The 57671-nt window shown below is 75.8% G+C and carries 45 protein-coding genes, 1 tRNA gene and 3 pseudogenes (2 of these 49 cut by a window edge); 18 read left to right on the top strand and 31 right to left on the bottom strand.

All coding sequences use genetic code 11. The features are described from left to right. The 4 genes in view from FKM96_RS13960 to FKM96_RS13940 are tightly spaced (at most 52 nt apart) and all read left to right on the top strand, a layout consistent with a single transcriptional unit that may run on beyond the window. Positions 1-841: the 3' portion of a glycosyltransferase family 4 protein gene (locus FKM96_RS13960; RefSeq protein ID WP_147795753.1), read on the top strand. The gene continues 389 nt to the left of window position 1, outside the view; only the last 841 of its 1230 coding nucleotides appear in the window; the start codon falls outside the window, past its left edge; it ends in the stop codon at positions 839-841. 52 nt (positions 842-893) lie between these two features. Next, entirely contained in the window at positions 894-4622 is a 3729-nt protein-coding gene (locus FKM96_RS21655) for a glycosyltransferase (protein WP_246854979.1), read from the top strand. After that, the gene (locus tag FKM96_RS13945) at positions 4619-5725 is read left to right on the top strand and encodes a glycosyltransferase family 4 protein (RefSeq protein ID WP_147795751.1); all 1107 of its coding nucleotides are present in this window, start codon (positions 4619-4621) and stop codon (positions 5723-5725) included. Before FKM96_RS21655 ends, FKM96_RS13945 begins: the two co-directional genes overlap by 4 nt. Next, positions 5722-6978, top strand: coding sequence for a glycosyltransferase (locus tag FKM96_RS13940; RefSeq protein ID WP_246854978.1), 1257 nt, complete (start codon positions 5722-5724; stop codon positions 6976-6978). Before FKM96_RS13945 ends, FKM96_RS13940 begins: the two co-directional genes overlap by 4 nt. On the opposite strand, the gene FKM96_RS13935 is transcribed toward FKM96_RS13940, so the two are convergent. The 8 genes from FKM96_RS13935 to glmU form a co-directional block, all read right to left on the bottom strand. Then, positions 6935-8146 (bottom strand): glycosyltransferase, encoded by a 1212-nt coding sequence (locus FKM96_RS13935; RefSeq protein WP_147795750.1) that lies wholly within the window; start codon positions 8144-8146, stop codon positions 6935-6937. The two genes, FKM96_RS13940 and FKM96_RS13935, sit on opposite strands and share 44 nt — an antisense overlap. After that, complete coding sequence (locus FKM96_RS13930; protein WP_147795749.1) at positions 8143-10020, bottom strand: polysaccharide biosynthesis tyrosine autokinase; 1878 nt, start codon at positions 10018-10020, stop codon at positions 8143-8145. The genes FKM96_RS13935 and FKM96_RS13930 overlap by 4 nt, the downstream gene beginning before the upstream one ends. Next, complete coding sequence (locus tag FKM96_RS13925; RefSeq protein WP_147795748.1) at positions 10017-11225, bottom strand: glycosyltransferase; 1209 nt, start codon at positions 11223-11225, stop codon at positions 10017-10019. The genes FKM96_RS13930 and FKM96_RS13925 overlap by 4 nt, the downstream gene beginning before the upstream one ends. After that, positions 11212-12858 carry a sugar transferase gene (locus FKM96_RS13920; protein ID WP_147795747.1) on the bottom strand — a complete coding sequence of 549 codons (1647 nt, stop codon included), beginning with the start codon at positions 12856-12858 and terminating at the stop codon, positions 11212-11214. The genes FKM96_RS13925 and FKM96_RS13920 overlap by 14 nt, the downstream gene beginning before the upstream one ends. Positions 12859-13428: 570 nt before the next feature. Beyond that, positions 13429-14046 (bottom strand): aminoacyl-tRNA hydrolase, encoded by a 618-nt coding sequence (gene pth, locus FKM96_RS13915; RefSeq protein WP_147795746.1) that lies wholly within the window; start codon positions 14044-14046, stop codon positions 13429-13431. A 109-nt stretch (positions 14047-14155) separates the two neighbouring features. Then, positions 14156-14755: a 50S ribosomal protein L25/general stress protein Ctc gene (locus tag FKM96_RS13910; RefSeq protein ID WP_147795745.1), complete on the bottom strand. Its 600-nt coding sequence runs from the start codon at positions 14753-14755 to the stop codon at positions 14156-14158. 302 nt (positions 14756-15057) lie between these two features. Next, positions 15058-16041: a ribose-phosphate diphosphokinase gene (locus tag FKM96_RS13905; RefSeq protein ID WP_147795744.1), complete on the bottom strand. Its 984-nt coding sequence runs from the start codon at positions 16039-16041 to the stop codon at positions 15058-15060. After that, positions 16038-17702 carry a bifunctional UDP-N-acetylglucosamine diphosphorylase/glucosamine-1-phosphate N-acetyltransferase GlmU gene (glmU, locus tag FKM96_RS13900; protein WP_147795743.1) on the bottom strand — a complete coding sequence of 555 codons (1665 nt, stop codon included), beginning with the start codon at positions 17700-17702 and terminating at the stop codon, positions 16038-16040. Before glmU ends, FKM96_RS13905 begins: the two co-directional genes overlap by 4 nt. A 185-nt stretch (positions 17703-17887) precedes the next feature. Between glmU and FKM96_RS13895 the strand changes: the two genes are divergently transcribed. The 3 genes from FKM96_RS13895 (at position 17888) to ptsP (ending at position 20511) form a co-directional block, all read left to right on the top strand. Further along, on the top strand, positions 17888-18325 hold the full coding sequence (locus FKM96_RS13895) for a VOC family protein (protein ID WP_168216991.1): 438 nt from the start codon (positions 17888-17890) through the stop codon (positions 18323-18325). A 174-nt stretch (positions 18326-18499) separates the two neighbouring features. Then, entirely contained in the window at positions 18500-18778 is a 279-nt protein-coding gene (locus tag FKM96_RS13890; protein ID WP_147795741.1) for an HPr family phosphocarrier protein, read from the top strand. Continuing rightward, on the top strand, positions 18775-20511 hold the full coding sequence (gene ptsP / locus FKM96_RS13885; protein WP_246854977.1) for a phosphoenolpyruvate--protein phosphotransferase: 1737 nt from the start codon (positions 18775-18777) through the stop codon (positions 20509-20511). The genes FKM96_RS13890 and ptsP overlap by 4 nt, the downstream gene beginning before the upstream one ends. Positions 20512-20569: 58 nt before the next feature. On the opposite strand, the gene FKM96_RS13880 is transcribed toward ptsP, so the two are convergent. The 7 genes from FKM96_RS13880 to FKM96_RS13850 all read right to left on the bottom strand — a co-directional run bounded on the left by FKM96_RS13880 (position 20570) and on the right by FKM96_RS13850 (position 26863). Continuing rightward, complete coding sequence (locus FKM96_RS13880; protein ID WP_147795740.1) at positions 20570-21259, bottom strand: DUF6518 family protein; 690 nt, start codon at positions 21257-21259, stop codon at positions 20570-20572. A gap of 196 nt (positions 21260-21455) precedes the next feature. Then, the gene (locus FKM96_RS13875; RefSeq protein ID WP_147795739.1) at positions 21456-22121 is read right to left on the bottom strand and encodes a nucleoside/nucleotide kinase family protein; all 666 of its coding nucleotides are present in this window, start codon (positions 22119-22121) and stop codon (positions 21456-21458) included. Next, positions 22111-22977 carry a sugar phosphate isomerase/epimerase gene (locus FKM96_RS13870; protein WP_147795738.1) on the bottom strand — a complete coding sequence of 289 codons (867 nt, stop codon included), beginning with the start codon at positions 22975-22977 and terminating at the stop codon, positions 22111-22113. Before FKM96_RS13870 ends, FKM96_RS13875 begins: the two co-directional genes overlap by 11 nt. Before the next feature lie 41 nt (positions 22978-23018). Next, complete coding sequence (locus tag FKM96_RS13865) at positions 23019-23933, bottom strand: sugar phosphate isomerase/epimerase (protein ID WP_168216990.1); 915 nt, start codon at positions 23931-23933, stop codon at positions 23019-23021. Beyond that, positions 23930-24706 (bottom strand): ATP-binding cassette domain-containing protein, encoded by a 777-nt coding sequence (locus FKM96_RS13860; protein WP_147795736.1) that lies wholly within the window; start codon positions 24704-24706, stop codon positions 23930-23932. Before FKM96_RS13860 ends, FKM96_RS13865 begins: the two co-directional genes overlap by 4 nt. Next, positions 24703-25701 (bottom strand): ABC transporter permease, encoded by a 999-nt coding sequence (locus tag FKM96_RS13855; protein ID WP_147795735.1) that lies wholly within the window; start codon positions 25699-25701, stop codon positions 24703-24705. Before FKM96_RS13855 ends, FKM96_RS13860 begins: the two co-directional genes overlap by 4 nt. 109 nt (positions 25702-25810) lie before the next feature. Further along, positions 25811-26863 (bottom strand): substrate-binding domain-containing protein, encoded by a 1053-nt coding sequence (locus tag FKM96_RS13850; RefSeq protein WP_147795734.1) that lies wholly within the window; start codon positions 26861-26863, stop codon positions 25811-25813. Positions 26864-27017: 154 nt separating this feature from the next. Here FKM96_RS13850 and FKM96_RS13845 point away from each other — a divergent pair, with 154 nt between their 5' ends. After that, on the top strand, positions 27018-28175 hold the full coding sequence (locus FKM96_RS13845; protein ID WP_168216989.1) for an ROK family transcriptional regulator: 1158 nt from the start codon (positions 27018-27020) through the stop codon (positions 28173-28175). A 103-nt stretch (positions 28176-28278) separates the two neighbouring features. On the opposite strand, the gene FKM96_RS13840 is transcribed toward FKM96_RS13845, so the two are convergent. The 5 genes and pseudogenes from FKM96_RS13840 to FKM96_RS13825 all read right to left on the bottom strand — a co-directional run bounded on the left by FKM96_RS13840 (position 28279) and on the right by FKM96_RS13825 (position 33188). Further along, positions 28279-30207 (bottom strand): FtsX-like permease family protein, encoded by a 1929-nt coding sequence (locus FKM96_RS13840; RefSeq protein ID WP_147795732.1) that lies wholly within the window; start codon positions 30205-30207, stop codon positions 28279-28281. Beyond that, positions 30204-30983: an ABC transporter ATP-binding protein gene (locus tag FKM96_RS13835; RefSeq protein ID WP_147795731.1), complete on the bottom strand. Its 780-nt coding sequence runs from the start codon at positions 30981-30983 to the stop codon at positions 30204-30206. The genes FKM96_RS13840 and FKM96_RS13835 overlap by 4 nt, the downstream gene beginning before the upstream one ends. Positions 30984-31125: 142 nt before the next feature. Beyond that, the gene (locus tag FKM96_RS21650; RefSeq protein ID WP_246855387.1) at positions 31126-31797 is read right to left on the bottom strand and encodes a response regulator transcription factor; all 672 of its coding nucleotides are present in this window, start codon (positions 31795-31797) and stop codon (positions 31126-31128) included. 513 nt (positions 31798-32310) lie between these two features. Next, positions 32311-32439, bottom strand: a pseudogene (locus FKM96_RS21645) (histidine kinase dimerization/phosphoacceptor domain-containing protein); the annotation flags it as partial. Between the two features lie 677 nt (positions 32440-33116). Continuing rightward, a tRNA-Gln gene (locus tag FKM96_RS13825) sits at positions 33117-33188 on the bottom strand. 163 nt (positions 33189-33351) lie between these two features. Here FKM96_RS13825 and FKM96_RS13820 point away from each other — a divergent pair. After that, a complete protein-coding gene (locus FKM96_RS13820; RefSeq protein ID WP_147797120.1) occupies positions 33352-34032 on the top strand; it encodes a TetR/AcrR family transcriptional regulator in 681 nt (226 codons plus the stop codon). Between the two features lie 12 nt (positions 34033-34044). Here FKM96_RS13820 and FKM96_RS13815 read toward each other — a convergent pair whose 3' ends face one another. Beyond that, positions 34045-34419, bottom strand: a complete 375-nt coding sequence (locus tag FKM96_RS13815) for an SdpI family protein (RefSeq protein ID WP_147795729.1) — start codon at positions 34417-34419, stop codon at positions 34045-34047. A 120-nt stretch (positions 34420-34539) separates the two neighbouring features. Here FKM96_RS13815 and FKM96_RS13810 point away from each other — a divergent pair, with 120 nt between their 5' ends. Continuing rightward, the gene (locus FKM96_RS13810; RefSeq protein ID WP_147795728.1) at positions 34540-35073 is read left to right on the top strand and encodes a MarR family winged helix-turn-helix transcriptional regulator; all 534 of its coding nucleotides are present in this window, start codon (positions 34540-34542) and stop codon (positions 35071-35073) included. A 100-nt stretch (positions 35074-35173) separates the two neighbouring features. On the opposite strand, the gene FKM96_RS13805 is transcribed toward FKM96_RS13810, so the two are convergent. From FKM96_RS13805 to FKM96_RS13760, 10 genes and pseudogenes are all read right to left on the bottom strand, one after another. Further along, positions 35174-36337 carry an ABC transporter permease gene (locus FKM96_RS13805; RefSeq protein WP_371300425.1) on the bottom strand — a complete coding sequence of 388 codons (1164 nt, stop codon included), beginning with the start codon at positions 36335-36337 and terminating at the stop codon, positions 35174-35176. Continuing rightward, positions 36334-37272, bottom strand: coding sequence for an ABC transporter ATP-binding protein (locus FKM96_RS13800; RefSeq protein ID WP_147795727.1), 939 nt, complete (start codon positions 37270-37272; stop codon positions 36334-36336). The genes FKM96_RS13805 and FKM96_RS13800 overlap by 4 nt, the downstream gene beginning before the upstream one ends. 133 nt (positions 37273-37405) lie before the next feature. Continuing rightward, a complete protein-coding gene (locus tag FKM96_RS13795) occupies positions 37406-38164 on the bottom strand; it encodes a response regulator transcription factor (RefSeq protein ID WP_147795726.1) in 759 nt (252 codons plus the stop codon). Further along, the gene (locus FKM96_RS13790; protein WP_246854976.1) at positions 38161-39585 is read right to left on the bottom strand and encodes a sensor histidine kinase; all 1425 of its coding nucleotides are present in this window, start codon (positions 39583-39585) and stop codon (positions 38161-38163) included. Before FKM96_RS13790 ends, FKM96_RS13795 begins: the two co-directional genes overlap by 4 nt. Positions 39586-40188: 603 nt before the next feature. Then, positions 40189-42336, bottom strand: coding sequence for a hypothetical protein (locus FKM96_RS13785; protein WP_147795724.1), 2148 nt, complete (start codon positions 42334-42336; stop codon positions 40189-40191). Positions 42337-42401: 65 nt separating this feature from the next. Then, the gene (locus tag FKM96_RS13780; protein WP_147795723.1) at positions 42402-43388 is read right to left on the bottom strand and encodes a glycoside hydrolase family 130 protein; all 987 of its coding nucleotides are present in this window, start codon (positions 43386-43388) and stop codon (positions 42402-42404) included. A 3-nt stretch (positions 43389-43391) separates the two neighbouring features. Next, positions 43392-44228, bottom strand: coding sequence for a carbohydrate ABC transporter permease (locus FKM96_RS13775; RefSeq protein ID WP_147795722.1), 837 nt, complete (start codon positions 44226-44228; stop codon positions 43392-43394). Position 44229: 1 nt separating this feature from the next. Beyond that, complete coding sequence (locus FKM96_RS13770) at positions 44230-45201, bottom strand: carbohydrate ABC transporter permease (protein ID WP_147795721.1); 972 nt, start codon at positions 45199-45201, stop codon at positions 44230-44232. Position 45202: 1 nt separating this feature from the next. Further along, positions 45203-46156: an extracellular solute-binding protein gene (locus tag FKM96_RS13765; protein ID WP_246854975.1), complete on the bottom strand. Its 954-nt coding sequence runs from the start codon at positions 46154-46156 to the stop codon at positions 45203-45205. A gap of 518 nt (positions 46157-46674) precedes the next feature. Continuing rightward, positions 46675-47523 (bottom strand): annotated as a pseudogene (locus FKM96_RS13760) (LacI family DNA-binding transcriptional regulator); the annotation flags it as partial. A 144-nt stretch (positions 47524-47667) separates the two neighbouring features. Here FKM96_RS13760 and FKM96_RS13755 point away from each other — a divergent pair. The 8 genes and pseudogenes from FKM96_RS13755 to FKM96_RS13720 form a co-directional block, all read left to right on the top strand. Next, a complete protein-coding gene (locus FKM96_RS13755) occupies positions 47668-49479 on the top strand; it encodes an ABC-F family ATP-binding cassette domain-containing protein (RefSeq protein WP_147795720.1) in 1812 nt (603 codons plus the stop codon). Between the two features lie 473 nt (positions 49480-49952). After that, the gene (locus tag FKM96_RS13750; RefSeq protein ID WP_147795719.1) at positions 49953-50135 is read left to right on the top strand and encodes a hypothetical protein; all 183 of its coding nucleotides are present in this window, start codon (positions 49953-49955) and stop codon (positions 50133-50135) included. 59 nt (positions 50136-50194) lie between these two features. Beyond that, complete coding sequence (cycA, locus tag FKM96_RS13745; RefSeq protein WP_147795718.1) at positions 50195-51715, top strand: D-serine/D-alanine/glycine transporter; 1521 nt, start codon at positions 50195-50197, stop codon at positions 51713-51715. A gap of 10 nt (positions 51716-51725) precedes the next feature. Continuing rightward, positions 51726-53521: pseudogene (gene metG, locus FKM96_RS13740) on the top strand (methionine--tRNA ligase). A gap of 1 nt (position 53522) precedes the next feature. Further along, on the top strand, positions 53523-54515 hold the full coding sequence (locus FKM96_RS13735; protein WP_147795717.1) for a TatD family hydrolase: 993 nt from the start codon (positions 53523-53525) through the stop codon (positions 54513-54515). A gap of 139 nt (positions 54516-54654) precedes the next feature. Beyond that, a complete protein-coding gene (locus FKM96_RS13730; RefSeq protein ID WP_147795716.1) occupies positions 54655-55872 on the top strand; it encodes a ubiquitin-like domain-containing protein in 1218 nt (405 codons plus the stop codon). Positions 55873-56219: 347 nt separating this feature from the next. After that, a complete protein-coding gene (locus FKM96_RS13725; protein ID WP_147795715.1) occupies positions 56220-57506 on the top strand; it encodes a resuscitation-promoting factor in 1287 nt (428 codons plus the stop codon). Between the two features lie 36 nt (positions 57507-57542). Further along, a protein-coding gene (locus FKM96_RS13720) for an rRNA adenine dimethyltransferase family protein (protein WP_147795714.1) crosses the window boundary here: on the top strand, positions 57543-57671 show its beginning. The gene runs 834 nt beyond the window's last position; only the first 129 of its 963 coding nucleotides appear in the window; the start codon lies at positions 57543-57545; the stop codon falls past the right edge of the window.

Raw genomic sequence — 57671 nt, 5'->3', positions numbered from 1 at the left:
CGCGCACAACGCCCCGCAGCTGGTCCCGCTGGTGCACGAGCGCCACGCGGCCGTGCTGTACGCGCACAACCTGCTGCTGCGCACCTACAGCCCGCGCGAGGCCGACCGGGTGCTCGGCCGGGCCGCCGCGATCGTGTGCGTCAGCGGCGCCCTCGCCGACCAGACCGCGGCGCACCTGCCCGCGCGGCTGCGCGACCGGCTCCGGGTCGTGCCGAACGGCGTCGACACCACCCGGTTCGTGCCGCGCCCGGACCCGGGGCGCGGCGAGCGGCTGCGGGTGCTGTTCGTCGGCCGGATGATCCCGGACAAGGGCGCGGACGTGGTCCTGGACGCGGTCGCACGGCTCGGCCGGGACGACGTCGAGCTGACGCTGGTCGGCTCGCAGAACTTCGACGCGGGCGCGGCCCCGTCGCCGTACGAGCGGGACCTGCGCGCGAAGGCCGCCGCGCTGGGCGACCGGGTGCGGCTGCTGCCGTTCACCCCGCGCGCCGAGGTGGCCGCGGTGTACCGGGACGCGGACGTCGTGGTCGTGCCCTCGCGGTGGGCGGAGCCGTTCGCGCTCACCGTCATGGAGGGCATGGCCAGCGGGGTCCCCGTCGTGGCGTCGGCGATCGGCGGCATCCCCGAGGTCGCGGGCGACGCCGGCGTGCTGGTGCGCCCGGACGACCCTGCGGAGCTCGCCGCGGCGCTCGAGGCCCTCGCCGACGACGAGGCGCTGCGCCGCCGGATCGGGTCGCGCTGCCGGTCCTGGGCGCGGACCCACGACTGGGCCTGGGCGCGCGGGCGGCTGGACGCCGTGCTCACCGAGGTGGCGGGTGTTTCACCCACGCCGGTCGGGTGAACCTTTTGCACCAGATGTCCGATTTGTGGAGGTGACCGGCACGATGGTCCCCATGCGCGTGCTCCGGGTGTCCCACAGCGCCGTCGTCACGGCGTGGCGCGGGCGCGAGGCCGCCCTGCGCGCCCGCGGCCTGACGGTGCGGACGCTCAGCGCGCGCACCTGGGAGGAGGGCGGCCGGGACGTCGACCTGGAGCCGCAGCCGGGCGAGGACGTCGTCGGCGTGCGCACGATCGGCCGCCACCCGAACGTGTTCCTCTACGACCCGCGGCCGATCTGGCGCGCGCTCGGCGGGGACTGGGACGTGCTCGACCTGCACGAGGAGCCTGCCGCGCTGGCCACGGCCGAGGTGCTGCTGCTCCGGGCGCTGCGCCGGTCGCGCGTCCCCTACGTGCTCTACTCCGCGCAGAACATCGCCAAGCGCTACCCCGTGCCGTTCCGCTGGTGGGAGCGCCGGGCCCTGCGCGGGGCCGGCGCGGTCAGCGTGTGCAACGCCGAGGCCGGCGACGTGCTGCGTGCCAAGGGGCTCAGCGCCCCGGCGCACGTCGTCGGGCTCGGCGTCGAGGCGGCGGAGGCGGCCGGGTCCGCCGACGCCGCCACCCCGGGTGCCGACGAGGGCACCCCCACGGACGCCGGCGTAGTCGGTGCGGCCGCCCCCGCACGCACCGGCTACGTCGGCCGCCTCCTGCACCCGCACAAGGGGCTCGACGTGCTGCTCGACGCCGCCGAGGCGGACCCGCGGATCACCGTGGCGATCGCCGGGGCCGGCCCGCACGAGGCCGCGCTGCGCGCTCGGGCCGCGACGCCCGCGCTGGCGGGCCGGGTGACGTTCCACGGGCACCTGTCCGGGGAGGCGCTGGCCGCGTTCTACCGGGGGCTCGACGTGCTCGCGGTCCCGTCCGTGCCGACGCCCGGCTGGCTGGAGCAGTTCGGCCGGGTCGCGGTCGAGGCGATGGCCGCGGGCGTGCCCGTGGTGGCCTCCGACAGCGGGGCGCTGCGCGACGTCGTCGGCGGGGCCGGCACCCTGATGCCCCCGGGCGACGCCGCGGCGCTGGCCGCCGCCCTCGTGGCGGTCGTGGACGAGCCGGGCCGGGCGGCGCGCATGCGCGCGGCGGGCACGGAGCGCGCGGGCGAGTACACCTGGGCGGCGATCGCCGAGCGGTACGAGGCGATGTACCGCGAGGTCGTCGCGGGTGCCGGACGCGGCGACATCGGTGGTTCACCCCGAGATCGGCGGTTCCACGCACCGATCTCGAGCGGGACCGCCGATCTCGGCGAGCGCGGCGCCGGCGAGGACGACCCCGAGGTGGTCGTCGTCGCGTACGGGGCCGCCGAGCTGCTCGCGCGGGCGCTCGCGCCCGTGGCCGGCGCGCTGCGCGTGACCGTCGTCGACAACTCCGGCGACCCCGAGGTCCGGCGCGTCGCCGAGGACGCCGGGGCGCGCTACCTCGACCCCGGCGCCAACCTCGGGTTCGCCGCCGCCGTGAACCTCGGGGTGCGCAGCGCGCGCCCCGGCGCGGACGTGCTGCTGCTCAACCCGGACGCCCGGGTCGACCTGGCCGGCGTGCGGACCCTGCACCGCGCGCTGCGCGCCGACGCGGGTCTGGCCGCCGTCGGCCCCGCGCAGGTGGACGACGACGGCGCCCCGGCCCGGGTGCGCTGGCCGTTCCCGACGCCGGCCGCCGCGTGGCGGCCAGGCCGCGGGCCTCGGCGTCCCGGAGACCGCCGACGGCTTCGTGATCGGCTCCGTGCTGCTGCTCCGCGCCGAGGCGCTGGCCGCGGTCGGCGGGTTCGACGAGCGGTTCTTCCTGTACTCCGAGGAGACCGACTGGCAGCGCCGCGCGCACGACGCCGGCTGGCGCTCGGCCGTGGTCGAGGACGTGCTCGCCGGCCACGTCGGCGCCGGCACCAGCACCGACCCGACCCGGCGCGAGACGCACTTCCACGCGTCCCAGGAGCGGTACTTCCGGACGCACCACGGCGCGGCGGGCTGGGCGTCGGCCCGCGCGGCCGTCGCGCTCGGCGCGGTGCCGCGCGCGCTGCTCCCCGGCGACCGCGGCGCCGCCGCACGGCTGCGGCTGCGGCTCTACCTGCGCGGCCCGCTGCGGGCCGAGGCGGCGCTGGGCGACCCGCGCACCCCGCGGCCGGCCCCCGCGCCCCCGGTCCCGCCCGCCCCCGTGCGCACCGCGCACGCCGCAGACGCCGGCACGACCCCCGAGACCGCCGACCGGGAGGCCGCCGCGTGACGACCACGACCCCGCCCGCCGTGCCCCGCGCCGCGGCGCCCGCCCCCGAGCTCGCCCCCGGCGTCCGCCCGCACCGCGTCGCGGTCTCCGGCGCGCTCGCCGAGCGTCTCCCCCGCACCACCGCCGGCCGCCGCGCGCTGGCCGGGGGTGCGCTCGTCGCCACCGCCCTCGTCGTCGGCGCGGCCACCTCCACCCAGCCGGTGCTGGCCCTCGGCGTCGCCGCGGTGGTGCTGGTCGTCGGCCTCACGCTCCGGATGCCGATGGCGCTGCCCGTGCTCGGCATGCCGCTGCTGCTCCTGGTCAACCGGGTCGGCGGGGCGCTGTCGGTCTCGGACTTCGTGCTGTTCGCCGCGTTCTGGCCGGCGCTGCTGTTCGGCCGGCGCCCGCTGACCCGGCCCATGCGCAACGTGCTGTGGGCGTCGGCGTTCTACCAGGCCACGGTGCTGTTCACCGTCATCGCCAACCCCTACGTCGCGAACGCCGTCGAGTGGTTCCACGAGTGGCTGCTGGTCGGCGGCGCGCTCCTCGTCGGCTGGGCGATCGGCGCCGCCGGGCACGCGCGGCTCGCGCTGGGCCTGTACGTCGGCGGCTCCGGCGTCGTCGCCCTCGCCGCCCTGGGCCAGTTCGCCGTGAACGCGGCGTCCGGGAACTTCGGGCCGGTGTACCTCAACGAGCCGCTGCTCATGCACAAGAACTACATCGGGTGCGTGCTGGCGTTCGCGGCGATCATCGTCTACACCCGGCCGCGGTGGCTGCGGTGGAACGACCTGATCTGCCTCGGCCTGTTCGGGCTGTTCCTCGCCGGCATCCTCGTGGCGCAGTCCCGGCAGGCGCTCATCGGCCTGGCCGTCGCCATCGCCGTCGTCGCGCTGCGGCCCGACCCGCACCGGCACCGCTCGAAGGTCGTGCTGCTCGCCATCGCCGGCGCCGCGGTCGTCATCGGCACGCTCGTGCAGGACCAGCTCGAGTCCGGCAACCAGTACAACTCCGCCTACCAGCGGCTGACCTGGTTCCGGCAGTCGCTGCTGATCTGGGAGCAGTACCCGTGGTTCGGCGCCGGCCTGCGCTGGTGGTACACCGACCGGTTCGAGGAGAACTTCCAGCCTCCGAACGCCGAGTTCGAGATGCTGTCGTCCGGCGGCATCGTCGGGCTCGTCGGGTTCCTCGTGATGTTCCTGGCGATCCTGGTCGTCCTCTGGCGGGTCGACTCCCGGTACGGCACCCTCGCGTTCGTCCTGGTGCTCATGCGGTTCGTGCAGGGTCAGTTCGACCTGTTCTGGGTAGCGGCCCAGGTGTCGATCCCGTTCGTCATCGCCGGCATCTGCCTCGGCGCGCAGGCGCACGCGCAGCGCTCCGGGGAGGTCGAGGACGAGCCCGCGGTGCTCGGACCGCCGCCGCCCCCGTCGTCCCGGAGCACCCCCGGCCCGTCCGACAGCCCCGCCGGCCGGCGCGCCCGGCACCTGCGCGAGGCCGTCGTCGGCGGTCGGCCGCGCCGCCGCCGCCCCGCGCTGCCCGTCGGCCACCGGGAGCCCTCGTGACCGCGCCCGGCGCCCCCGCGGCGCCCCCCGACGTCGTGCACGTCGTGTGCACCGACGCCTTCGCCGGCGTGGAGCGCTACGTCACGACGCTCGCCCGCACCCAGGACGCCCGCGGCCTGCGGGTGCACGTCCTCGGCGGGGCCGCGGACCGGATGCCCGCCGAGCTCGCGGGCTCCGGCGTCCGCTGGTCCCCCGCGCCCACCCCGCTGCGCGCCGCCCGCGCGCTGCGCGGGTTGGACGCCCGGCTCGTGCACGCGCACATGACCGCCGCCGAGCTCGCCGCGACCGCCGCGGCGCGCGCGCCGGTGGTCGCGACCCGGCACTTCGCCGACCGCCGCGGGTCGTCCGCGGTGGGCCGCGCCGTCGGCCGGTTCGTCGCGCCGCGGATCGCCGCGCAGGTCGCGATCAGCGCGTTCGTGGCCGATCGCGTGGAGGGCCCGTCGACCGTCGTGCACCCCGGCGTCCCGGTGGTCCCGCGCACCGGCGCGGAGCCGGACCGCCGCCCCGTGGTGCTGATGGCGCAGCGGCTCGAGGCCGAGAAGCGCACCGACGTCGCCCTGCGGATGTGGGCCGCCTCCGGCCTGGCCGCCGAGGGCTGGGAGCTGCACCTGGCGGGCGACGGCGCCCTGCGCCCCGAGCTGGAGGCGCTGGCGGCCTCGCTGGGCCTCGGCGGGTCCGTGCGGTTCCTCGGCATGCGCGCCGACGTGCCCGCGCTGCTGGCCACCGCCGGGATCTTCTTCGCGCCGCGCGGCGACGAGCCGTACGGCCTGTCCGCCGTCGAGGCGATGGCGCACGGCACCCCCGTGGTCGCCGGCCGCGGCGGCGGGCACTCCGAGACGGTCGGGGCCGCCGACGGCGCCGTGCTCGTGCCGCCGGACGACGTCGAGGCCGCGGGCGCCGCGCTCGCCCGGCTCGCCCGCGACCCCGAGCGCCGCGCCGCCTACGGCGAGGAGCTGCGGGCGCTGCAGCAGCGCCGGTTCGGGCCGGAGACGCACGCGGACGGGATCGCGGCGGTGTACGCGGCGGCGCTGGGCGCCCCGCTCGTCGCCACGACGGCGCCCGCCGCGGCCTCGACGCCCGCCGCCCCCGAGGCCGCCCGGTGAGCGCCGGGACCCGGGACGCGGCGGGCCCCGCGGTGGGCCCCGACGCGGCCGCGGACCCCGCGGCCCGCCCCGGCGGCACCGCGGCCGCCGGCGACCGCCGCGACCTCGTCGTGCTCTCCCTCGAGCCGTGGGACGAGGTGTGGCGCCGCAACCAGCACCTGGTCGCCGGGCTGCTCGCGGCCGACCCCGGCCTGCGGGTGCTGTTCGTCGAGCCGCCGGTCGACCACCTGCACGACCTGCGGCGCGGCGCGTCCCCGACGTTCGGCCGGCGGCTGCGCGCGCTGGGGCCGGACGACGGCGCCCCCGAGGGCCGCGCCTGGGCGTACCGACCCACCAAGTGGCTGCCCCGGCGCCTCGACCCGGCGGGCGACGACCGCCGCGCGCGCACCGTCGCCCGGGTGGCGCGCCGGCTCGGCATGCCCGACCCCGTGCTCTGGGTGAACGACCCCGACGGCGCCGCGGTGCTCCGCGCCACCGGCTGGCGGTCGCTGTACGACGTGACCGACGACTGGCTGCGGGCCGTGCGCGAGCCCGCCGAGCTCGCGCGGACCCGCGCGGCGGAGGACCTGCTCGTCGAGCGGTGCGCCGAGGTCGTCGTGTGCTCCCCCGCCCTCGCGCGGGCCAAGGGCGCCGACCGCCCGGTCACGCTGCTGACCAACGCCGTCGACGTCGACGCCTACCGCACGCCGCAGCCGCGCCCCGCGGACCTGCCGGACGGGCCGTACGCGGTGTACGTCGGGACGATGCACCCGGACCGCCTGGACGTGGAGGCCTGCCTGCGGGTCGCCACCCACCTGCGGGCGACCGGAGCGCGCCTCGTCCTCGTCGGCCCCGCGCTGCTCGACCCGCTGGACCTGACCCGGCTGGACGCCGCCGGCGCCCTGGTGCTGGGCCCGCGCCCGGCGGCGCTGGTGCCCGGGTACCTGCAGCACGCCGGCGTCCTGCTCGTGCCGCACGTGGTCGACGGGTTCACCGACTCGCTGGACCCGATCAAGCTCTACGAGTACCTGGCCGTCGGCCGGCCCGTCGTCGCCACCCCGGTCGCGGGGTTCCGGGACCAGCCCGCGGACCGCGTGACCACGGCCTCGCCGCAGAACCTCGCCGACGCCGTCGTGCGGGTGCTCGCGGAGGGCCGCCCGGACGGGATCGGGCCGGCGCCGGCGGACGTGCCGCGCTGGTCGGACCGGGTGCGCGAGATGCAGGCGGTGCTCAGCCGCGTGCGGGCCTCGCGACCCGCCGCCACACCGCGGTGAGCCGCTCGGCCGTGCGGGCGACCGCGTAGTCCGCCTGCACGTCCTTCCACGCGCGGTCCGCGCGCGCCGCCGCCTCCTCCGGGCGGTCCAGCACCCGCGCGACGGCCTCGGCCAGCGCCGGCACGTCCCGCGGCGCCACCACGAGGCACCGCGGCGTGCCGTCGGCCGCCACGGCGATCTCGTCCACGCCGCCGCCCGCGGTCGCGACCACCGGCACGCCACGGGCCATGCCCTCGACGACGACCTGGCCGAACGGCTCCGGCACCGGCGAGGCGTGCACCAGGACCGACAGGCGGTCGATCTCCCCGACGGGGTCCGCGACCCAGCCGGTCAGCTCGACCCTGTCGGTGAGACCCAGCGCCGCGACCTGCGCGCGCAGCTCGACCTCGTACGCCTGCTCCTCGAACAGCGCGGCGCCGACCACCCGGAACCGGGCGTCGGGGAACCGCTCGGCGAGCAGCGCGGCGGCGGCCACGAACTCGCGCTGGCCCTTCGTCGGGCTCACCCGGCCGACCAGCCCGATCACGGGGGTGGCGGGTGCGGGGCGGGCGGCCGGGTCGGCGGCGACCTGCTCCGGCGCGAGGCCGGGGTACGCGAGCGTCCAGCCGCGCGGCAGCGGCAGCAGCGTGCGCGCGGTGGCGTGCGAGTTCACGACGACGTGCCGGGGCCCGCGGCGCGCCAGCACCCGCAGCACCCGGGCGACCGGCGCCGGCAGGTAGTCCTCGGCGATCCGGTCGTGCACGTGCCAGACGAGCGGGCGGCGGGCGAGCCGGGCGGCGGGCAGGCCCAGGACGTCCGCCTTGAGGGACGTCGTGTGCACGACGTCGGGCTGCAGGTCCCGGAGCAGCCGGGCGAGCCGCGCCACGAACGGCAGGGTCGCGGCCGCCGAGCGGGCCGCGCCGACGGCGGACCGGCCGGCGGCCGCGCGGTCGGTCTGCGCGATCCGGGGGTCCAGGTGCAGGACCCGGACCGCGACCCCGGCGTCCCGCAGCCGCCCGGCCAGGGGCCCGTCGGCGAACAGCACGACGGTGACCTCGACCGCGGCCGGGTCGAGCGCACGGACCGTGCGCAGCAGCGCCAGCTCCGCGCCGCCGAGCTGGGCGGTGTGGTCGAGGACGACCACCCGCACCGGGCGCGGGGCGGCGTCCGGTGCGGGGGCCGCGGTCACTTCGACTCGGCGGCGACCGGCGCGCGGTCCTCGGCGGGGCGGTCGGCGTCGGCGTCGGCGTCGGCCTCGGCGTCCGCGTCCGCGCGCGCGGGCCGGTCGGCTGCACGCTCGTCCCCGGAGGGCTGCGCGTCGTCGGTGTCGTCGGCGCGGTGCTGACCGTCGCCGCGGGGCCCGGGCACGTCGTCGCCGGTCTCGGCCTCGGCGGCGTGCTCGGCCTCGGCGGCGTGCTCGGCCTCGGCGGGCGGCTCCGCCGCCGTCGCAGCCGGGTCGGCGGGCCCGTCCGCGGCGCGCTCGCCCGCGGCGTCCTCGGCGTCCGCCTCCGCGGACTCCTCGGCCCCGGCGAACGCGTACGTCGCCTCGTAGGTCGCCTCGCTGCGCTCGGTCGTGCCGTCGACCGACAGGCCGAGCAGCGCGGCGTTCGCGGCCCGCAGGCGCTCCGCGGACTCCTCGACCGCGCCGACGTGCGTGTGGCCCAGCGTCACCGCGAGCAGCACGCCGTCGGCGTACGAGCCGAGGATCGTCGCGTCGGCCGCGACCAGCATCGGCGGGGCGTCGATGATGACGACGTCGGCGGTGGCCCGGAGCTGCTCCACGAGGGCGCGGACGTCGGACGAGGCCAGGAAGTCGGCCGGGTCCAGCTCCGTCTGCAGCGCGGGGTGCACCGACAGGTGCGGGATCGCCGTCGGCAGCGCGGCGGTGCGGGCGCGGCCGCCGGCCCGGCCGGTGCGCACGGGCGCGTCGGCGTCGGCCGGCAGCAGCGCGTTGAGCCGCGGCTGGCGCAGGTCGCCGGACAGCACGACCACGCTCCGGCCCGACAGGGCCCAGGACGCCGCCAGGTTCGCGGCCAGGAACGACCGCGGGGTCTCGACGTCCGCGGCGGTCACGACGATCACGGCGCTGCCGGAGTCGTTCTCGACCGCGGCCTGGAGCGCGGTGCGGAGCTCGCGGATCGACCGGGTGTACGCCGTCGCCTCCCGGCGGGCGACCGGCAGGGTGCCCTCCGCCTCGGCCGACTTGAGGGCGACTCCGGTGCCCGAGAGCCGCGCCAGCACCGGGGCGCCGGCCGAGCGGCGCGCCTGGCCGGACGTGCGGACCTTGGTGTCCAGGCCGCGGCGGACCACCGCGAGGCCGATGCCGACGAGCAGGCCGGCCAGGGCCGCGATCGCGTAGACCAGGCTGCCCGGGATGCTCACCAGCGTGCTGCCGACGGCGTTCTGCAGGATGCTCGCGGGCGAGGCCAGCAGCTGGGCCTGGGTGAGCTGGCCGGACAGCGTCTGGTACTGGTCCATCGTGGTCGAGTACTGCGCCTCGAGCAGGCCGTCCACCGGGTCGACCTGGGCGTTCGGGTTCGTCGCCGCCGTCGCCGCGGCCGCCGCGCGCCGGGCCTCCGTGATGGCCTTCTGCTGCTGGTCGATGCTGGTGGCGAGGGTGCTCAGCCGCTCCTGCATCGACGCGAGGTCGTCGTCGAACTGCGCCTGCAGCGCCGCGACGTACGCCGTGGCGATCGCGTTGGCACGGTCCACCGTCGCGTCCGCGTCGGGGCCGGTCTCGGTGATGATGACGTTGCTCGGGTTGTCCGTGGCGTACTCCGCCGACGACGACGCGGCGAGGCCGTCCGCCAGGTCGGCGTCGCCGAGGTCCTCCGCCGCGGCGGCCGTCACGGCGTCGCTCGTCACCAGGCTCGGGTCGCTCTCCAGCCGCACGCCGGCCGCGGCCAGCGTCTCGGCGTCGACGATCTGCACCGTCGCCGTGCTCGCGTACTGCGGCTCCTGGCGGGACACGTACAGGTACGCGCCGCCGAGCGCGGCGAGCACGGACACCAGCACCAGCCACTTGCCGAACCAGATGGTCCGGAACATGTCCTGCAGGGTCATCGGGATCGCCTCTCGGTCAGCACAGGTTCTGCGGGGTCGGGCCGCTCGGGTCCGGCGGACCGCCCGGCCGCGCGCTCCTCGCGCACGACGCGGTGCAGCCGCTCGACGAACCGCTCCGCGGCGAAGTCGTCGGCGTGCGCGGTCAGCACCGAGGGGTCCCAGGTGCGGGCCAGCGCGCGACCGGCGGCCTCGGCCACCAGGTCGGGGTCGGGGGCGTCGAAGAACTCCCCGGTGACGCCGTCGCGGACGGTGTCGAGGTACCCGCCGTCGCGCAGCACGACGGACGGGCGGCCGAAGGCGGCGGCCTCCAGCGGGGACAGGCCGTAGTCCTCGTACGAGGCGGCGACCAGGGCGGCGCTGTTCCGGTAGAGCCAGCGCAGGCGCGCGTCGTCGACCCGGCCGGCCAGGTGCACGCGCGGCAGGTCGCGCACGCGGTGCTCGAGCGCGGCGCGCTCCGGGCCGTCGCCGACCACGACCAGCCGCGCACCCGGGGTGCGCCGCACGGCCTCGATCACGACGTCCACGTTCTTGTACGGCAGCAGCCGCGCCACGCACAGCAGGAACCCGGGCTCGACGCCCGCGACCGGGGTCTCGGCGCCGCCCGGCAGCATGGCGGGCGGCGGCGGCACGATCTCCGCCTCGATGCCGTAGACCTCGCGGATCGCGCGGGCGGTGACCGTCGAGTTCGCCAGGTAGCGGTCGGCGGTCGCCGCGGCGCGCCGGTCCCACGACCGCAGCGCCGGGGCGAGCAGCCCGAGGGCCGCCGCCGCGAGCCGGCGCTGGGTCCCGCCGGGGGCGTGGCCCGAGCCGCCCTGCCGCGACGGGCCGAGGTACCGGTCCGACTGGTAGAGCCAGCGCGCCGGGGCGTGGCAGTACACGACCTTCCGGCCGGTGGTCGGGAACCCGTGCGCCCAGCCCGTCGACGAGGCCAGCAGCACGTCCGCCTCGATCGGCGTCGCGCCCACGGCCGGGGCGAGCAGCGGCAGCGCGAGCCGGTGGTGCCGGCGCAGCACGCCGAACCGGTCGATCGGGCTGGTCCGCACGTCCAGCGGCGCGAACTCCGGGAAGGTCGCGGCCGGGTCGTACAGCGTCGTGTAGAGGGGGGCACCGGGGAACGCGTCCGCCATCACCAGGGCGACGCGCTCCGCGCCGCCGCGCTGCGTGGCGTAGTCGTGCGCCAGCGCGACCCCGTCACCGACCGCCATGACCGCTCACGACGACGTGCACGGTGCGCCACAGGATCATCAGGTCGAAGGCGATCGACCAGTTCTCCACGTACCGGAGGTCCAGCTTGACCGCCTCCTCCCACGCGAGGTCGGCGCGGCCGCTGATCTGCCACAGGCCCGTGAGGCCGGGCTTCACCAGCAGGCGGCGGCGCGCGGACTCCCGGTACTGGGCCACCTCGTAGGGCAGCGGCGGGCGCGGGCCGACGAGCGCCATCTCGCCCTTGACCACGTTGATCAGCTGCGGCAGCTCGTCGAGCGAGTGCTTGCGCAGGAAGTGGCCGATGCGGGTGATCCGGGGGTCGCGGTCCATCTTGAACAGCGGGCCGTCGGCCTCGTTCGCGGCGCGCAGCGCGGCCAGCCGCTCCTCGGCGTCGACCACCATGCTCCGGAACTTCAGCATGGAGAACTCGCGGCCCTCCTTGCCGACCCGGGTCTGCTTGAACAGCACCGGACCGGGGCTGGTGAGCTTCACCGCGAGGGCCGTGGCGGCCAGCACCGGCGACAGCACGAGCAGCGCGCCGAGCGCGAACGCCGTGTCGAACGCGCGCTTCGCGAGGATCCGGGACCGGCGCGACTCGGCGGCGTTCACGTGGATCAGCGACAGCCCGGCCGTCGGCTCCAGCGTCACGCGCGGGCCGAAGACCTCGACGATGCCCGGGGCGACGACCAGCTCGGTGTCGGTCCGCTGCAGCGCCCAGGACAGCCGGCGCAGCGCCTGCCCCGACAGCTCGGAGCCGGTGACGATCACGACGTCGAACTCGCCGTCGACCGCGACCTGCACGACGTCCGACACCGTGCCGAGCACCGGGACGCCCAGCGCGGGCAGCGGGCCGTCGAACGAGGGCACGCACACGCCGGCGATGTTGTAGCCGTACTGCGGCAGCCCGCACAGGTCGTCGACCACGTGCGTGATCGAGGAGGCGTCACCGACCACCAGGGTGCGGCGCATCGACTCGCCCTGGGCGCGACGCTTGTGCAGCGACCGGCGCGCCAGGTGACGGGCGCCGAGCAGCAGCACCGCGACGAGCGGCAGCGCGAGGAACACGATCGTGCGGGGCACGTCCACGTCCGCGCCGACCGCGAACACCGCGAGGGCGGCCGCGGTGAGCACGCCGCCGCGGATCACGGCCTCGAACTCCTGGTGGCCGTCGCCGATCACCTGGCGGTCGTAGCCGCGCTCCACCGCGACGAACGCGATGTAGAGCAGGCCGATCATCAGGCCCCAGGACAGCTGGAGCAGCGTGACGCCGTGCATGAGGAACAGCAGCAGCGTGGGCACGCAGGTGGCCAGGACGACGTCCCGGGCCAGGGTCTCGACCTGGTAGGCGGCGTGCGAGCCGCGCCAGCCCGAGGGCGCGGCGTGGCCCAGCGGCTCGTGGAACGGGCGGTCGGACGCCCAGGACAGCCGGGGGCCGCGGGTGTCGCGGCGGCGCTCGGCGGCGGCGTGCTCGGCCGGGGTGCGCTCGGCGGCGGCCTCGTCCGCGGCGGGCTGCTCCGCGGGGCGCTCGGCGGCGCCCTCGGGGGCCGTCGTGCCGCTCGGTGCCGCCGTGCCCGGTGCCGCGACGTCGCGCTGCGTGGAGCGCGAGACGTCGTGATCGTCGAGCAGACTCATGTCGGATCCCCCCGGGCGGCTTTGGTGTGAGTTGAGGCTATATCAGCGTGTTTGTCCTAGTCCGCCCGAAGTGTCCGTTTTCACCCCTTTCACACCCGTATGGGCGAGCGCAGCCCCCCTGACGTGCACGAACACCCCCGAACGGCCCCCTCCGGGGGTGCCCGGGGCGGGTGGTGCTGACCAGCGCGAACCCCGCTGACCAGCGCCGACGCGGGGCGCGCGGCGGGCCGGCGGCGGCGCGGTTCACCCGCCCGCGCAGACCCGCCGGCCCCGGCCCCGGCCCCGGCCAGCGCCCGAGCGCCCGGACGCCGCGCACGACGGACCGGGGCGTGCGTCGAGCAAGCAATCGACGCGTCGAGCGAGTAGTCGCCGGCTGCTCGCTCGACGCGTCGGCTGCTCGCTCGGCGGCGCGGCCGCGGCGCGGGGCGGGCGACGCCACCAGCACGGCCGCGGAGGGCGGGCGCCGCGCCGGACGCGGTGGACCGGTGGAGGCGCCACCGGGGCGGGGACGCGCGCGAGGCCGCCACCCCCGGCGGGGTGACGGCCTCGGTGGCGCGCGGCGGCGCGCGGCTACGCGGTGCGGGTGTGGAACCGGAGCTGCGCGCGCTCCAGGCCCTCGGTGACGAGCATCTCCACGGCGTCCGCCGCGTCGTCCAGCAGCAGCGGCAGCTCCTTGAGCTCCGGCTTGGCGAAGTCGCGCAGCACGAAGTCGGCCGCGTCCATCCGCCCCGGCGGCCGGCCGACGCCGACGCGCACCCGCAGGTAGTCCTTGGTGCCGAGCGCCTTGGTGGTGTCGCGCAGGCCGTTGTGGCCGCCCTCGCCGCCGCCGATCTTCAGCTTGATCTCCCCGAACGGGATGTCGAGCTCGTCGTGCACCATGATCACGCGCTCGGGCGGCACGTCGTAGTACCGCGCCAGGGCGGCGACGGGGCCGCCGGACGTGTTCATGTAGGTGGTCGGCTTCGCGAGCACCGCGCGGGGGCCCGGGGCGCCGCCGGGCAGCGTGCCGATCCGCACCTCCGCGGTGGCCGCCTGCGGACGCCGGGAGAGCACGCCACCCTTCGAGCCGAACGACGCCTGCCCGCGGCGCGCGAGCTCGTCGAGCACCATCTGCCCGACGTTGTGCCGGTTCCCGGCGTACTGCGGCCCGGGGTTCCCGAGCCCGACCACCAGCCAGACGTCGCTCATCGCGGCGCCACTCCCTCCGTCGTCCGTCACCAGGAACGCCGGACGCCCGGCACCGTCACGGTACCGGGCGTCCCGACGCGGTCGGCGCGCTGCACGCGCGCCGGGTGGGTCACTCCGCGGCAGCGGCCTCGGCGGCCTCGGCCTCGTCGGCGGCGCGGTCCTCGGCGGAGACGGTCGGGACCGTGACGGTCACGACGACCTGCTCGGCGTCGCCCTCGAGCACGGAGCCCTTCGGCAGGGTCAGCGCGCCGGCGGTGAGCGCGGTGCCGGCCTCGAGGCCCTCGATGGAGACCTCGACGTGGGCCGGCAGGTGCGTGGCCTCGGCCTCGAGGGTCAGCGTCTGGGTCTCGACGATGTGGATGGTGCCGGGGGCCGACTCGCCGACGACGGTCACGGGGACCTCGACCTGGACCTTCTCGCCACGGCGGACGATCAGCAGGTCGACGTGCTCGATGATGTTCTTGACCGGGTCGCGCTGGACGTCCTTGGCGAGGGCCAGGACCGGCTTGCCGTCGAGCTCGATCTCGAACAGCGCGTTCGCGGCGCCCTTGACCGCGAGCATGGTCTCGTGGCCCGGGAGGGCGACGTGGACCGGCTCGGTGCCGTGCCCGTACAGGACGGCCGGGATCTGGTGGGCGCGGCGCAGGCGGCGGGCGGCGCCCTTGCCGAACTCGGTACGGGCGGTGGCGGCGAGCTTGATCTCGGACACGGTGACTCCTGGGGCGCTGAGAAGGGCGATGGCGAGCGGTGGTGGCCTCGACGCGGGGCGCTGGACGGGCACGCGGAGGCGTTCCACCCTGTCGATCACGGACCGGATGGACCCGGGTCTCTCCGGTGACCGTCCGACATCCCTCGCCGAGGCAACTGGTCGATCCTACCCGGGCCCGCGCCCCGCACGAAACCGGGCCGCCGGCCACGCAGCCGGCCCCGGGACCCGCCGAGGCCCGCTCCCCCGGCGTGGGGCGAGCGGGCCTCGGGCGGGCGCGCGGCGACGGGCGCCGCGCGCGGGGGTCAGGACTGGCCGTCGAACAGGCTGGTCACCGAGCCGTCGTCGAACACCTCGCGGATCGCGCGGGCGATGAGCGGCGCGATCGACAGCACGGTGAGGCCCTCGAACCGGCGCTCCTCCGGGATCGGCAGCGTGTCCGTGATGATGACCTCGCGCGCGCCCGACTGCTGCAGGCGGTCGATCGCCGGGTCGGACAGCACGCCGTGGGTCGCCGCGACGATGACGTCCTTGGCGCCGGCCTCGTGCAGCACGCGCACCGCGCCGGCGATCGTGCCGGCGGTGTCGATGAGGTCGTCGACCAGCACGCAGGTACGGCCCTCGACGTCGCCGACGACGCGGTTGGCGACCGTCTTGTTGGGCTGCCGGATGTCGCGCGACTTGTGCACGAACGCCAGCGGGCCGCCGCCGAGCTTCTGCGCCCACAGCTCGGCGACGCGGATGCGGCCGGCGTCCGGGGACACGACGGTGACGTTCTGCACGTCGACGCGGGTCCGCACGTACTCGGTGAGGATCGGCATGGCCCACAGGTGGTCGACCGGGCCGTCGAAGAAGCCCTGGATCTGCGCGGCGTGCAGGTCGACGCTCATCAGGCGGTCGGCGCCGGCGGTCTTGAACAGGTCCGCCATGAGGCGGGCCGAGATCGGCTCGCGGCCGCGGTGCTTCTTGTCCTGCCGCGCGTAGCCGTAGAACGGCGCGATCACGGTGATGGTCTTGGCGGAGGCGCGCTTGAGCGCGTCGACCATGAGGAACTGCTCCATCAGCCACTGGTTGATGGGCGCCGCGTGGCTCTGCAGCACGAACACGTCCGCGCCGCGCACCGACTCGGCGAACCGGACGTAGATCTCGCCGTTCGCGAAGTCGTACGCCGTGGTGGGCAGGAGGTCGATGTCGAGGCTCTTGGCCACGGCGGCGGCGAGCTCGGGGTGGGCGCGGCCCGAAACCAGGACGAGCCGCTTCTCACCGTCCTGCGAGACGATCCCGGTCATCGTGCGGTGTCCTCCGTGCTGGGCTGGGCGTCGGGCAGCGGGGCCGGGTGGTCCGGCAGGGTGGGGGGTGGCGTGCGGTGCACGCCGGCGCCGGCGCTCGCCTGGCCGGCGCGCTCGCGCTCGGCACGGGCCTGCGGCGACAGCTCGGCGTCCTCGCCGCGGGCGCGGGCGGCGGCCTCGGCGGCCGGGGTGCCCGGGCGGGACCGCGCGACCCAGCCCTCGATGTTGCGCTGGGCGCCGGCGCTGACCGCGAGGGCCCCGGCGGGCACGTCGTGCCGGATCACGCTGCCGGCACCGGTGTACGCGCCGTCGCCGACCTCGACCGGGGCGACGAACATGTTGTCCGAGCCGGTCCGGGCGTAGGAGCCGATCGTGGTGCGGTGCTTGCGCACGCCGTCGTAGTTGACGAAGACGGACGCGGCGCCGATGTTCGTCTCGACGCCGATCGTGGCGTCGCCGACGTAGGACAGGTGCGGCACCTTGGACCCGGCGCCGATCTCGGCGTTCTTGGTCTCGACGAACGTGCCGATCTTGCCGCGCTCGCCGAGCACCGTGCCGGGGCGCAGGTAGGCGAACGGCCCGACCGTGGCGTCCTCGCCGACCACGGCCAGCGAGCCGTGCGTGCGGACCACCGTGGCACGGGCGTGCACCTCGACGTCCTGCAGCGTGGTGTCCGGGCCGACCGTGGCGCCGGTGGCCACCGACGTCGCGCCGAGCAGCTGGGTCCCGGGGAGCAGCGTCACGTCCTGCGCGAGCTCGACGTCGACGTCGACCCAGGTCGTGGCCGGGTCGACGACCGTCACGCCGGCGCGCATCCAGCCGTCGAGGACCCGGCGGTTGAGCTCCGCGCGCAGCACGGCGAGCTGCGCGCGGTCGTTGACGCCCTCGACGAGGACCGGGTCGTCGGTGCGCAGCGCGCGCACCCGGCCGCCGTCGCCGCGGGCGATCGCGAGCACGTCGGTCAGGTAGACCTCGCCCTGCGCGTTGTCGCGGCCGAGCCGGCCGAACGCGCCGCGCAGCACGGCGGCGTCGAAGACGTAGACCGAGGAGTTGATCTCGGTGACCGCGCGCTGGGCGTCGGTGGCGTCCTTCTCCTCGACGATCCCGAGCACGTCGCCCGCGTCGGGGGCGTCCGGGCCGGCGCGCAGGATGCGGCCGTAGCCCGTCGGGTCCGCGACCTCGGTCGTCAGCACGGTCACCGCGTTGCCGTCGGCGGCGTGCGCGGCGAGCAGCTCGCCGAGCGTCTCGCCGTCGAGGAGCGGGATGTCGCCCGCGAGCACCACGACGGGGCCCTCGACGAGCACGCCGGAGGCGCTGCCGGGCTCGCCCGGGCCGTCGTCGGCCGACGCGGCCTCGGCCTGCGCGGCGGCGTCCAGCACGGACAGCGCGCACTGCACGGCTCGGCCGGTGCCGGGGACGTCGTCCTGGTCGGCCACGAGCACCTGCGGCATGACCTCGCGGGCGTGGGCCGCGACGGCCTCGCGCTCGTGCCGGACGACGACCGCGGTGCGCCGCGGCTCGAGCGCCTGGGCGGCCGCGAGCGCGTGCCCGAGCATCGAGCGGCCCGCGAGGGTGTGCAGGACCTTCGGTGTGGCGGATCGCATCCGCGTTCCCTCGCCTGCGGCGAGGACGATGACCGCGGCGGGGCGGGGGGTGGTCACCTGTGGGTGCTCCCTGTGAGAGGTCTGCCCGCGCACCCTAGGGGCGAGCCGGGCGGGGACGTCGTGCGCTGACGCACTCTACCGCCGCCGGGCAGCCCGCCGTCGCGGGTCCGGTCCGGCAGCACCATCATGGGACCGGCGCGGGCGCCGGCCGGGTGCCCGCCGGTCCCGCGAGGAGAGCCGCCATGACGGACGCGACCGCCCCAGGCGCCGCACGGCCCCGTGTCGTGCAGACGGTGCTGGACACCACCGATCCGCGCGGGCTCGCGGAGTTCTACCGCGAGCTGCTGGGCATGTCCTACCGCCCGGGGGACGAGCCGCCCGCACCCGGGGAGCCGGACCCGCAGGGCGACGACTGGCTGGTGCTGCGCGGCGAGGGGCTGTGGCCGCTGGCGTTCCAGAAGGTGCCGCAGATCACGCCGCCGACGTGGCCGGAGCCCGCGGTGCCGCAGCAGCTGCACCTGGACATGACGGTGCCCGACGGCGCGACGCTGGACGCGCAGCGGGACCGGGCGGAGGCGCTGGGGGCCCGCCTCCTGCTCGACCGCCGCGACGACCCGGACGAGCCGCTCTACGTGCTCGCCGACCCGGCGGGCCACCCGTTCTGCATCTTCGTGGGGTGACCCGGGCGTTTGACGCCGCGCCCGCCGCCGCCGTACAACTGACGCCACCAGGGTTGTTACTGAGCGGTTCAGGCAAGACCTGAGGCACCGGCGAGCGTCGGAGGCCTCAGGTCTTTTTTGTTGCCCTGGCGCGCCGTCCGACGCAGGTCGGCGCGACGAGAAGGGAAGTCCCCCATGCCTCGACGTCGAGCACGAGTCGCCACCGCCACCGGCCTGCACGCCCGCCCGGCGTCGCTGGTGACGCGCAAGGCCGCCGAGGGCGGCCACCCCGTCCTGATCAGCCGCGAGGGCGAGCCCGGCGTGGACGCCTCGAGCATCCTGTCGGTCATGGGCCTGCGCCTGCAGCACGGCGACCAGGTCGAGCTGAGCTCCACCGCCGACGACGCCGAGGCGCTGCTGGACGAGCTGGCCGCCCTGCTGGAGAGCGACCTGGACCTGGTGGAGCAGGCGTGACCACCGTCGACGCATCCCCCGCGGGGGCTCCCGCCGCCGGCACCGTGCTCGCCGGGATCGGCGTGGGGCGCGGCGTCGCGCTGGCCCCCGTCGCCCTGGTCGCCGCCCCGCCCGCGGTCCCGGCCGACGAGCCCGCGCCCGCCGACCCGGCCGCCGCCGAGGCCCGCCTGCGCGCGGTGCTCGCCGAGGTCGGCGACGACCTGCGCGCCCGGTCCGCCGCGACCGGCAACGCCGACCTGCAGAACATGCTCGAGGCCGCCGCCACCATGGCCGGCGACCCCGCGCTCGCCGCCGAGGCCGTCCGGCTGGTGCACGCCGGCACCGGCCCGGCCACCGCGCTGGACCAGGCCGTCGAGGGCTTCGCCGCCGTGTTCACCGCCGCCGGCGGCGACCTCGCCGAGCGGGCCACCGACCTGCGCAGCGTCCGGCACCGCGCCGTCGCCCGGCTGCTCGGCGTGCCGGAGCCCGGCCTGGCGACGCTAGACGCCCCGGCCGTCGTGGTCGCGGACGACCTGTCCCCCGCCGACACCGCGGCGCTCGACCTGTCGAAGGTCGCCGCGATCGTCACCGAGCTCGGCGGCCCGACCAGCCACACCGCGATCGTCGCCGGCCAGCTGGGCCTGCCGTGCGTGGTCCGGGTCGCCGGCGCCACCGCCCTGGCCGCCGGCACGCCGGTCCTCGTCGACGCCGCGGCCGGCACCGTCGAGGTGTCGCCGTCCGCCGAGGCCGCCGACCGCGTGGCCCGCCGCGCCAAGGACGAGGCCGTCGTGGCCGCCGTCACCGGGCCGGGCGCCACCGCCGACGGCCACGAGGTCCCGCTGCTGGCCAACGTCGGCACCCCCGACGACGCCCGCGCGGCCGCGCCGCGCACCGAGGGCGTGGGCCTGTTCCGCACCGAGGTGCTGTTCCTCGACGCGCGCACCGAGCCCGCCGTCGCCGACCAGACCGCCGCCTACGCCGAGGCCGTCGAGGCGTACGCGGGCCGCAAGGTCGTCATCCGCACGCTCGACGCCGGCGCCGACAAGCCGCTGGCGTTCGCCACCCAGGCCGACGAGGAGAACCCGGCGCTCGGCGTCCGCGGCTACCGGCTGGTCCGGTCGCTGCCGGGCATCGTCACCCGGCAGCTCGCGGCGCTGGGCGCGGCCGTCCGCGCGCTGCCCGCCGAGCGGCAGGCCGACGTCTGGGTCATGGCCCCGATGATCGCGACCCCCGCCGAGGCCCGGGCGTTCGCGTCGGCCGCACGCGAGGTGGGCATCGTCAAGGTCGGCGTCATGGTCGAGGTCCCCGCGGCCGCGCTGCTCGCCGAGGCGATCCTGGCCGAGGTCGACTTCGTGTCCCTGGGCACCAACGACCTCGCGCAGTACACGATGGCCGCCGACCGGCTGCGCGGCGAGCTCGCCGACCTGCTGGACCCGTGGCAGCCGGCCGTGCTGTCGCTCGTCGCCGCGACGGCCTCGGCGGGCGTGCGCGTCGGCAAGCCCGTCGGCGTCTGCGGCGAGTCGGCCTCCGACCCGCTGATGGCGCTCGTGCTCGCCGGCCTCGGCATCACCAGCCTGTCGATGGCGGCGGGCCGGGTGCCGGCCGCGCGCTACGCGCTGCGCTCGCTGACGCTGGACGCGTGCCGCGCACTGGCCGCGGCCGCTCTGGCCGCGCCGGACGCGGCGTCGGCCCGGGCCGCGGTGCGCGCCGGGCTGGACGGCGACGTGGCGCGGGTCCTCCTCGGCGAGGGCTGACCGACCCCGCCGGGCGGGCTCCTACGCAGGCCCGCCCGGCGGCTCACCCGACCCCCGGCTACCCGAGGGCCAGGTGCACCGCGGCGAAGCCGGCCGCGCCGACGACCGTCGCGGCCGGGAGCCAGCGCAGCAGCGCGACCGTCTGCCCGCCCACCCGGCCGAGCAGCACCACCAGCAGGGCCGCCACCACCGCGAACACCGCCGCGTCGTCGCCGTACCGCAGCACGACCGCGTACGTCACGACCGCCTCGGCCAGCCAGCACCCGACGAGCAGCGCCGGGCCGAGCCCGCGCCACGTCCCCGTCGCCGTCCGCCAGAGCCGCCCGGCCCAGCCGAACACCGGCCCGCCGAGGACGCCCGCGACCACCCACACGGCGACCGACGACGCACTGACGGCGAACCCCCGCAGGTCGGCGACCAGGTAGTACCCGGCGACCTCGCCGGCGCAGGCGAGCAGGCCGGCGAGGGCCGCGACCCACCCGCGCCGGGCGAGCGCGCCCACCAGGAACGAGGCGACCAGCCAGGGGCTGACGGCGTTCGCCAGCCCGGCGAACGCCGTCCCGCCCAGCAGCGTCTGGCCGACCGAGGTCAGCGCCCCGACCGCGAGGCCGGCACCGACGGCGACGGCGAGGACGGCGGGGGCGGGTAGCCCGGACGCGGCAGGTCGGCCGGCGGTGGCCGGCGCGACGCCTGCGTCCGTCACGGGCGCGGCGGGCGCAGGGTGCGGGGCGGGGACGGCGGTGCTCACGGTGCCCATCCGACCGCGTGCGGCCCTCGGCCGTCGTCCCCCCGGGGCCGGACCGCGCCGCGGCGCCCGTCCACCCGGGGTCGGGCCTCGCCGCGCCGCGGCCTACGCCTTCCCGCGCGCCCGCCCGCCATCGCGGGAGGACCCGCAGGAAACCGTCGGCGCCACGACCGGCCGCCCGCAGGAGGGCGGCGCGGCCTCACCCGGCGGCCGGCGCCAGCTCCCCCGAGACCACCAGGTCCGCCCGGTCGCGCGTCGACTCGATGAGCACCGCGTTCCGCCCGTCGACCTCCGTCGCCCACGCCGTCGCCGCCTCGACCGTCCGGCCGTGCCGGGTGTGCCGGTCGACCAGCCGCCGCTCCCGCTCGCCGCCCGGCGTCGCGCAGAACCACGCGTCGTCCAGCGCGTCCCGGACCTGCGCCCACGGGCCCTCGTCGACCAGCAGGTAGTTCCCCTCGACGACGACGACCGCGTGGTGCGGCTCGACCGCGAGCTCGGCCGCGACCGGCTCGTCGACCTCCCGCCGGAAGCTCGGCACGTACACGGTGTGGTCGGTCTCGGCGTGCACCCGGCGCAGCAGGGCGAGGAACCCCCAGCCGTCGAAGGTGTCCAGCGCGCCCTTGCGGTCGTGCCGGCCGAGCCGGTCGAGCGTGTCGTTGGCCAGGTGGAACCCGTCCATCGGCAGGTGCACCGCGTCCGGGCCGAGCGCCTCGACGAGCCGGAGCGCGAGCGTCGTCTTGCCGGCCCCGGGGCTGCCCGCGATGCCGACGACGACCCGCCGGCCGGTGCGGTCGGCGAGCTCGCGCACCCGGGCCGCGAGCGCCCCGAGGTCCGCGACCGGGGCGGCCGCGCCCTCAGGCGGCACGGTTGGCCTCGAGCAGGCTCGTCATGTGCCGGTGCGCGTGCGCCGCCAGCGCGGGGCCGTCGCTCCACAGGTTCCGCCAGATCGCCAGGTCGTTCGACAGCGTCGGCGAGACCACCGCGGAGGAGAACGACTCGAACGTGATCGGCCCGGTGTAGTCGACGGCCGCGAGCGCGTGGAAGAACCCGGTGAGGTCGAGGTGCCCGCTGCCCAGGTAGCCGCGGTGGTTCTCCCCGATGTGCACGTAGCCGAGCCGGTCGCCGACCAGCAGCACCGGCCGCACGAGGTCGGACTCCTCGATGTTCATGTGGTACGTGTCGAGGTGGATCAGCACGTTGTCCTGGCCGATGTCGTCGGCCAGCCGCAGCGCGTCCGCGGCGGTGTTGATGACGTTGGTCTCGTAGCGGTTGCAGATCTCGAGGCCGAGCGTCATCCCGCGGCCCGCGGCCTCGGCCGCGAGGTCGGTCAGCGTGGCGACGACGTTCGCGCGCCCGGCCGTCGACAGCGGCCGGCCGTACTTGCCGAGCGCGCTGTACAGCGCCCCGGTGAAGTGGGTGCCGCCGAGCTCGTGCGTGATCCGCAGCGAGTCCTGCAGCAGCGCCGCGCCCCGCTCGACGACCGCGGGGTCGTCGCTGGACACGTCGGCGTCGAACGCGAGGCCGCGGGAGCAGACGATGCCGAGGCCGGCGGCCTCCAGCTCGGCGCGCGCGGCGGCCACGTCGAGGGCCGGCGAGTCGTGCAGCGACAGCTCGAGGAGGTCGTAGCCCGCCTCGCGGGTCTGCCGGATGATCTGGGTCATCTCCGCGGGCGAGGTGCCGCCGGCGAAGACGAGGGCGTGGACGCCGAGCAGGTTGGTCATGGCATTCCGTTCGTCAGTGGGTGGTCGGGTGGTCGGTGGGGTCAGGCGGGCACGGGTGCCGGGGCGGCGAGCGACAGCGCGGCGGCCGCGAGCTGCGCGCGCAGGAACCGGACCGAGGTCTCCGCGACCTCGTCGGGGTCCGTCCACTGCGCGCGCCAGAGCCCGATGTCGACGGCCGACGCGGGCCCGACGACGTCGCGCGCGAACGACTCCACGGTGATCGGCCCGGCGTACCCGGCGGCGAGCAGCGCCCGCAGCAGCCGGGGCCAGTCGAGCGTGCCGGTGCCGAGCGCTCCCCGGTGGTTCTCGGAGGCGTGCACGTAGCCGAGCCGGTACCCGGCCACGGCGACCGGGGCGACGACGTCGGCCTCCTCGAGCGCGGCGTGGAAGGTGTCGAGGTGCACGACGACGTTGTCCGCGCCGACGTCCTCGACGAACGCGAGCGCCTGGGCGGCGGTGTTGAGCAGGTTCGACTCGTACCGGTTCACGTACTCGACGCCGAGGGTCACCCCGTGCCCGGCAGCGTCGCGGGCGACGTCGCGCAGGGTGGCGACGGCGCTCGCGCGGCCGGTGGCGGTCGGCGGCTCGAGGTACCGGCGCATCGCCGAGTGCGTCACGCCGCCGACGTAGGTCGACCCGATCGCCGCGGCGAACGCGACGGCCTCGGCCAGCCGGTGCCGGCCCCGCGCGACCACGGCCGGGTCCGGCGACGTGATGTCGTCGTCCGGGCCGAGCGCGAGGGACACGGCGGGGGCGATCCCGTGCCGGTCGAGCGCCGCGCCGGTGTCCCGCCAGTCGAGCACCGACCGGTCGACGGCGGGGACCTCGATCAGGTCGTACCCCGCTCGGGCGGCGGCCCCGATCGTGCGGTCCGCCTGCTGCGGCGCCCAGCCGAAGCCCCAGAGCCCGGCGTGCACCCCGAGGGGCGGCAGCCCGCCCGCGTCCGCCGCGCTCACGCGGCCTTCGCCCCGGTGATGAGCGCGACCAGCTCGTCGCCCGAGGTCTGGTCCGCGCGCCGCTCGGCGACGGCCAGCCCGGCCCGCATCACCCACACGTGCTGGGCGAGCCGGAGGACCTGGTCGAAGTTGTGGCTGATGAGCAGCACCGCGACGCCGGAGTCCTGCAGCTTGCGGATGACCGCCTCGACGCGCGCGGTCTCCTGCACGCCGAGCGCCGCGGTCGGCTCGTCCATGATGACGATCGAGCTGCCCCAGCCGGCGGCGCGGGCGATCGCGACCGCCTGCCGCTGCCCGCCGGACAGCCGGCGCACGCGCGAGGTCACCGGCGGGACGTTCACGGCGAGACCGCCGAGCAGCGTCTCGGCCTTGGCCCGCATGGCCGCGCGGTCGAGGAACCGGACCGGGCCCACGCCCTTGGTGATCTCCCGCCCGACGAAGAAGTTCTGCCAGACGGTCAGGTCCTCCACGAGCGCGAGGTTCTGCTGCACGGTCTCGATGCCGTGCGCCCGGGCGTCGAGCGGCGAGTCCAGCTGGACCCGCTCGCCGCCGAGGGTGATGGTGCCGCCGTCCGGCCGGTGGATGCCCGACAGGCAGCGCACCAGGGTGGACTTGCCGGCGCCGTTGTCGCCGATGAGCGCGGTGACCTCGCCCCGGCGCATCGTGATCGAGGCGCCCTTGAGGGCGTGCACGCCGCCGAACGACTTGGTGATGTTCTCCGCGGTCAGGACCAGGTCGACGCCCTGGTCGGTCACGGGCACGGTGGTGGTCATCGCTTCTGGAACCTCGTGAGCAGGGCCGCGAGGACGACGACGAGTCCCACGGCGAGCGGCTGGTAGAACTGCGAGACGGCGAGCAGCGTGAGCCCGTTGGTCAGGGCGGTGAGCAGCAGGGCGCCGAGGATCGGGCCGACGATCTTGGCCCGGCCGCCGGAGAGGCTGACCCCGCCGAGGACGACCGCGGCGATCGAGTTGAGCAGGTAGTTCGTGTTGATCGCCGGCTCGGCCGCGCCGATCCGCGCGACCAGCAGCAGGGACGCCATGCCGGCCAGCGCGGCCGCCCAGACGTACACGGCGATCCGGACCCGCGGCGCCTTGACGCCGTTGGCGACCGACGCCTCCTCGCTGCCGCCGACGGCCTGCACGTGCAGGCCGTACCGGGTGCGGAACATGACCACCCAGGCCAGCACGCCGACGACCAGCGCCACGACGAACGGGTAGCCGACGAAGCCGATCTTCCCCGTGGTGAGCCGGAGCAGCTCCGGGCTGAACACGCTGATCGGCTTGCCGTCCGTGAGGATCAGCGCGGCGCCGGTGGCCACGCCCAGCGTGCCGAGCGTCGCGATGAAGTCGGTGACCTTGCCCTTCGCGATCAGCAGGCCGTTCGCGAGGCCGATGACGGTCGCCGACAGCACGCCCACGACCGCGGCGGGCCAGAACGGCAGCCCGGCCCGGAACGCGAGGCCGAAGCCGACCGCGCCGATCGTCATGGTCGCCGAGATCGACAGGTCGATGCCGCCGGTCGTGATGACGAACGACTGGGCCACGGCGAGGATCACCAGGATCGCGCCGGCGACCAGCATCGCCTGGATGTTGCCGAGGGTGAGGAACGTCGGGCTGAGGATGCTGAACACGACGACCAGCACGACCAGGCCGATCGGGGCGGCGTTCTCCGCCCAGAAGCTCAGGTGCCGCGCCTCGGCGAGCGCGCTGACCGCGCGGCGCGTGGGAGGGGGTGCCGACGTCGTCGGCGTTGCGGTGGTGGTCACGAGGACTCTCTCCGGTCGGCGCCGCGGGTGGCGGCGCGGGACGGGCGGGCTGCGGGGGTGGAGCGCGCGGGGCGACGCGGCGCAGGGGGTCGGCGCCGCCCCGCGCGGATCAGGGCAGGAGGTCGGTCAGGGGGTTGTCGAACTCCTGGAACGGCTGCGGGAACGCGTCGAGCGCCTGCTGCGCCGTGCTCGCGTCCACGAGGGCCGTGGGCGACTCGATCTCGGCGGGCAGGTCGGTGCCCGCGGTCGCGACCTCGCAGGCCTGCACGCCGAGCGAGCCGATCGCGTAGGGGTACTGCGCCACGGTGGCGCTCAGCCCGCCGTCGAGCACGGACTGCAGCGCGTCCTGGTTGCCGTCGACGCTCACCACGGTGATCTCGCCGGTGCGGCCCGCGTTCTCGACGGCCTTGACGATGCCGAGGCCCATGTCGTCGTTCGCGGCGAAGAAGGCCGTGATGTCGGGGTTCGCGGCGATGATGTCGGTCGCCTTGGTGAGGGCCACGTCGCGCTTCCAGTCGGCGGCCTCCTCCTGGACCACGTCGACCGTGTCGCCCACGGCGGCCTTGAAGCCGTCGACGCGCGCGGCGCTGGTCACGTCGCCGGAGACGCCGCCGATGATGGCGACCTTCGAGCCGGCGGCGACCTTGCTCACCACGAAGTCGCCGGCCTTGCCGCCCGCGGCCTCGTTGTCGGTGCCGATGTAGGTGGCGATGTCGAGGTTCGCGGCCGACGCGGCGTCGGCGTCGATGGGGTTGTCGATGTTGACGACCGGGGTGCCGGCGGCGCCGACGGGGACGAGCGCCTGGACCAGGTTGGTGCCGCTGATCGGGTTGACGACGAAGCAGCCGAAGTCCTGGCCGGCGAGGGCGGAGAGCTTGTCGGCCTGGCCGGTGGTGTCGCCGATGTCGGCCGCGGCCTGCACGGTCACGTCGACGCCGTCGGTCTGCGCGGTCTCCTCGATGCCCTGCTGCATGGCCTGGAAGAACGGGTTGTCGAGGCCCTTGATGACGGCGGCGACCTTCTCGCCGCCACCGCCGGACGCGGTGGTCGAGCCGCCGCCGGAGCTCCCGCCGTCGGAGCAGGCGGCCAGCGCGAGGGCGACGGTCGCGGCGGCCGCGGCGGCGACGAGTGCGGTCCGGGACTTCGAGGGTGCGTGGGACATGGCGATCCTTGGCCTCCAGGGGCACCACCGTGTGCCCGCATCTCCGAAACTACGACCCCTTTTGACTGACGTCAACCCAAAAGTCCCGCCACTTCTCGGCGGAGTTCGCGGTAACGTGGGCCTCGACCCGACGCGCACCCCAGGAGGCGAGCCGATGCCGCAGGTGACCGGCCACACGGCCGACGTGCTGGACCTGTTCCGCACGCTCGGCGCGCTGAGCCGCATGGAGGTCATCGACCAGACCGGGCTGTCCCGGTCGACGGTGAACCAGCGCCTCGGCTCGCTCGAGCGCGCCGGCCTGATCCGGGAGATCGGCGGCGCGGAGTCCAGCGGCGGGCGGCCGTCCAGCCGGTTCGAGTTCGCCGCCGACCGCGCCCGGGTGCTCGCCGCCGACATCGGCGCGATGGGCTTCACGCTGGCGGTCTGCGACCTCGCCGGCCGTCCCGTCGCCGACCTGTCCCGGGACGTCGAGGTGTGGGCCGGGCCAGAGAAGGTGCTGGCCATGGTGCAGGAGGGCTTCGACGAGCTCGCCTCGCCGGACGACGTCTGGGCCGTCGCGGTCGGCGTGCCCGGGCCGGTGGAGTTCGCGGCGCACCGCGTGGTGAACCCGCCGATCATGACCGGCTGGGACGGCTTCGACATCGCCGCCGCCTTCCAGCCGCGGTACCGGGGCCCGGTCGTCGTCGAGAACGACGTCAACGCGCGGGCCGTCGCGGAGGCGCGGCTCACCGGCGCCGACAACCTCATCGGGCTCAAGGTCGGCACCGGCATCGGCGCCGGCCTGGTGTTCAACGGCAGCATCGTGCGCGGGGACAAGGGCGCGGCCGGCGACGTCGGGCACACCCGCGCCCTGCACACCGACCCCGAGCCCCGCCCCTGCCACTGCGGCAACCTCGACTGCCTGGAGACCTACGCCGCGGGCTGGGCGCTGGTCCGGCAGCTCGCGGACCTCGGGCGGGACGTGCGGCGCACCGGCGACGTCGTGGCGCTGGTCCAGCAGGGCGACATGGAGGCCGTACGGCTGGTGCGGGCGGCGGGCCGGGCGATCGGCGAGTCGGTGGCCGGCCTGGTCAGCGTCCTGAACCCGCGGCGGATCGCGCTGTCGGGGCAGCTGGCGCAGTGCGGCGAGGTGCTGCTGTCCGGCATCCGGGAGCGGATGTACCAGCAGACCCTGCCGCTGGCGACGCGCGACCTCGTGGTCGGGCCGTCGGACCTGGGCGAGCTCGCGGGGGTGACGGGGCTGGCGCTGATCGCGATCGACACGCTGCTGGCCCCGGACTCCCTGGAGGCGGTGCTCTCGGCGACGGTGTGACTCGGCGCGATCCCCACCCGATTCTCGCGTCGCCACCCTCGGGATCAGGTGACAGCGCGCGAATCGGGTGGGGATCAGGGTGGGCCCGGCCCCGCCCCGGGCCTCACCCAGCCCGGGCCGCCAGCCCCCCGGCCGACGGCCGCGTCGCGCGGACCGCCGCCGCGACCGGCAGCGTCAGCCCGATCAGGGCCACGACCGCCAGCAGCCCGCCCAGCACCACCGGGTCGAGCACCGGCACCGGCACCCCGAGCAGCCCCTGCCCGACGCCGAGCAGCGCGGGCAGCACCGCGGCCAGCCCCACCGCGACGGCGGTGCCGGTGATCAGCGCCGACTCGGCCGCGACCATCCGGATCAGCTGCGCCCGCGTCGCGCCCGTGCGGCGCAGCAGCGCGAGCTCCGCCCGCCGGGTCCCGACCAGCCCCACCAGCGTGGTGCCGGCCGCCACCGCGACGAACGCCAGCAGCGCCAGGAGCAGCGCGGTGGACAGCCCCTGCTCCCCCGCGGCCGCGTCGCGCACGGACGCGGCGTACCCCGCGGGGTCGGTGACGTCGAGCCCGGTCGCCGCGACGGCAGCGCGCACGTCCCCGGCCGCGGCCGGGTCGTCGGCGCGGACGAGCAGCACACCGCCCTCGGCCCCCGCGGCGACGGTGGTCCCGGACCCGATCAGGTAGTCGCCGAGCCCGAGCCCCCGCTCGTAGACGGCGACCACGGTCAGCTCCACGGCCTCGCCGCCGACCCGCACCTCGACCGGCCTGCCCAGCCCGGTGCTGCCGAGCGCGGCCTCGCTGCTCACCGCGATCGTCCCGTCCCGGCCGAGGTCGTCGAGCGAGCCGGACCGCACGTCGGGGTCGAGCAGCGTGGTCTCGGCGGGCACCGTGCGGAGCGTGGCCGGCTCCCAGGACAGCCCGTCGAGGAACGGCAGGTCCTCGTCCTCGGCGTCGGTCCGGACCTGGGCGGGCACGCCCGCGGTGACGCCCGCGGCGGCGACGCCCGGCAGGGCCGCGACCTCGGTGACCGCCGCCTCCGGCACCCCGGCGGACCCGGGGTCCTGCGCGACCACGTCCGCGACCACCCCGTCGCGCACCTGCTGCTCGGCCGCGTCCACGATCGCCGCGTTCGCCCCGGACTGCACGGTCCCGAGCGCGAGCAGCAGCGCGAGCGGCAGCACCGCCCCGGTCAGCCGCCGCGAGAACCCCCGGGCGTTGGTCAGCGCGAGCGTCGGCACGGCGCGCGACCCGCGGGTCAGCCGCAGCCCGCGCTCCGCGCCCCACCGGACCAGCAGCGGCCCGACCAGCGCGGCCGCGATGAGCAGCACGATCGCCGAGGTCGTGGCGGCCGCGGCGCCCGCGATGCCGGGCAGGGCGAACGGCACCAGCGCGGCGACCAGCCCCGCGACGACCAGCACCGCGGCCGTCACGGCACGCGCCCGCGGGATGCCCCGCGGCTCGACCGCCGCCTGCTGCACGGCGCTCGCCGGGCTCAGCCGCGCGCTCTCCCGGCCGGCCAGCCGCGCGCCGAGCAGCGCGGTGGGCACCAGCAGCGCCAGGGCACCCAGCACCGGCCACGGCGTCAGCGGCGGCGCGTACCCCGCGGGTGCGACCCCGCCGGACGCCAGCACCCCGGACAGCAGCGGCGCCAGCAGCAGCCCGGGCACCGCCCCGAGCGGCGCCGCGACCGCGAACACCAGCAGCACCTCCGCGGTCACCAGCTGCCGCACCTGGCCGGTCGTCGCGCCGACCGCCCGCAGCAGCGCGAACTCCCGCGCCCGCGGTCGGAGCGCCCCGGCGAACGTCGACGCCACGACGAGCAGCGCGATCAGCACCGCCGTCCCCGCGAACGACGACGCGACGGCGAGCAGCATCGACGCGGCGGGGTCGTCGGAGGCCCCGGCGGCGAGGCGGGTCCCGGCCTCCACCCAGACGCCCGTCGCGGTGAGCAGCGCCGCCGCGAGCGCCACGACCAGCGCGCTGCCGGCGAGGCTGCCGCGGTGCACGCGGACGGCGGACCGGGCCATGGCCCCGACGGCGCTCATCGGCCCAGCTCGATCATGCGGGCCGTGACCTGCTCGGTCGTCGGCGCGTCGAGGTGGCCGGCGATCAGGCCGTCGGCCAGGAACAGCACCCGGTCCGCCGCGGCGGCGACGTGCGCGTCGTGCGTCACCAGCACCAGCGTCTGCTGCAGGGTCTGCGCGGTCGAGCGCAGCACCTCCAGCACCTGGCCGCCGGTGTGCGAGTCGAGCGCGCCGGTCGGCTCGTCGGCGAACACCACCGCGGGCCGGGTGACCAGCGCCCGGGCGATCGCGACGCGCTGCGCCTGGCCGCCCGAGAGCTCGCCCGGCAGCCGGTCGTCCATGCCCTCGAGCCCCACGGCCGCCATGAGGTAGCGGCGCAGGTGCGCGTCGGGCTCCCGGCCCCCGAGCAGCAGCGGCAGCGCGATGTTCTCCGCCACGGTCAGGTGGCCCACCAGGTTGTACGCCTGGAACACGAAGCCGATCCGGTCCCGCCGCAGCCGGGTCACCGCGTCGGGCGACATCGCCGTGAGGTCGGACCCGCCGACCACGACCCGCCCGCTGGACGGCCGGTCCAGGCCCGCGGACACGTTGAGCAGCGTCGACTTCCCGGAGCCCGACGGCCCCATGACGGCCGTGAACGAGCCGGGTGCGAGCGCCAGGGAGACGCCCGCGAGCGCCGCGACCGTGCCGCGGCCGTTGGGGTAGGTGCGGTGGACCCGGTCCAGCAGCACGGCGGGCTCCGACGCGGTGTGCGGCGGGCTCGCGGGGCTGGTCGGGGTGGGTGCGGTGGCGCTCATGGCCGGTCTCCTCGTCTGGGGTTCTGCGTCCCCTCGACGCTAGGAATCCGGCACCCCCGCCCTCCAGCCGCCTGCGACGGAACCCGCGGGCCTGCATCCTTCGACGCAACCGCTCCCCCGCCCGGCCGACCCCGGCCGCGCGTCACCCCTCGTCGGGGACCGTGACCACCCGGTTCTGGTACGCCCAGACGACGGCCTGCAGCCGGGACCGCACCCCGAGCTTCGGCATCATCCGCGCCAGGTGCGACTTCACCGTCGACACCTCGACCACCAGCTCGGCGGCGATCTCCTCGTTCGACATCCCCTGCGCCAGCAGCCGGAGGATGTCCTGCTCCCGGGCGGTCAGCACGTCCGCCCCGCGCTGCACCGTGACGGGCTGCAGCCGGCGTCGGTCCGCGAACTCGCGCAGCACCCGGTGGGTCAGCGCCTGGTCGAGCGTGCCCCGCCCCCCGGCGACGTGCCGGACCGCCCGCACGATCTCCTCCGGCTCGGCGTCCTTGAGCAGGAACCCCGACGCACCCGCCTCCAGCGCGCCGAACACGTAGTCGTCGAGGTCGAACGTCGTCAGCACGAGGACGGGCACCGGTCGCTCGGCCTCCGGCCCGCACAGCTCGCGGGCGACGCTGATGCCGTCCCGGCCGGGCATCCGGATGTCGAGCACCGCCACGTCGGGCTCGGTGCGGCGGGCCAGCGCCACCGCCTCGTCCCCGTCGGCCGCGACGCCCACGACCTCGAGGTCGGGCTCGGCGGCGAGCAGCGCGGACAGGCCGGCGCGCACCAGGGGCTGGTCGTCGGCGATGAGCACCCGGATCACGGGGCGCCTCCCTCGGTCAGGGGCTCGCGCGGCAGCACGAGCCGGACCTCCCAGCCCCCGTCGGGGGTCGGGCCGTGCCGCAGGTCGGCGCCCACCAGCTCGGCGCGCTCGCGCATCCCGCGCAGCCCGTACCCGGGGTGCGCGGGGTCGCCGGCGGGGACGTCGCCGGTGGGCACGCCGTTGCGCACGGTCAGCACGACGGCCCCGGCGTCCCGGTCGTCCACCGTCACCCGGGCAGGCCGCCCCGGGTGCGTGCGTCCGGACGTTGGCGAGCGCCTCCTGCACGATCCGGTACCCGGCCAGCTGGGCCAGCGGCCCGACGCGGGCGCCGAGCACGGCCCCGTCCGCCCCGGGCGCGCGCAGCACCTCCAGCGTCACGTCGCCGGGGGTGCCGGGCGCGTCCGCGACCAGGTCCGGCACCGCCGCGAGCGTGAGCGCCGACGTCTCCGCGCCGTCGTCCTCCCGCAGCAGCCCGACCAGCCGCCGCAGGTCGGCCAGCACCACCCGGCTCTGCTCGCGCACCTCCCGCACCCCGGCGCGCGCCGCGTCGGGGTCGGTCGTGATCTGCCGGTCGATCGCCGACGCCATCAGCGCGATCCCGGACAGGTGGTGCGCCGCGAGGTCGTGCAGCTCGCGGGCCATCGCGGTCCGCTGCTCGGCCAGCGCCGTGCGGACCCGGGCCTCCTGCTCGCCGGCCAGGGCGCGCAGCTCGCCCTCCTGCGCCGCCCGCACCGCCCGGGCGCGACGACACGACCAGGGCCGGGACCAGCCCGAGCGCGACGACGGCGGCCGCCTGCGCCGCGGCGGCGAGCACGAGGAGCGGGGTCCCGGGCGCGTCGACCGCCGCCGCCCCCCCGACGGCCGAGGCCGCCGCGAGCAGCACCACCGCTACCACGAGCACCCCGCGCAGCCCCGCGAACGGCCAGGCGACCGCGGCCCGGTAGACGACCACCACCACCGCGAGCGTGAGCAGGCCGGACGCAGCCACCTCCGGCCCGCCGCCGGCCGCCGCGATCCCCACCGGGGCCGCCGCGACGACGAGCATCGCCCCGCGCGGCGCGGTCCGGGCGACCGCGACCGCCGCTGCCTGCACGACCAGCGCCCCCACGACCGACCACCACCCGGGCGCGCCGACCGGCGGCAGGTCCACCGGCTCGGCCGGCTCCATCGCGGCGAGCGCCGGGAGCGCGAGCAGCCCGGCGACGCCGAGGACGAGCACCACGGCCGCCGCCACGAGGTCCCCGCGCCGGAGGGCCGTCCCGGCGGGGGCGGCGGCGGGGGGAGGCGTCACGGGCACGTCGGGCATCGTCGCACGGCGGCTCCGCCCCCAGGATTCGAACCCGGACCTCAAGGCTCCAAAGGCCTGCGTGCTGCCGTTACACCAGGGCGGACCGCGGGCGGGCCGGGCGTGCCGGGTCCCCCGCGTCGGCCGCCAGTCTGCCAGCCCCGGGCCCGCCCGCGGGACGCGTCACCGGCCCGGCCCGGCGCCGCGCCTGCGAGGATGGCCCGATGACCGCCGAGCCCCGCCGCACGCCACGGACGACGCGCGCCCGCATGACCGCGACCCAGCGGCGTGCTCAGCTGCTCGACGTGAGCCGCCGGCTGTTCGCCGAGAAGGGCTTCGAGGGCACGTCGGTCGAGGAGATCGCCGCCCGCGCCGAGGTGTCCAAGCCCGTCGTCTACGAGCACTTCGGCGGCAAGGAGGGCATCTACGCCGTCGTCATCGACCGGGAGATCCAGGCGCTCACGAGCGCGCTCACCGGCGCGCTCGACGGCGGCGGCCACCCGAAGGTGCTGGTCGAGAGGTCCGCGCTCGCGCTGCTCGGCTACATCGAGGAGTCCGAGGACGGGTTCCGGATCCTGGTGCGCGACTCCCCGGTCGCGCAGGCGACGGGGACGTTCTCCAGCCTGATCGGCGACGTGGCGACCCAGGTCGAGCACCTGCTGGCGAACGAGTTCCGGCGGCGGCACCTCGACCCGCGGACGGCCCCCATCTACGCGCAGATGCTGGTCGGCATGGTCGCGCTGACCGGGCAGTACTGGCTCGACGCCCGCAGCCCGAAGAAGGCCGACGTGGCCGCGGCGCTCGTGAACCTCGCCTGGAACGGGCTCTCCGGCCTGGAGCGCCGACCCCAGCTGACGACCGCCCCGGAGCCGAGGAAGCGCGCCGCGAAGCCCCGCCCGAGGCCGGGCGACGAGCCGGGGGCGGACCCGGCCGCACCGACCGACGCCTGACCGGCCGATCGCTCACCCGGTCTGCTGCCGCTCCACCGCCGCGAGCCGCCGCTCCACGACGACGACGCACCACGCCGACGAGGCGAGCAGCGGACCGAGGGCGAACGCGACGCTCGCCGCCTCCCACAGCGGCCGGGGTGCGCCGGCGACCGCCAGCCCGACGAACGTCCCGACGCCGACGACGACCGCGACCGCGCCGACCCGCAGCCAGACGCGAGCGCACAGCTCCTGCGCGCACCGCCACCCGTGCTCGGTGCGGCGCGACCGTGGCGTGCGGTACCCGAACCAGGCGTTCGGTCCGTGGCGCCCCGCCGCGAGGAGCAGCGGGTGCGCGGCCATCATCACGACCGGCGTCAGCAAGCCTGCCGCCGCCAGGAACAACCGCACGCGCCACCTCCGCCGCGGGGCCGCACGGTCGTCGGACCCCACGCGCAGCAGTCCACCGCGCCGCGGCACGTCGCCGCCAGAGCCCGAGGTCCCGGGCGCGCGTCGAGTACCCTCGCCCGCATGTCGGCAGCCGAGTCCCCCGTGCACGCGGACGCGTCCGGGGCCCGGGACGAGGTCGACCGGATCGTCGAGGCCTGGGCCCGCGAGCGTCCGGACCTCGACGTCGCGCCGCTGTCGGTGCTGTCCCGGGTCACCCGGCTGTCCCGGCACCTGGACCTCGCGCGCCGGCAGGCATTCGCCCGGCACGGCCTGGAGCCGTGGGAGTTCGACGTGCTGTCCGCGCTGCGCCGCGCCGGCGCGCCGTACCGGATGTCGCCGGGCGCCCTGCTGACCCAGACGCTGGTGACCAGCGGGACCATGACCAACCGCATCGACCGGCTCGCGTCCCGCGCGCTCGTGGAGCGGCTGCCGTCCCCCGACGACCGCCGCGGCGTGCTGGTGAGCCTGACCGACGAGGGCCGGACCCGGGTCGACGCCGCGATGTCGACGCTCCTGGAGATCGAGCGCGACCTCCTCTCCTCGCTCCCGGCCCCCGAACGCGACCGCCTGGCGGACCTGCTCCGCACCCTGGTCGCCCCGTTCGACACCCCCTGACGCCCGCACGACGCGCACGCACCGCGGGGCGCGCGCGCAGACGCGACGACGCGCGCGGCACCCCCTGCGGGTGCCGCGCGCGTCGTCGACCGAGCGGGTGTCAGGCGGCCTTCGTCAGGGCCTCCGAGAGCTTGACCCGGCGGCCGGTGCGCAGCACCGAGCGGGAGTAGATCCGGGCGCCGATGCCGGTCACCAGGACCGCGGTCCCGGCGAGGATCACGAGCGACACCAGCGGCTCCCACCAGGAGGCCTCGCCGAGGAACAGCCGCACCGGCATCCCGACCGGGGCGCTGAACGGCACGTACGACATGATCGTCAGCACCAGGTCGTTGTCGTTGAAGAAGATGACGCCGAAGTACGGGATCATCACGAGCATCATCACCGGGGTGAGCACCGGGCCGGTGTCCTCGACGCGGGAGACGAGCGAGGCGGCGGACGCGAACAGCGCGGCCAGCAGCACGAACCCGACCAGGAAGAACAGCACGAACCAGGCGACCGGCGCGCCGATCATCCCCAGCAGGTCGTCCTGGCCGGTGACCACCAGGCCGATGACGGCCACCGCGGCGATCGCGGCGATCTGGCCGACGGCGAGCACCGTGTTGCCGAGGATCTTGCCGCCGAGCAGGGCCCGCGGCGGCACGGTCGAGAGCAGGAGCTCGACGATCCGGGACTGCTTCTCCTGGACGGTGTTCTGCGCGATCGTGCTGCCGAACGTCATGGCGGCCATGAAGAACGCGATGCCGAAGATGAAGGACACGATGTAGCGCAGGCCGTCGGAGGTGCCCGACTCGTCCAGCAGCTCGACCGGCGGGGTCACGGCCAGCGCGCTGATCACGCCGTCCGGCGCGGAGTCGAGGCCGACCACGACGACGCCCAGCAGGTTGTCCGCGTCGTCGTCGGGCAGGACCGCGGCGGAGACCTCCTCGGACTCGACCAGGGCGCGGGCGGCCTCGGGGTCGGCGGCGTCGACCGCCTCGAGCCCGTCGACGCCCTCGATCACCGCGGCGGTCTCGGGCACGACGGCGACCTTGGTGTCCCCGCCGCCGAGCCGGTCGCCCAGCACCGAGGTGAGGATGATCCCGCCCAGGACGAGGACGAGCAGGACCGCGGTCGAGATGAGGAAGGACTTGCTGCGGACCTGCGTCGTGATCTCGCGCTCGGCGACCATGAGCGTCGCCTGCACCGTGTTCGGGGTGGCGGGCCGGCCGGCCGGCGCGGGGCCGGACGACGGCGCGTTCGACATCATCGGGGTGCGGCGGCTCATCGCACGGTCTCCTTGGTCTTCGTGGTGGTGGGCGCGTCGTCGTGGCGCTCCTCGTCGCGGACGATGTCGCGGAAGATCTCCGCGAGCCGCGGGCGGACCGGGGCGAACTGCTGCACGGGGGCGGCGTCGAGCGCGGCGCGCAGGACCCGCTGGGCGGTGGTCTCGTCGGACTCGAAGAGGGCGTAGCCGCCGTCGAACTCCACGACCCGGACGCCCGGCTCGGTGCGCAGCCACCCCATGTCGCCGCCGGAGGCGATCTCGTAGCGGGGCGCGGCGTGCTGGGCGCGCAGCGCCTCCTTCTCGCCCGCCGCGCGGATCTTCCCGCCGGCGATGACGACCACGTCGTCGCACAGCCGCTCGACCACGTCGAGCTGGTGCGAGGAGAACAGCACCGGCACGCCGCGGGCGGCGTACTCCTGCAGCACGCCGAGCACCAGGTCGACCGCCATCGGGTCGAGGCCGGAGAACGGCTCGTCGAGGACCAGCACCTCCGGCTCGTGCACCAGGGCGGCGGCGATCTGCGCGCGCTGCTGGTTGCCGAGCGACAGGTCGTCGACCGGGTCCGTCAGCCGCTCGCCGAGACCGAGCTTCTCCAGCAGGTCCCGGGCCTTCTCCGTCGCGACCCGCCGCTCGTAGCCGTGCAGCCGCGCCAGGTAGGTGATCTGCTCCAGCACGTGCATCTTGGGGTAGAGGCCGCGCTCCTCGGGCATGTAGCCGAACGCCCGGCGGCGGTCGTCGCCCAGCGGGCTCCCGTCGAGGGTGACGGTGCCGGAGTCCGCGGAGAGCACCCCGAGGATGATCCGCATCGTCGTCGTCTTGCCGGCGCCGTTGCCGCCGACGAACCCGGTGAGCTTGCCGCGCTCCACCGAGAAGCCGACGTCGTCGAGCACCAGCCGGTCCCCGAAGGACCGGTGGATCCCGTCGAGCTGCAGCATGTCGTCTCCTGTCGTGACCTGTCCGGACCCGTCGTCCGCTGAGGTCAACGCTAGGAGGCGACCGTGCCCCGGCACCTCGGCCGCCGGGCGGAACTTGCCGGGCGCGCCGGCCTCCGTCCCGGGGCGGAGGAGGTCAGTCCGTGAGCCCGTTCTCGAACGCGTAGACGACCGCCTGCACCCGGTCCCGCAGGCCGAGCTTGGTGAGCACGTTCGACACGTGGGTCTTGACGGTGGCGCGGCCCAGGACGAGCTCGGCGGCGATCTCGTCGTTGCTCAGCCCGCGCGCGACCAGCCGCAGCACCTCGAGCTCGCGCTCGGTCAGCCCCGTGGCGGAGGGGTCCCCGGTCCCGCGCGCCGCACCGGCGGGGCTCCCCCCGGAGGCGGATCCCTGGCCGACGACGGCGCGGGCGATCACGGCGCGGGTGACCTCGGGCGACAGCAGCGCGTCCCCGGCGGCGACGGCGCGCACGGCGTCGGCGAGCTGCTCCGGCCGGGAGTTCTTCAGCAGGAACCCGGCGGCGCCCGCCTGGAGGGACTCCAGCAGGTAGTCGTCCCGGTTGAACGTGGTGAGCACGAGGACGCCCGCCGTGATGTCGGGGTCGGCCGTGATCCGGCGGGTGGCCTCCAGGCCGTCGACGCCCGGCATCTGCACGTCCATGCAGACGACGTCCGGGCGCAGCGCCCGCGCCAGCTCGACCGCCTCGGCCCCGTCGCCGGCCTGCCCGACGACCTCGAGGTCCGGCTGCGCGCCGAGGATCGTGGCGAGCCCCGCGCGCAGCAGCGCCTGGTCGTCGGCGAGCACGACGCGCACCGGCCGGTCCGGGCCGAAGCCCCGGTCCGGGCCGTCGGCCTCCGTCGCGTCGTCGAACCGCACCGCGTCGGCCCCGCTCATCGTGCCCCTCCCGTCCGCGGCCCGAGCGGCACCCGCGCCCGGACCAGGTACCCGCCGCGCCCGCGCGCGCCGGTCTCCAGCGTGCCGCCGTCGGCGGCGACCCGTTCCCGCATGCCCACCAGGCCGAGCCCGCCGGACGTCCCGCGCCGGGCTGCGCGGCGGGCGCCGGTGCCGTCGTCGGTGACCTCGAGCTCGACCGCGTCGGGCTCGTACCGCAGCCGGACGTCGACCCGGGCGCCGGTGCCCGCGTGCTTGCGCACGTTGGTCAGCGCCTCCTGGCAGATCCGGTACAGGTTGAGGGAGGTCAGCGGCGGCACCCGCACGGGCTCGCCGACCACCTGGTACTGCGCGGCGAGGCCGGTGTCCGCGGCCTGCTGCACCAGCTCGGGCAGCCGCTCGACGGACAGGGATCCCACTGCGGACGCCGCGTGCGCCTCGGTCCCCGACTCGCGCAGCGTGCTGAGCAGCCCGTGCAGCTCGTCGACGGCCTCGCGCGCGGAGTCCTCGACCTGCTCCAGCGCGGCGGCGGCCTGCTGCGGGTCGGACTGCTGCACCATCCGCGCCGCCGCGGCCTGCACGCCCATCATCGACACGTGGTGCGCGACGGCGTCGTGCAGCTCGCGCGCCAGCCGCAGCCGCTCGATCGCCACGGCCTGCTCCTCGACCCGGCGGCGCTCGCCCACGAGCAGCCGGCCGCGGTACTCGGTGCGGGCGCGCTCGCGGGCGGCGTTCCACGCGTGCTCGCCGAACCACCAGGCCCCGGCGAAGTACAGGATGTTGGTCAGCAGCTGGATGAGCAGGTACGCCACCAGCGGGGAGAACGCGCCGGCGTTGGAGAAGCCCTCGATGCCCTCCGGGTCGGTGACGGCCTGGAACATCGCGACCAGCAGCCAGACGAACATCGCGACGACGATCCCCGCCCGCACCCACAGCGCCCGCGCGCGGTTCCGGTCCCACGCCCCGACCGTGTACAGCGCCATGAACAGCGCGATGTTCCCGAACAGCGTCTCGGGGACCCGCAGCTCGCCCATCAGGACGAACGCCGCCGCGACCACGACCGCGACCACGGCGGGCCGCTGCCGGCGCCACGCGAGGGGCGCGGTGACCGCGAGCACGCAGAGGACCGCGACCCAGCCCTCCGCGGGCTCGTCGTACATGCCCGCGGTGCGCCCCAGCGCCAGGCTGAGGATGCCGCCGATCAGCAGGCCCGCGGCCAGCAGCACGTCGTACCGGCGCTGGTCCGACGTGATCGGCGGCCGCCGCCAGCCCGGGGCGTCGGGGTCCGCGAGCGCCTCGACGACCGGGGCGTCGCGGTCGTCGAGGTGGGTCGGGTCCGGACGAGCCGGGTCGGGGCGGGTGGCGTCGGGGCGGGTCGCGTCGGGGACGTCGGCCGTGCCGGGGTCGCGGTCGAGCGGCTGCACGGGTGCCACCGTAGCCGGACCCGACCGGGACCCCGGGCCGTGACCACGGTGGACGCCCCGTCCCCACCCGCGGGAACGACCCCCGCGACCACGCGGCCACCGTGGACCCCGGCGACCGGGACCCGCGCCTCGCGCGTGCGTGCTCCGCGTACCCAGCCACCGCCACGTTCCTCGCACGCATGCGTACGCGGCGGACGCCGGGTACGCCAGCCCCACCGCCACCTTCCTCGCGAGAGTGCGTACGCGGTGGACGCCGGGTACCCCAGCCCCACCGCCACCTTCCTCGCGAGAGTGCGTACGCGGTGGACGCCGCGTGCCCCAGCCCCACCGCCACCTTCCTCGCGAGAGTGCGTACGCGGTGGACGCCGCTGACCGTGTGTACACACGCCAGCGAGGACGACACCCCGCACCCCGGACGACACCGCGAACGCGGCGTACGCACACGCCGGAGACAACCCGCCCACGCCCGGCGACACCGCGGACGCGGCGTACGCACACCCGGGAAGAACTCCCTCCCCCTGCGTGGCATCGCATCCGCGCTCGGCGGGGGCCACGCTCGGCGGCGGCCACGGTCGGCGGCGGCCACGCTCGGCGGCGGGCCGTTCAGCGGGTGATCGTGAACCCGCCCGCCGGGACCGGCACCGACGCGTCCGGGGAGGCCACCGCGACCCGGCGGTCGACCCGGCCGTCCGGCAGGTACGCCGCTCCGGAGCCGGCCGCGAGCGCCGGTGCCGACGTGGCGCGGGCCGTGGACCCCGCGTGCAGCACCGCGTCGGTCCCCGCCGTGGTGGACCAGCGCGCCGTCGCCACCGCGGGCCGCAGGAGCAGGGCGTCGAGCCGCAGGTCGCCGCCCCCCTCGTTGGTGCAGCGCACGGTGACCACCCCGCCCGCGGGGACGCCGCCGGGCCGGCCGGCGTCCGGCAGCGGCCGGTCGAGCAGCTGCGGCACCAGGCTCCCGTCGGCCTCGGTGAGCCCGGCCGGTCCCGTGCCGCCGTTCTCGGTCCGCCCGAGCCGCGGCCCACCGACGACCTCCCAGCGCGCCCGCCCGGCCGGGACGGCGGTCCGCCACACCAGCGGCAGCGCCCACGCGCCCGCCGTCCGGGTCCCCGCCCCGGCCCTCTCCTCGGCTCCCGCCCCGGCCCCAGCCCCGGGCACGTCGAACTCGACCGTCGACCCCGGCGGCACCCGCACGTACCCGCCGCCGACGAGGTTGCCCTCCCCGGTCCACGCGCCCTCGGCGGGCCGGACCACCTCGCAGCCCGCGCCGAGCCGCGCGGCCTCGGCGTCCAGCACCCGGAGGCCGTCGTGCGCGACCGGGCCCGTGATCGACCGGGCGACCGCCGCGACGTCGGGTCGGGCGTCGAGCAGCTGCATCGCGAGCAGCCCGTGGATCGTCGACTCGGCCCCGGAGTTCCGGTTGACCCGGCCGTCGGTCTCCACGCCGTCGAAGGTGACGCCCGTGGCGGGGTCGTACACCGGCACCCCCGCCGGGTTCGCGCCGAAGAACCAGCCCGCGGCCAGCCCGCCGAGCACCCGCAGGCCCTCGCCGCCGCCCGCGTCCGCCGCCGCCAGCGCCGACGCGACCCGCCCGTGGGCGCCGTAGGCGATCTGCGCCTCCCCGGGTGCCGGGGTCCAGGCGTTGAACGGTCCGCCGGTCGCGAGGACCAGCGGGGTGAACGTGCCCGCGTCCGCGAGCGCCGCGCGCCGCCAGTCCCGCCGGCCGCGCAGCGCGCCCGCCGCCGCGAGCGCCTCGGGAGCCGCCGCGCCCCAGGCGTGCCAGAAGCCGAGCGACCCGGTCCACGGCAGCACGGCGCCGAACGGCCACGGCCGGGTGTCCGTCGTCCCCATCGCCGCGATGCCCTCGGCGTACCGGTCGAGCGCGCGGGACAGCTGCCGGTCGCGGGGCAGCACCCGCACGGCGGCCACCAGGCCCAGCACCGCCTCCGCGGTGGCGTCCGCGCCGCGGGCGATGAGCCACTCCGGCAGCGGCACCCCGTCGCTGCGCACCCGCCGCCCGTACCGGGACAGCGACTCCTGCTCGAGCGCGCCGATTGCGAGGTGCAGCCGGTCGAGCAGGAACTGGGCGAAAGCAGGGTCGTCGGCCGCGAACGCCGCGTACCCCTCCCCCAGCGCCCAGACGGTGCGCGCGAGCCAGTACGACTCGGCGGAGTTCGACGGGTCGGGCAGCTCGACCGGTTCGGCGCTCGGGTTGAGCACCCCGTCGGGCTGCTGCCACAAGACCACCCGTCCGGCGTGCGGCCCGGAGTCGTCCTGCAGGTAGGTGAGCGTGCGGAGCAGCTGGTACGCCTGCTCCCGGCTCTCCCCGTCGCTCGCGGCCTTCCAGTCCCGCAGCAGGACGACCGCCGCGCGGGCGATATCGTCCGCGTTGTAGGCGCCCTGGCTCCAGTGTCCCGTGGCCGGGTCGAGGGTGCCGCCGCCGACCCGGCGGAACGTGCCTCCGTCCGCGTCCGCGTAGGTCCAGGGGGCCAGCGCCGCGGGCTCCTCCGCGATCCGGTACGTGGTGTGCGCGTCGACGGCCGGCAGCGGCACCGTGTCGAGGAGGAACCGCAGGTGCGCGGGGTTCGCGAGCCGCGACCCGGGCGGGGCGGTCCCGGCGGCGCCGGGAGTCGTGGCGCCGGTCGCTCCGATCGCTCCGGTCGTTCCGCTCCCGCCGGGGGCGGTCCCGGGCGCGGCCGCCACCAGCGCGGGCACCGCGGCGGCCGCGGCGAGGAAGGTGCGCCGAGTCGTCATCGTCTCTCGTCTCCCTGGTCGGATGGTGCGGGTCGGGTGGTGCGGGTCGGGTGGTGCGGGAGGGCTCAGCCGCGGAGCGACGACCCCCAGGGCCGGGCGGGGTCGTGGACCGCCACCGCGAGCGTCGTGTCCGACTGCCCGTAGTAGGCGAACCACTTCCCGTCGAACTGCACGAGCCCCTCGACGAACGTCACGTTGGACACCAGCCCGTTGAGGTCCTCGAAGGTCTGCGGCCGCAACCACGGCTCCTGGAGGCGGGCCAGCACCCGGGTGGGCTCGTCGGGGTCGATCGCGATCTGGCCGCACCGGTAGTCGACGTCGACGGTGCCGTCGTCGTGCACGGTGCGGGTGGCGCCGTTGGTGAGCATGACCAGCAGCCCGTTGTCGGTGAGCACCGGCGAGGTGCCGATCTCGACGAGGTCGGCGTCGAAGGACCCCGGCGTCGGCGCGTACATGGGCTCGGTGTCCGGCGTGCCCGGCGTCCAGTGGATCAGGTCGTCGCTGGTCGCCCAGTAGAGGCCGCCCTCGCCGAAGTACATCCACCACCGGCCCTGCATCCGCACCGGCACGATCACCCCGGCCTTCGACCACTCGTGCCCGCGCGGGTCGACGGTGGCGAAGGTGTCGAAGCCCGGGAACAGCGGGCCGTGCCGGGTCCAGGTGCGCAGGTCGGTCGACGTGGCGAGGCACAGGCGCGCCGCCTTCCGGTCCCAGCCGGTGTACGTCAGGTAGTACGTGCCCTCGACGTACGCGATCCGGGGGTCCTCGCAGCCGAACTCCTCGTAGTCCTCCTGCGGGGACAGGATCGGCTCGGCCTCGCGCTCGAAGTGGTAGCCGTCGCGGCTCCGGGCCAGGCCGATGTGCGACACGATGTCCTCGGCGTGCGCCCGGTAGAGCAGCAGCACCTCGTCGTCGACGACCAGCGCCGCGGGGTTGTACAGGTTCGCCGACTCCCACGACCCGCCGCGGGGCCGCAGGATCGGGTTGCCCTCGTAGGGCACGAATGGGCCGAGCGGGAAGGTCGCGCCGGTGAACAGGGTGGTCGCGGTCATGGGTCAGCCCTTCACGGCGGAGCCGAGGTCGGTGGTGCGGAAGTACCGCTGGAACAGGCAGAACAGGGCGACGACCGGGAACGCGAGCGCGCAGGCGCCGGCGAGGATCGCGCCGTTGGGGTTGGCCGCGGTCTGCGACACGTTGGAGATGTAGTTGGCCAAGGACACGGCGAGCGGCTGCAGCGACGCGTCTTTGGTGATGAGGAACGGCCAGAGGAACTCGTTCCACGGCCCGATGAACGTCACGAGCACGACGGTCGCGAGCGCCGGCCGGACCAGCGGCAGCGCGATCGACCGCAGGATGCGCAGCTCGCCGGCGCCGTCGATGCGGGCCGCCTCGAACATCTCCCGCGGCAGCGCCCGGAAGAACTGGGCGAAGATGAACACCGCCGTCGTGTTGATCGCGAACGGCAGGATCATCCCGAGGTACGTGTCGCCGAGGCCGTAGCCGCGGGTGATCTGCACGTACAGCGGGATCATCAGCAGCTGGAACGGCACCATCTGCACCAGCAGCATGAGCACCCAGGTCAGCCGCCGCCCCGGGAACTGCAGCCGCGCCACCGCGTACCCGGCGAGCGTGCCGAGCACCACGGTGCCGAGCAGCACGCCCGCGGTGAACACCAGCGAGTTGACCAGCGACCCCGCCAGGTCGATCCGGGAGTCGATCTGCGCGAAGTTCTGCGTCGTCCACCCGGAGGTCGGCACCAGCCGGTCGGGGGTGTTGGTCGGGCTCTCCTGGAACGCCCCGACCACCATGAAGTAGAAGGGGAAGGCGAACACCAGCGCGGCCGCCGCCAGGAGCACCTGGCGCGCCACCGCCCCGCCACGTCGTCGTCGCATGTCACCGCTCCCGGTTCAGTCGCTGCGCGGCCAGGGACAGCAGCCCCACGACGATCACGAGCACCATGCCGATGGCCGCCGCGACGTCGGGGTTCTGCTGCTGGATGCCGCGCTGGTAGATGAGCAGCACGGGCGTCACGGACGCCCCGTCGGGGCCGCCGCCGCCCGTGAGCAGGTACGGCTCCGTGAACAGGTTGGTGCCGGTGATGATCGCCAGGACGAGCACGAGCGTCGTCGCCGACCGCACCCCGGGCACCGTCACGTTGAGGAACCGCTGCACCCCGCCGGCGCCGTCGGTCTCGGCCGACTCGTACAGCTCCCGCGGCACGTTCTGCAGCGCCGCGAGATACAGCAGCACGTAGAACCCGAGCTGCTTCCACGTCACGTACAGGGCGATCGTCGGCATGGCGAGGGCCTTGTTCGCGAGCCAGGACGGGTCGGGCGCCAGCGGCCCGAGCACCGCGTTGACCAGGCCGTTCGACGAGAACAGCAGCATCCACACGCCCACCAGGGACACGCTCGCCGTCAGGTACGGCACGTAGTACGCGACCCGGTACGCCGCCGCCCACCGCACCCCGGCGTTCAGCGCGGACGCCAGCACGAGCGCGAGGCCGACGGTCAGCGGCACGTTGATGACCAGGAACACCGCGGTGTTCCGGAACGAGGCGAGCACCTGCGGGTCGGTCAGCACCGCCTGGAAGTTGTCGAACCCGACGAACGGCTTCGGCACCTCGACGCCGGGCGCCGTGAAGAAGTAGTCGTGGAACGCCATGTACGCCGAGAACCCGAGCGGGTAGGCGAACACGACGAGCACGAACACCAGGTAGGGCGCCGCGAACAGCGTGCCGAGCGGCTGGCCGCCCCACCACCGCCGCCGGCTGCGGCCCCGGGGCGCGGGCGCCGGGGCACGGCCGGTGCTCGCGCCCGGCCCCGCGCCCGGCGCCGCCCCCGCGCCCGCCGTCACCGTGGACACGTCAGCCCTGCACCAGGTCGTCGATCTTCGACGCCGCGGTGCTGAGGAAGTCCTCCACCGACGTGCTCTGGAAGATCACGGCCGACGTGTACGCCTCGCGGAACGCCTGCCACGCCTCGATCGAGTTCGGGATGCTCGGCACGTCGCCGGTGCGGGCGGCCTGGTCCGCGAACACCTCGTACTCCGGGTGCTCGGCGAAGTAGTCCGGGTACGTCGCCGCGAGGTCCTGGCGCAGCGGCATCTGGCCGGTCGCCTCGAGCAGGGCGCCGTCGCTCTCCTCGCTGGTGGAGTACTTGAGGAACTCCCACGCGGTGCCCTGGTTCTCGCAGGACGTGAACATCGAGACGTTCTTGGAGTCCGCGAACGTCGTCACGTCCTCGCGGCCGTCCGAGGTCGGCACCGGCATGAACCCGACGTCGACGCTGTCCTTGTAGGACGCGATGGCCCAGGGGCCGGCCAGCTGCATCGCGGTCTGGCCCGACACCATCGCGTCGTCGGTCGCGGCCTCCTGCGGGGCGAGGCCGTCGGCGTAGATCGACGCCCAGAAGTCGGCGACGGCCTTGCCTGCCTCGTCGTCGAAGGTCGCCTTGCCGTCCTCGACCAGCGCGGTGCCGTCGGTCTCGGCCAGGTACACCGGGTAGAAGTCGAACCACGGCTGGTAGAAGTCGTTGGTCGGCGACGGCCAGATCGCGCTGGGCGCCGCCCCGGAGTCGACGATCTGCCGGGCACCCGCGAGGAAGTCGTCGAACGTGGCCATCCCCGGGTCCTCCGGGTCGAGCCCGGCCTGGGTGAACAGCGCCTTGTTGTACATGACCATGACCGGGTTCGACTTCCACGGCAGCTGGTAGTAGCCGCCGTCGGTCTCGTAGCCGGACACGCCGTCGCCGCCGCGCCCGGAGATGTAGTCGGCGCCGTCGTCGAAGGTCGTGAGGTCGACCAGCCCGCCCTGCCGCACCCAGCCGGGGACGGCCGCGCTGGAGATGTTGTAGACCAGGCACGGCCGCCGTGCCGGCGGTGATGGCGGCCGTGATGGCCTCCTCGGAGGATGCGCCGGCCGGGATCTCCTGGGCCGTCACCTGCTCGTCGGGGTGGTCGGCGTTCCAGGCGTCCACGACGTCCTGGCCCCAGCCGACCTCCTGCTCGTTGTTCGACAGCCAGACGGTGATCGGCCCGGTGGCGCCGGTGGCCTCGCCGGACCCGCCGCCGTCGCCGGACCCGTTCGAGCAGGCGGCGGTGGCGAGGGCGACGGCGCCCAGCAGGGCGGCGGTGCGGATGTACCTCATGGAAGCTCCTCCTCGAGCACGTCAGGGGGTGTGGTGCGTCGGCGCGGGGGCGTCGGTGCTCCCGCGCAGCTGCAGGGCGGTGCAGTCGACCGTGACGGAGCGCGGCCCGTCGCCGGCCAGGTCGGACAGCAGCCCGGGTGGTGGCGACCCGGCCGCGGCGGGCGGGGTCGGTGGACACGCTGGTGAGCGGCGGGCTGAGGTGCGCGGACAGGTGGTCGTCGTCGAACCCGGCCACGGCGAGCTCGTCCGGCACCCGGACGCCGCGGCTCTGCGCGTAGGACATCCCGGCGATCGCCATCGTGTCGTTCGCGTACAGGATCGCGGTGGGCCGGTCGCGCAGCGCGAGCAGCTCGGCGGTGTGCGCGCGCCCGCTGCCCGCGGTGAAGTCGCCCTCCCGCACGAGCTCGCGCGAGCCGACGGCCTGCACGAACGCGCGCGCCCGGGCGTAGGAGTGCACGTAGCCGAGGGGGCCGGCGACGTGCGCGATCCGGGTGTGGCCGCGGTCGCGCAGGTGCGCGATCAGCGCCCGGACCGGGTCGGCGTCGTCCGTGCGGACGCACGACAGCCGGGTCGGGCCGTCGTACGCGCCGAGCAGCACGGCGGGCAGCCCGAGGCCGGCCAGGAACGGCACCCGCCAGTCGTCGCGGTGCAGGTCGAGCGCGATGACGCCGTCCGCCCGCCCCGCCGCCATCGCCTGGTAGGCCCGCTCCTCGGCGCCCCTGCTGCCGACGACCTGGAGCACCAGCGCGACCTCGCGCTCGGCGAGCGTCTGCTCGACGCCGGCGATGAACGCGGGGAAGAACGTGTCGGACGCGAGGATCGCCGGGTCCCGGCGCAGCACGACGCCGACCGCGTTGGCCCGGCGGGCCGCGAGCGCGCGGGCGCTGCTGCTGGGCACCCAGCGCAGCTCCTCCGCCGCGGCGAACACCCGGGCCTTCGTCGCCGCCGAGATGGGCCGGTGGCCGCTGTACGCGTGGGACACGGTCGCCTTCGTCACGCCGGCGGCCCGGGCGACGTCGGAGATCGTCGGTCGGCTCATGCTCACCTCCTCGTGCAGCACGTCCTCCCGACCGTAAAAGCGGTTTGACGATCGAGCCAACCGGTTTGACGACGCGGTCGCGGCGGACGGGGCGGCGGGGCCTGCGACGCGGGACCGGCGCCCCGCGCGCCCTACGCTTGCCCGATGGCCCACCTGCTCGGCGGCGAAGCGCTGCACCTGTCCTTCCCGACCAAGAACGTCTTCGACGCGGTGACCGTGGGCCTCAACGAGGGCGACCGGGTGGGGGTCGTCGGCCGCAACGGCGACGGCAAGTCCTCCCTGCTCGCGCTGCTGGCCGGGCGGCTCACCCCGGACTCCGGACGCGTGACCGTCCGCGGCGGCGTGCGGATCGGCGTGCTCGACCAGACCGACACCCTCGACCCGGCGCTGACCGTCGGGGCCTCGGTCGTCGGCGACCGCGCCGAGCACGAGTGGGCCGGCGACCCGAAGGTCCGCGACGTCGTCTCCGGCCTGGTCGGCGACCTGCCGTGGGACAAGCTCGTCGGCGACCTGTCGGGCGGGCAGCGGCGCCGGGTCGCCCTGGCCGCGCTGCTGGCCGGCGACGACGACGTGCTCATGCTCGACGAGCCGACCAACCACCTCGACGTCGAGGCAGTCACCTGGCTCGCCCGGCACCTGAACCGCCGCTGGTCGTCGAACGCCGGCGGCCTGCTGGTCGTCACCCACGACCGCTGGTTCCTCGACGAGGTGTGCACCGCGACCTGGGAGGTGCACGACGGGATCGTCGAGCCGTTCGAGGGCGGGTACGCCGCGTACGTGCTGCAGCGCGTCGAGCGCGACCGGATGGCCGCGGCGACGGAGGCCAAGCGGCAGAACCTCATGCGCAAGGAGCTCGCCTGGCTGCGCCGCGGCGCACCGGCCCGCACGTCGAAGCCGAAGTTCCGCATCGAGGCGGCGAACCAGCTGATCGAGGACGTGCCGCCGCCGCGCAACTCCGTCGAGCTGTCCCAGATGGCCACCGCGCGGCTCGGCAAGGACGTCGTCGACCTCGAGGACGTGTCGGTGTCCTACGGCGACCACCAGGTGCTGCGCGACGTGACCTGGCGGATCGCCCCGGGGGAGCGCACCGGCGTGCTCGGCGTGAACGGCGCGGGCAAGTCGACGCTGCTGGGCCTGGTGACGGGCAAGGTCACCGCGACGACCGGCCGGGTCAAGCGCGGCAAGACCATCCGGGTCGCGACGCTGACCCAGGAGCTGGCCGAGCTCGCGGACATCGCCGACAGCCGGGTCAACGACGTCATCGCCCGCTACCGGACGTCCTACGTGGCCGGCGGCAAGGAGATGACCCCGGGGCAGCTGCTCGAGCGGCTCGGGTTCACCGCGGTCCAGCTCCAGACGCCGGTCAAGGACCTGTCCGGCGGGCAGCGGCGCCGGCTGCAGCTGCTGCTGATCCTGCTCGACGAGCCCAACGTGCTCGTGCTGGACGAGCCGTCGAACGACCTGGACACCGACATGCTCGCGGCGATGGAGGACCTGCTCGACACCTGGCCGGGCACCCTGCTGGTCGTGTCGCACGACCGGTACCTGCTGGAGCGGGTCACCGACCAGCAGTACGCGGTGCTCGACGGCCACTTCCGGCACGTGCCGGGCGGCGTCGACGAGTACCTGCGGCTGCTGGAGCGGTCGCGCTCGGGGGCCGGCGCGGTCGCGACCGGGGCGCCCACCGAGGCGTCGGGCGCCGTGGGCGGCGAGGTCGCGCCGTCGGGGCTGGACGGGGCGGAGCTGCGGGCCGCCAAGAAGGAGCTCGGCGCGCTCGACCGGCGGATCTCCAAGCTGACCGGCCAGATCGAGGCGCTGGAGAAGAAGATGGCCGAGCACGACCCCGCCGACTACGTCGGGCTGACGGCGCTCGGGAAGGACAAGGCGGCGCTCGAGGCCGAGATCGGCGAGGTCGAGGAGAAGTGGATGGCGCTGGCGGAGGCCGTGGAGGGCTGAGGCCCGGGCCGCGGGCGGGCACCGACTCCTCCACAGGCGCGGGGGCGCGCGCCGTCCCCAGGGCGGCGCTGCGGGCGCGTGCCGACGCCGGGGAGGTCGGCCTAGCGTCGCCCGCATGACGGGGACCGAGTGGCTCGGCGCGCTGTCGCTGCTGGGCCCGGTGGCCACGGGGGCGGCGGCGATGGTGGCGCTGGTCGTGGGGATCGCGACGGTGCGGCAGCGCGACCGGGCGGACCGGCGGGAGCAGTGGTGGCGGCGGGCGGAGTGGGCGCTCGGGCTGACGCTGTCCACGCACCGCGCGCACGTGACCCGCGGGCTCGCGGTCCTGGACCACCTGGCCCGCAGCGACCTCGCGACCCGGGACGAGCGCCGGCTGCTCCGGGCGCTCACCGAAGCGGGGTTGAGCAGGGCCGTCGGGCCACCGCAGGATGGTGACGTAACCGGGGGCCGCGACGACGAGGAAGAGGTGTCCGGTGGACCGGTTCGAGCAGGAGATCGAGGAGCAGCGGCTCCGCCGGGCGGCGGTGCTCCGCGACCCCGAGGTGCAGCGGGCCGCGGCCCGGCTCCGGGTGACCCTGGACGAGAGCCTCGGTGACGAGACCCCGCAGTGGATCCGCGACCTCGCGGAGCAGCCGCTCCTGCCTGACGGACGCTGACGCGCGCGTCACCCGATCGGGGGTACGGTCCCGCCCACCCCCGACCCGGAAGGACGCCCGTGCCCGAGCCCACCGCACCGGCCGCCGCCGCCCACGCCCCGCACGCGCCCGAGGACCACCTCCAGCGCGGCCTCAGCAACCGGCACATCCAGCTCATCGCGATCGGCGGCGCCATCGGCACCGGCCTGTTCCTGGGCTCCGGCCGCACGATCTCCCTGGCCGGCCCGTCCGTCCTGCTGGTGTACGCGGTCATCGGCTTCATGCTGTTCTTCGTCATGCGCGCCATGGGCGAGATGCTGCTGTCGAACCTGGAGTACAAGTCGTTCCGGGACATGGCGGCCGACATCCTCGGGCCGTGGGCCGGCTTCCTCACCGGCTGGACGTACTGGTTCTGCTGGATCGTCACGGGGATCGCCGACGTGGTCGCGGTGTCCGGGTACGTGGCGTTCTGGGCGCCCGACCTGCCGCGCTGGCTGCCCGCGCTGGCCCTGGTCGTGCTGCTGCTCGCGCTCAACCTGGTCGCGGTCCGGCTGTTCGGCGAGCTGGAGTTCTGGTTCGCGATCGTCAAGATCGTCGCCATCGTCGGGCTGATCGCGGTCGGCGTCGTGCTGATCTCGATCGGCTTCCAGGGCGCCGACGGTGTCACCGCGTCTCTGGCGCACCTGTACAGCGACGGCGGGTTCTTCCCGCACGGGTTCACCGGCTTCCTCGCGGGGTTCCAGATCGCGATCTTCGCGTTCGTCGGGATCGAGCTGGTCGGCACCACCGCCGCCGAGACCCGCGACCCCGCCCGCACGCTGCCCCGCGCGATCAACGCGATCCCCGTGCGCGTGCTGCTGTTCTACCTGGGCGCGCTCGTCGTGATCATGGCGGTGACCCCGTGGCGGAGCATCGACCCGGGCGAGAGCCCGTTCGTGGCGATGTTCGCCCTCGCCGGGCTGCCGGCGGCGGCGGGCGTCATCAACCTGGTCGTGCTCACCTCGGCCGCGTCGTCGGCGAACAGCGGGATCTTCTCGACCTCGCGGATGCTCTACGGCCTCGCGGAGGACCGGGAGGCGCCGCGCGCGTTCGGCCGGCTGTCGGCCCGGCACGTCCCGGCGCGCGGGCTCGCGTTCTCCTGCGCCTGCCTGCTGCCGGGCGTGGTGCTGCTGTACGCGGGTCGGTCGGTGATCGAGGCGTTCACGCTCGTGACGACGGTCGCGACGCTGCTGTTCATCGTCGTGTGGACCGTCATCCTCGTCTCGTACCTGGTGTACCGGCGCCGCTCGCCCGAGCTGCACGCGGCGTCGGCGTTCCGGATGCCCGGCGGCCGGGTCATGTGCTGGGTCGTGCTGGCGTTCTTCGCGGCGATGGTGGTCGTGCTGGCGCTGGACCCCGACACGCGGGCGGCGCTGCTCGTGATGCCGGTGTGGTTCGGGGTGCTCGCGGTGGCGTGGGTCGTGCTGCGCCGCCGGGGCGTCGTCGGGCCGGCCGCCCTCCCCGCGCGGCCGGCCGGCGCCCTCGCGGACGACGCCGGCGACGACGCGGCCGACGACGCCGCGGGTGAGACCGGTCGCGAGCCCGCCCGCGCGGCTCACTAGGATCGACGCCATGTCCCGCATCCTCAGCGCTGTCGCCTGGCCCTACGCCAACGGCCCGCGCCACATCGGCCACGTCGCCGGCTTCGGCGTCCCCTCCGACGTGTTCAGCCGCTACATGCGCATGGCGGGGCACGACGTCCTCATGGTGTCCGGCACCGACGAGCACGGGACCCCGATCCTCGTGCAGGCCGAGCAGGAGGGCGTCACGCCCCAGGAGCTCGCCGACCGGTACAACCGCGTCATCGTCGAGGACCTCACCCAGCTGGGCCTGTCGTACGACCTGTTCACCCGCACCACGACCCGCAACCACTACGCGGTGGTGCAGGAGATGTTCCGCACGGTGCACAAGAACGGGTACATGGTCGAGCAGACGACCATGAACGCGATCAGCCCGTCGACCGGCCGCACGCTGCCCGACCGCTACATCGAGGGCACCTGCCCGATCTGCGGCTACGACGGCGCCCGCGGCGACCAGTGCGACAACTGCGGCAACCAGCTCGACGCGATCGACCTCAAGAACCCGCGGAGCCGCATCAACGGCGAGACCCCGAAGTTCGTCGAGTCGAACCACTTCTTCCTGGACCTGCCGGCGTTCGTCGACGCGCTCGGCGACTGGCTGCGCACCCGCACCGAGTGGCGCCCGAACGTCCTCAAGTTCTCGCTGAACCTGCTGGACGACGTGCGTCCCCGCGCCATGTCCCGGGACATCGACTGGGGCATCCCGATCCCGCTCGAGGGCTGGGAGGACAACCCGTCCAAGCGGCTCTACGTGTGGTTCGACGCCGTGATCGGCTACCTGTCCGCGTCGATCGAGTGGGCCCGCCGGTCGGGCGACCCCGAGGCGTGGCGGCAGTTCTGGACCGATCCCGAGTCGCTGTCCTACTACTTCATGGGCAAGGACAACATCACCTTCCACTCGCAGATCTGGCCGGCCGAGCTGCTCGGCTACGCCGGGGGCGGGTCGAAGGGCGGCGAGCCGGGCGTCTACGGGAAGCTCAACCTGCCGACCGAGGTCGTGTCGTCGGAGTTCCTCACGATGGAGGGCAAGCAGTTCTCCTCCTCGCGCGGCGTGGTCATCTACGTCCGCGACATGCTGAGCCGGTACCAGCCGGACGCGCTGCGGTACTACATCTCGACCGCGGGCCCGGAGAGCCAGGACGCCGACTTCACCTGGGCCGACTTCAAGCGCCGCACCAACGACGAGCTCGTCGCGGGCTGGGGCAACCTGGTCAACCGCACGGCGAGCATGATCCACAAGAACGTCGGCGCGATCCCGGAGCCCGGCCCCGCGCACGACCGTCGACGAGGACCTGCTCGCCACCACGACGACCGCGTTCGGCCGGGTCGGCGAGCTCATCGGCACGCACCGGCACCGCGCGGCGATCGGCGAGGCGATGCGGGTGGTCGGCGAGGCCAACCGGTACATCTCCGAGACCGAGCCGTGGAAGCTGAAGAACGACCCGGAGCGCCTGGGCACCGTGCTGCACACCGCGGGCGCAGGCCGTGAGCGACTGCAACACCCTGCTGTCGCCGTTCCTGCCGCACTCCGCGCAGGCGGTGCACGAGGCCCTGGGCGGCACCGGCACGTTCTCCCCGCTCCCCCGGATCGACGAGGTCACCGACCTCGACGACGCGTCCCGGCACTACCCGGTCATCACCGGCGACTACCGGCTCGGCGAGACGGTGCCCGCGTGGCGGCCGCGCGCCGTCGTGCCGGGCACGCCGGTCGGCAAGCCGACGCCGGTGTTCACCAAGCTCGACGACGACGTCGTCGAGACCGAGCTCGACCGGCTGCGCCAGGGCTGAGGTGGCGCGCAGCCGCAACCGGCCCACCGGCTGGGCCCCGTCGCCGGAGCCGCTGCCCGTCTCCGTCGTCGACGACCACACCCACCTCGAGTCGGTGCTGGGCGTCCTGGCGGCGGCGGGCGCGGACGCGGGCGACGAGCCGGCGCCGGCCACGCTGGACGACCACCTGGACCGGGCCGCCGCCGTCGGCGTGCCGCGGATGGTGCAGGTCGGCTGCGACCTCGACGCGATCGCGTGGACCGACGCGGTGCTGCGCGTCGACGCCGACCCCGCCGCGGACCCGGCGACCGCGCCGGCGCCGCTGCGCCCCGGCCGGCGCGCGCTGCTCGGCGCCGTCGCGATCCACCCCAACGAGGCCGTGCTGCACGCCGGCGTCCACGAGGTGGCGCCCGACGGCCTGGAGCCGGACCCGCAGCCGCGGCACGACGCGTCCCTCGACGAGGCCCTTGCCCGGGTGGCCGCGGTCGCCCGGGCCAACGACCGGGTGCGGGCCGTCGGCGAGACCGGGCTGGACTTCTTCCGCGCCGGGCCCCGCGGCCGGGAGGTGCAGCGGGAGGCGTTCCGCGCGCACGTCGCGCTCGCCAAGGAGCTCGGCCTCGCGCTGCAGATCCACGACCGCGACGCGCACGACGAGGTCGTGGACGTGCTGCTCCGGGACGGCGCCCCGGAGCGGACGGTGTTCCACTGCTTCTCCGGCGGCCCGGCGCTCGCCGAGGTGTGCGCCCGCGAGGGCTGGTACGCGTCGGTCGCCGGCCCGGTGACGTACGGGGCGAACGACGACCTGCGCGCCGCGGTGCGCGCGCTGCCGCTCGACCTGCTGCTCGTCGAGACCGACGCGCCCTACCTCACGGCGCACCCGCTGCGCGGGCGCCCGAACGCCCCGTACCTGGTCCCGCACACCGTCCGGCGCCTGGCGGCCGAGCGCGACCTCGACCTCGGCGACGCGTGCGCGGCGCTGGCGGCGACCGCGGAGCGCGTCTACGGCACCTGGTGACGCGGCCCGCGGGCCGCGTCCGGAGGGGTGATCGCGCGGATCTCGGGTTCCCCTGACGGTCACGAATCGGTTACGGTCGGGAGGCTGTACCGGCGTGAGTCCCTCCCTCCCGCCGACCCGACCCGCTGGAGCCCTCCGCGTGCCTGCGCCCGAGACCCCCGTCGTCCCCTCGTCGAGCAAGTCCCACCGCACCGACCGCCGCTCGCGCGCGCTCCGGTACGGCGCCCAGGGACTCGCGCTCGCGCTGGTGGCCGGCGCGACGACCGCGTTCGTCGGGCTGCACAAGACCGTGACGGTCGAGGTGGACGGCACCGCCGTCGAGGTCAGTGCGTTCGGCCGCACCGTCGGCCAGGTGCTCGCCGCCGGCGACATCGAGGTGGGCGACCGCGACCTCGTGGCCCCGGGCCTCGGCGAGCCCGTCGGCGACGGTGCGCAGATCGTCGTCCGGCACGGCCGGGAGATCGACGTCCAGGTCGACGGCCAGGACCGCACGGTCTGGACCACCGCGCTCACCGTCGGCGAGGCCGTCGAGGGGCTCGGCCTCCGCGACGACGAGACGCTGCTGTCCGCGTCCCGGTCGGCGGGCCTGGAGCGCGGCGACGTGCTGCGGGTGTCGACGCAGAAGACCATCCACCTGGCCGTCGACGGCCAGGTCATCGATGGGCTGACCAGCGGCGGGACCGTCCGGGACGCGCTGCGCGACATCGGCCTGGTGCTGAACGAGGGCGACCGGGTGTCCGTCCCCCTGGACGCGACCGCGACGGACGGCCTCGTGGTCATGGTGACCCGCGCGGCGACGTCCGGCGAGACCGTCACCGAGGCCGTGCCGTTCGAGGAGCAGGAGGTCGAGGACCCCACGCTCGCGAAGGGCACCCGCAAGGTCGCGACCGCCGGCCGCGCCGGTGTGCGCACCACCACCTACAGCACCGCCAGCGTCGGCGGTGCGGTGGTCGACCGCCAGGTCGTCGCGTCGACCGTCACCGTCGAGCCCGTGACCCAGGTGGTCAAGGTCGGCACCATGGAGGTCGCGACCGGGGTCGACATCACGGTCTCGCCCGGCAGCGCCCAGGAGATCGGCAAGCAGCTCGCCGCCGCGCGCGGGTGGGGCGACGACCAGTTCGCCTGCCTGCTGCAGCTGTGGAACAAGGAGAGCGGCTGGCGGGTCAACGCCGAGAACCGGTCCTCCGGCGCCTACGGCATCCCGCAGGCCCTGCCGGGCTCCAAGATGGCGACCGTCGCCGCCGACTGGCGCACCAACCCCGCGACGCAGATCACCTGGGGCCTGAACTACATCGGCGGCCGCTACTCCACCCCGTGCGGCGCGTGGTCGGCGTCGCAGGCCAAGGGCTGGTACTGAGCCCTCGCCCGGCCCTGTCGCGCCCGGCGCGTCCGTCGGTCCGGCGCGCCCGCTGAACATCGGCTGAGCACGCGCTGAGCGTCGCGGTCAGCGTCGCGCCCACCTGCACCGACGCGGCGACCACTTGGCACATGGTCACGAATGGGTTACGGTCGCGTGTCGCTCGTGACAGACCGGGGCCCTCCCCCTGCGAGCGCACCCGCGCAGCAGTGCGCGGGGCATGACCGCCGGATCGGGGATCCGGGACCGCCGGTGCGGCACCTCCCTCCAGGTGCCGCCGCAGCCGCGGGGCCGTCACGGCCCGGGGCACCGGCGGGCGACGCCCACGCGCGCCGCACCCGCCCCCCGTGCCCGGGACCGCCGTCGTCTGGAACTACGTGACCTCCCTCCTCCGTCGCGCCCGCGCGCGCCTCGCCGCCACGCCCGCCGCCCTCCGCACCCGCGTCGTCCACAACACGGACCCCGGGTCCGCCGGCACCGAGCCCGACGGCGACCGCCGGTCGCGCCGGGGTCGCGTGCGCCTCATCGGTGCCGCGACCGCCGTGGTCGTGCTCGCCACCGGCGGCGTCGCCGTCGCGGACGCCCACAAGACCGTGACCCTCGACGTCGACGGGGTCACCACGACCGTGTCGACGTTCTCCGGCAGCGTCGACGGCCTGCTGGCCGAGCAGAAGCTCGAGCTCGGCTCCCGCGACTCCGTCACCCCGTCGGGCGCGCTCCAGGACGGCGTCGACGTCGTCGTCCGGCACGCCCACCAGGTGACGATCAGCGCCGACGGCGCCGAGCAGACGGTCTGGACGACCGCGCTCACCGCCGACGAGGCGCTCACCATGCTCGCGACCCGCGGCGACGACGTCCGCCTGGTCGCGTCCCGCTCCGCCGCCGGCGGCCGCCCGGACCTCTCGCTGGACCTCACGCTCGACGGCGCCGCCGCTGTGCAGATCGACGGTGCGACGCACCCGGTCCCCGACGGCAGCACCACCGTGGCGGATGCGCTCGACGCGCTCGGCGTCACCCTCCAGCCGCTCGACCGGGTCAGCGTGCAGCGCGCCGGCAGCACCGTGACCGTCGTCGTGAACCGCGTCGTGGTCCAGGACGTCACCACCACGCACGAGGTGCCGTTCAACGCCGTCGAGCAGAACGACGCGTCGCTGTACGTCGGCGACTCAAAGGTCACCACCGCCGGCGTCGTCGGCGTCCGGACCGTCGTCGACCGCGTCACCACCGTCGACGGCCAGGAGACCGGCCGCGAGACCCTGTCCGACGCGGTGACCCAGGCGCCCGTCGACCAGGTGACCAACATCGGCACCAAGAAGAAGCCGGTCGCCACCACGCCCAAGGCGTCGACCTCCTCGTCCTCCGCCGGCACCGCGGCGGTCGGCGGCGGCGACGCGGCCGGCCTGAACTGGGCCGCCCTCGCCGCGTGCGAGTCGGGCGGCAACCCCTCGATCGTGTCCGCGTCCGGCAAGTACCACGGGCTGTACCAGTTCTCGGTCGCCACGTGGAACGCGGTCGGCGGCTCCGGGCTCCCTTCGCAGGCCTCGGCCGACGAGCAGACCGCCCGCGCGCAGATGCTGTACAACCGCTCCGGCGCCGGCCAGTGGCCGGTCTGCGGGTCGCGCCTGTTCGGCTGACGCCGCACCCGCGGGCAGCCGGGTAGGCTCGCCCGCATGTCCTCCAGCACCGGCCCCGTCGCACCCGCGGCGGGGCCGTTGCTCGGTCCGGCCGAGATCCGCGCCCTCGCCGAGCGCGCCGGTATCCGCCCCACCAAGACGCTCGGGCAGAACTTCGTCCTCGAC

It is taken from the genome of Cellulomonas sp. Y8 (assembly GCF_008033115.1).
Taxonomy (GTDB): Bacteria; Actinomycetota; Actinomycetes; order Actinomycetales; family Cellulomonadaceae; genus Cellulomonas.
This window is presented reverse-complemented; position numbering and strand designations above follow the sequence as displayed.

What these genes read in the sequence shown, in the direction of transcription:
- FKM96_RS21655 (WP_246854979.1), top strand. Translation starts at nt 894, where the DNA reads ATGCGCGTGCTCCGGGTGTCCCACAGCGCCGTCGTCACGGCGTGGCGC.
- FKM96_RS13930 (WP_147795749.1), bottom strand. Translation starts at nt 10,020, where the DNA reads ATGACCCTGCAGGACATGTTCCGGACCATCTGGTTCGGCAAGTGGCTG.
- FKM96_RS13925 (WP_147795748.1), bottom strand. Translation starts at nt 11,225, where the DNA reads ATGGCGGTCGGTGACGGGGTCGCGCTGGCGCACGACTACGCCACGCAG.
- FKM96_RS13920 (WP_147795747.1), bottom strand. Translation starts at nt 12,858, where the DNA reads ATGAGTCTGCTCGACGATCACGACGTCTCGCGCTCCACGCAGCGCGAC.
- pth (WP_147795746.1), bottom strand. Translation starts at nt 14,046, where the DNA reads ATGAGCGACGTCTGGCTGGTGGTCGGGCTCGGGAACCCCGGGCCGCAG.
- FKM96_RS13905 (WP_147795744.1), bottom strand. Translation starts at nt 16,041, where the DNA reads ATGACCGGGATCGTCTCGCAGGACGGTGAGAAGCGGCTCGTCCTGGTT.
- FKM96_RS13895 (WP_168216991.1), top strand. Translation starts at nt 17,888, where the DNA reads ATGACGGACGCGACCGCCCCAGGCGCCGCACGGCCCCGTGTCGTGCAG.
- FKM96_RS13890 (WP_147795741.1), top strand. Translation starts at nt 18,500, where the DNA reads ATGCCTCGACGTCGAGCACGAGTCGCCACCGCCACCGGCCTGCACGCC.
- FKM96_RS13870 (WP_147795738.1), bottom strand. Translation starts at nt 22,977, where the DNA reads ATGACCAACCTGCTCGGCGTCCACGCCCTCGTCTTCGCCGGCGGCACC.
- FKM96_RS13860 (WP_147795736.1), bottom strand. Translation starts at nt 24,706, where the DNA reads ATGACCACCACCGTGCCCGTGACCGACCAGGGCGTCGACCTGGTCCTG.
- FKM96_RS13850 (WP_147795734.1), bottom strand. Translation starts at nt 26,863, where the DNA reads ATGTCCCACGCACCCTCGAAGTCCCGGACCGCACTCGTCGCCGCCGCG.
- FKM96_RS13845 (WP_168216989.1), top strand. Translation starts at nt 27,018, where the DNA reads ATGCCGCAGGTGACCGGCCACACGGCCGACGTGCTGGACCTGTTCCGC.
- FKM96_RS13840 (WP_147795732.1), bottom strand. Translation starts at nt 30,207, where the DNA reads ATGAGCGCCGTCGGGGCCATGGCCCGGTCCGCCGTCCGCGTGCACCGC.
- FKM96_RS13835 (WP_147795731.1), bottom strand. Translation starts at nt 30,983, where the DNA reads ATGAGCGCCACCGCACCCACCCCGACCAGCCCCGCGAGCCCGCCGCAC.
- FKM96_RS13820 (WP_147797120.1), top strand. Translation starts at nt 33,352, where the DNA reads ATGACCGCGACCCAGCGGCGTGCTCAGCTGCTCGACGTGAGCCGCCGG.
- FKM96_RS13810 (WP_147795728.1), top strand. Translation starts at nt 34,540, where the DNA reads ATGTCGGCAGCCGAGTCCCCCGTGCACGCGGACGCGTCCGGGGCCCGG.
- FKM96_RS13805 (WP_371300425.1), bottom strand. Translation starts at nt 36,337, where the DNA reads ATGAGCCGCCGCACCCCGATGATGTCGAACGCGCCGTCGTCCGGCCCC.
- FKM96_RS13800 (WP_147795727.1), bottom strand. Translation starts at nt 37,272, where the DNA reads ATGCTGCAGCTCGACGGGATCCACCGGTCCTTCGGGGACCGGCTGGTG.
- FKM96_RS13795 (WP_147795726.1), bottom strand. Translation starts at nt 38,164, where the DNA reads ATGAGCGGGGCCGACGCGGTGCGGTTCGACGACGCGACGGAGGCCGAC.
- FKM96_RS13785 (WP_147795724.1), bottom strand. Translation starts at nt 42,336, where the DNA reads ATGACGACTCGGCGCACCTTCCTCGCCGCGGCCGCCGCGGTGCCCGCG.
- FKM96_RS13780 (WP_147795723.1), bottom strand. Translation starts at nt 43,388, where the DNA reads ATGACCGCGACCACCCTGTTCACCGGCGCGACCTTCCCGCTCGGCCCA.
- FKM96_RS13775 (WP_147795722.1), bottom strand. Translation starts at nt 44,228, where the DNA reads ATGCGACGACGACGTGGCGGGGCGGTGGCGCGCCAGGTGCTCCTGGCG.
- FKM96_RS13755 (WP_147795720.1), top strand. Translation starts at nt 47,668, where the DNA reads ATGGCCCACCTGCTCGGCGGCGAAGCGCTGCACCTGTCCTTCCCGACC.